Source organism: Mesorhizobium sp. M0522 (assembly GCF_040321085.1).
GTDB lineage: Bacteria > Pseudomonadota > Alphaproteobacteria > Rhizobiales > Rhizobiaceae > Mesorhizobium.
On sequence record NZ_JAMYQW010000037.1, the window covers coordinates 1 to 57671 of the forward strand.

General features: G+C 58.6%; 39 protein-coding genes and 21 pseudogenes (1 of these 60 running past the window's edge). 7 read left to right on the forward strand and 53 right to left on the reverse strand.

Translation table 11 applies throughout. The features are described 5' to 3' along the window. Window positions 1-143: 143 nt before the first annotated feature. Window positions 144-622: pseudogene (locus tag NKI58_RS28700) on the reverse strand (hypothetical protein); the annotation flags it as partial. Window positions 623-1482: 860 nt separating this feature from the next. Next, window positions 1483-2590, reverse strand: a pseudogene (locus NKI58_RS28705) (IS110 family RNA-guided transposase). A gap of 105 nt (window positions 2591-2695) precedes the next feature. Here NKI58_RS28705 and NKI58_RS28710 point away from each other — a divergent pair. Next, a pseudogene (locus tag NKI58_RS28710) lies at window positions 2696-3768 on the forward strand (IS110 family RNA-guided transposase); the annotation flags it as partial. A 413-nt stretch (window positions 3769-4181) separates the two neighbouring features. Here NKI58_RS28710 and NKI58_RS28715 read toward each other — a convergent pair. The 9 genes and pseudogenes from NKI58_RS28715 to NKI58_RS28755 all read right to left on the reverse strand — a co-directional run. Continuing rightward, window positions 4182-4593, reverse strand: a pseudogene (locus tag NKI58_RS28715) (IS110 family transposase); the annotation flags it as partial. A 259-nt stretch (window positions 4594-4852) separates the two neighbouring features. Then, a complete protein-coding gene (locus NKI58_RS28720; protein ID WP_352854041.1) occupies window positions 4853-6229 on the reverse strand; it encodes a CapA family protein in 1377 nt (458 codons plus the stop codon). Window positions 6230-6252: 23 nt separating this feature from the next. Then, a pseudogene (locus NKI58_RS28725) lies at window positions 6253-7286 on the reverse strand (ABC transporter ATP-binding protein). Further along, window positions 7283-8289 (reverse strand): annotated as a pseudogene (locus NKI58_RS28730) (ABC transporter ATP-binding protein). The pseudogenes NKI58_RS28725 and NKI58_RS28730 overlap by 4 nt, the downstream one beginning before the upstream one ends. Window position 8290: 1 nt before the next feature. After that, a pseudogene (locus NKI58_RS28735) lies at window positions 8291-9079 on the reverse strand (ABC transporter permease). A gap of 18 nt (window positions 9080-9097) precedes the next feature. Further along, window positions 9098-9289 (reverse strand): annotated as a pseudogene (locus NKI58_RS28740) (ABC transporter permease subunit); the annotation flags it as partial. A 148-nt stretch (window positions 9290-9437) separates the two neighbouring features. After that, window positions 9438-9572 (reverse strand): hypothetical protein, encoded by a 135-nt coding sequence (locus tag NKI58_RS28745; RefSeq protein ID WP_352854100.1) that lies wholly within the window; start codon window positions 9570-9572, stop codon window positions 9438-9440. Further along, window positions 9547-9831, reverse strand: a pseudogene (locus NKI58_RS28750) (IS21 family transposase); the annotation flags it as partial. The gene NKI58_RS28745 and the pseudogene NKI58_RS28750, both read right to left, overlap by 26 nt. A 178-nt stretch (window positions 9832-10009) precedes the next feature. Continuing rightward, window positions 10010-10365 (reverse strand): annotated as a pseudogene (locus tag NKI58_RS28755) (transposase); the annotation flags it as partial. A gap of 562 nt (window positions 10366-10927) precedes the next feature. On the opposite strand from NKI58_RS28755, the gene NKI58_RS28760 reads away from it, so the two are divergent. Beyond that, window positions 10928-11689, forward strand: coding sequence for a class I SAM-dependent methyltransferase (locus NKI58_RS28760; protein ID WP_352854043.1), 762 nt, complete (start codon window positions 10928-10930; stop codon window positions 11687-11689). Between the two features lie 182 nt (window positions 11690-11871). Then, window positions 11872-12612 (forward strand): annotated as a pseudogene (locus NKI58_RS28765) (DDE-type integrase/transposase/recombinase); the annotation flags it as partial. A 108-nt stretch (window positions 12613-12720) separates the two neighbouring features. Here NKI58_RS28765 and NKI58_RS28770 read toward each other — a convergent pair. The 7 genes and pseudogenes from NKI58_RS28770 to istA form a co-directional block, all read right to left on the reverse strand. After that, window positions 12721-12852: pseudogene (locus NKI58_RS28770) on the reverse strand (ATP-binding protein); the annotation flags it as partial. A 4-nt stretch (window positions 12853-12856) separates the two neighbouring features. Continuing rightward, window positions 12857-13255: a hypothetical protein gene (locus NKI58_RS28775; protein WP_352854044.1), complete on the reverse strand. Its 399-nt coding sequence runs from the start codon at window positions 13253-13255 to the stop codon at window positions 12857-12859. Further along, window positions 13248-13541: a hypothetical protein gene (locus NKI58_RS28780; RefSeq protein ID WP_352854046.1), complete on the reverse strand. Its 294-nt coding sequence runs from the start codon at window positions 13539-13541 to the stop codon at window positions 13248-13250. Before NKI58_RS28780 ends, NKI58_RS28775 begins: the two co-directional genes overlap by 8 nt. Before the next feature lie 31 nt (window positions 13542-13572). Then, entirely contained in the window at window positions 13573-14016 is a 444-nt protein-coding gene (locus NKI58_RS28785; RefSeq protein ID WP_352854048.1) for a recombinase zinc ribbon domain-containing protein, read from the reverse strand. Between the two features lie 176 nt (window positions 14017-14192). Beyond that, a complete protein-coding gene (locus tag NKI58_RS28790; protein ID WP_352854091.1) occupies window positions 14193-14291 on the reverse strand; it encodes a hypothetical protein in 99 nt (32 codons plus the stop codon). Beyond that, window positions 14245-14942, reverse strand: a pseudogene (gene istB / locus NKI58_RS28795) (IS21-like element helper ATPase IstB). Before istB ends, NKI58_RS28790 begins: the two are co-directional and overlap by 47 nt. 12 nt (window positions 14943-14954) lie before the next feature. Then, window positions 14955-16396 (reverse strand): annotated as a pseudogene (istA, locus tag NKI58_RS28800) (IS21 family transposase). Here istA and NKI58_RS28805 point away from each other — a divergent pair. After that, window positions 16280-16567, forward strand: coding sequence for a hypothetical protein (locus NKI58_RS28805; RefSeq protein ID WP_352854101.1), 288 nt, complete (start codon window positions 16280-16282; stop codon window positions 16565-16567). The pseudogene istA and the gene NKI58_RS28805 overlap by 117 nt on opposite strands. Before the next feature lie 18 nt (window positions 16568-16585). Here NKI58_RS28805 and NKI58_RS28810 read toward each other — a convergent pair whose 3' ends face one another. From NKI58_RS28810 to NKI58_RS28830, 5 genes and pseudogenes are all read right to left on the reverse strand, one after another. Beyond that, on the reverse strand, window positions 16586-17161 hold the full coding sequence (locus tag NKI58_RS28810; protein WP_352854093.1) for a recombinase family protein: 576 nt from the start codon (window positions 17159-17161) through the stop codon (window positions 16586-16588). Beyond that, on the reverse strand, window positions 17085-17366 hold the full coding sequence (locus NKI58_RS28815) for a recombinase family protein (protein WP_352854103.1): 282 nt from the start codon (window positions 17364-17366) through the stop codon (window positions 17085-17087). Before NKI58_RS28815 ends, NKI58_RS28810 begins: the two co-directional genes overlap by 77 nt. Before the next feature lie 608 nt (window positions 17367-17974). After that, window positions 17975-18133 (reverse strand): annotated as a pseudogene (locus NKI58_RS28820) (ATP-binding protein); the annotation flags it as partial. A gap of 34 nt (window positions 18134-18167) precedes the next feature. Further along, a pseudogene (locus NKI58_RS28825) lies at window positions 18168-19358 on the reverse strand (integrase core domain-containing protein). Between the two features lie 64 nt (window positions 19359-19422). After that, window positions 19423-19581 (reverse strand): annotated as a pseudogene (locus NKI58_RS28830) (ATP-binding protein); the annotation flags it as partial. Window positions 19582-20056: 475 nt separating this feature from the next. Between NKI58_RS28830 and NKI58_RS28835 the strand changes: the two are divergent. After that, window positions 20057-22123, forward strand: coding sequence for a recombinase family protein (locus NKI58_RS28835; protein WP_352854051.1), 2067 nt, complete (start codon window positions 20057-20059; stop codon window positions 22121-22123). 31 nt (window positions 22124-22154) lie between these two features. On the opposite strand, the pseudogene NKI58_RS28840 reads toward NKI58_RS28835, so the two are convergent. The 16 genes and pseudogenes from NKI58_RS28840 to NKI58_RS28915 form a co-directional block, all read right to left on the reverse strand. Continuing rightward, window positions 22155-22487: pseudogene (locus NKI58_RS28840) on the reverse strand (ATP-binding protein); the annotation flags it as partial. Beyond that, window positions 22477-22632 (reverse strand): annotated as a pseudogene (locus NKI58_RS28845) (IS21 family transposase); the annotation flags it as partial. The pseudogenes NKI58_RS28845 and NKI58_RS28840, both read right to left, overlap by 11 nt. Then, the gene (locus tag NKI58_RS28850) at window positions 22608-22769 is read right to left on the reverse strand and encodes a TRAFAC clade GTPase domain-containing protein (protein WP_352854095.1); all 162 of its coding nucleotides are present in this window, start codon (window positions 22767-22769) and stop codon (window positions 22608-22610) included. The gene NKI58_RS28850 and the pseudogene NKI58_RS28845, both read right to left, overlap by 25 nt. 33 nt (window positions 22770-22802) lie before the next feature. Next, window positions 22803-23882 (reverse strand): GlxA family transcriptional regulator, encoded by a 1080-nt coding sequence (locus NKI58_RS28855; RefSeq protein WP_352854053.1) that lies wholly within the window; start codon window positions 23880-23882, stop codon window positions 22803-22805. 30 nt (window positions 23883-23912) lie between these two features. Beyond that, window positions 23913-26324, reverse strand: coding sequence for a GcvT family protein (locus NKI58_RS28860; RefSeq protein WP_352854054.1), 2412 nt, complete (start codon window positions 26322-26324; stop codon window positions 23913-23915). Window positions 26325-26580: 256 nt separating this feature from the next. Continuing rightward, window positions 26581-27535 (reverse strand): IS630 family transposase gene (locus tag NKI58_RS28865; RefSeq protein ID WP_352619121.1). Its coding sequence is split into 2 segments (ribosomal slippage): window positions 26581-27217 and window positions 27216-27535, totalling 957 coding nucleotides; the frame shifts between segments, so codons are not numbered across the junction. 312 nt (window positions 27536-27847) lie between these two features. Next, window positions 27848-28318, reverse strand: a complete 471-nt coding sequence (locus tag NKI58_RS28870) for an Lrp/AsnC family transcriptional regulator (protein WP_352854057.1) — start codon at window positions 28316-28318, stop codon at window positions 27848-27850. A 307-nt stretch (window positions 28319-28625) separates the two neighbouring features. Next, on the reverse strand, window positions 28626-28940 hold the full coding sequence (locus NKI58_RS28875) for a zinc-binding metallopeptidase family protein (protein ID WP_352854059.1): 315 nt from the start codon (window positions 28938-28940) through the stop codon (window positions 28626-28628). 8 nt (window positions 28941-28948) lie between these two features. Continuing rightward, entirely contained in the window at window positions 28949-29302 is a 354-nt protein-coding gene (locus NKI58_RS28880; RefSeq protein WP_352854061.1) for a M20/M25/M40 family metallo-hydrolase, read from the reverse strand. A 74-nt stretch (window positions 29303-29376) separates the two neighbouring features. Beyond that, a complete protein-coding gene (locus NKI58_RS28885; protein WP_352854105.1) occupies window positions 29377-29568 on the reverse strand; it encodes a hypothetical protein in 192 nt (63 codons plus the stop codon). 324 nt (window positions 29569-29892) lie between these two features. Beyond that, window positions 29893-30027 (reverse strand): annotated as a pseudogene (locus NKI58_RS28890) (Lrp/AsnC family transcriptional regulator); the annotation flags it as partial. A 204-nt stretch (window positions 30028-30231) separates the two neighbouring features. Then, on the reverse strand, window positions 30232-31776 hold the full coding sequence (locus NKI58_RS28895; protein WP_352854062.1) for a fumarate hydratase: 1545 nt from the start codon (window positions 31774-31776) through the stop codon (window positions 30232-30234). 4 nt (window positions 31777-31780) lie between these two features. Continuing rightward, entirely contained in the window at window positions 31781-33208 is a 1428-nt protein-coding gene (locus NKI58_RS28900; RefSeq protein ID WP_352854064.1) for an NAD-dependent succinate-semialdehyde dehydrogenase, read from the reverse strand. A 202-nt stretch (window positions 33209-33410) separates the two neighbouring features. Continuing rightward, window positions 33411-34337 (reverse strand): LysR family transcriptional regulator, encoded by a 927-nt coding sequence (locus NKI58_RS28905; RefSeq protein ID WP_352854096.1) that lies wholly within the window; start codon window positions 34335-34337, stop codon window positions 33411-33413. 523 nt (window positions 34338-34860) lie between these two features. Next, window positions 34861-36180 (reverse strand): NAD(P)/FAD-dependent oxidoreductase, encoded by a 1320-nt coding sequence (locus NKI58_RS28910; protein ID WP_352854066.1) that lies wholly within the window; start codon window positions 36178-36180, stop codon window positions 34861-34863. Between the two features lie 37 nt (window positions 36181-36217). Further along, window positions 36218-36571 carry a cupin domain-containing protein gene (locus NKI58_RS28915; protein ID WP_352854067.1) on the reverse strand — a complete coding sequence of 118 codons (354 nt, stop codon included), beginning with the start codon at window positions 36569-36571 and terminating at the stop codon, window positions 36218-36220. 460 nt (window positions 36572-37031) lie between these two features. On the opposite strand from NKI58_RS28915, the gene NKI58_RS28920 reads away from it, so the two are divergent. Next, on the forward strand, window positions 37032-38252 hold the full coding sequence (locus NKI58_RS28920; RefSeq protein ID WP_352854069.1) for a cupin domain-containing protein: 1221 nt from the start codon (window positions 37032-37034) through the stop codon (window positions 38250-38252). Between the two features lie 350 nt (window positions 38253-38602). Continuing rightward, window positions 38603-40582 (forward strand): oxidoreductase, encoded by a 1980-nt coding sequence (locus tag NKI58_RS28925; protein ID WP_352854070.1) that lies wholly within the window; start codon window positions 38603-38605, stop codon window positions 40580-40582. A 268-nt stretch (window positions 40583-40850) separates the two neighbouring features. Here NKI58_RS28925 and NKI58_RS28930 read toward each other — a convergent pair whose 3' ends face one another. From NKI58_RS28930 to NKI58_RS28995, 14 genes and pseudogenes are all read right to left on the reverse strand, one after another. Next, window positions 40851-41036, reverse strand: a complete 186-nt coding sequence (locus NKI58_RS28930) for a hypothetical protein (RefSeq protein WP_352854071.1) — start codon at window positions 41034-41036, stop codon at window positions 40851-40853. 190 nt (window positions 41037-41226) lie between these two features. Next, complete coding sequence (locus NKI58_RS28935) at window positions 41227-42015, reverse strand: HpcH/HpaI aldolase/citrate lyase family protein (protein ID WP_352854073.1); 789 nt, start codon at window positions 42013-42015, stop codon at window positions 41227-41229. Then, the gene (locus NKI58_RS28940) at window positions 42009-42332 is read right to left on the reverse strand and encodes an FAS1-like dehydratase domain-containing protein (protein WP_352854074.1); all 324 of its coding nucleotides are present in this window, start codon (window positions 42330-42332) and stop codon (window positions 42009-42011) included. The genes NKI58_RS28935 and NKI58_RS28940 overlap by 7 nt, the downstream gene beginning before the upstream one ends. 146 nt (window positions 42333-42478) lie before the next feature. Then, on the reverse strand, window positions 42479-43120 hold the full coding sequence (locus tag NKI58_RS28945; RefSeq protein WP_352854076.1) for a CoA transferase: 642 nt from the start codon (window positions 43118-43120) through the stop codon (window positions 42479-42481). A 13-nt stretch (window positions 43121-43133) separates the two neighbouring features. Then, complete coding sequence (locus NKI58_RS28950) at window positions 43134-44504, reverse strand: MmgE/PrpD family protein (protein ID WP_352854098.1); 1371 nt, start codon at window positions 44502-44504, stop codon at window positions 43134-43136. A gap of 303 nt (window positions 44505-44807) precedes the next feature. Next, complete coding sequence (locus tag NKI58_RS28955; RefSeq protein ID WP_352854078.1) at window positions 44808-46472, reverse strand: ABC transporter ATP-binding protein; 1665 nt, start codon at window positions 46470-46472, stop codon at window positions 44808-44810. Continuing rightward, a complete protein-coding gene (locus tag NKI58_RS28960; RefSeq protein ID WP_352854079.1) occupies window positions 46472-47296 on the reverse strand; it encodes an ABC transporter permease in 825 nt (274 codons plus the stop codon). The genes NKI58_RS28955 and NKI58_RS28960 overlap by 1 nt, the downstream gene beginning before the upstream one ends. Before the next feature lie 8 nt (window positions 47297-47304). After that, the gene (locus tag NKI58_RS28965) at window positions 47305-48261 is read right to left on the reverse strand and encodes an ABC transporter permease (RefSeq protein ID WP_352854080.1); all 957 of its coding nucleotides are present in this window, start codon (window positions 48259-48261) and stop codon (window positions 47305-47307) included. 14 nt (window positions 48262-48275) lie between these two features. Beyond that, window positions 48276-49859: an ABC transporter substrate-binding protein gene (locus NKI58_RS28970; RefSeq protein WP_352854082.1), complete on the reverse strand. Its 1584-nt coding sequence runs from the start codon at window positions 49857-49859 to the stop codon at window positions 48276-48278. A gap of 84 nt (window positions 49860-49943) precedes the next feature. Beyond that, a complete protein-coding gene (locus NKI58_RS28975; RefSeq protein ID WP_352854083.1) occupies window positions 49944-52004 on the reverse strand; it encodes a hydantoinase B/oxoprolinase family protein in 2061 nt (686 codons plus the stop codon). After that, a complete protein-coding gene (locus NKI58_RS28980) occupies window positions 52001-54049 on the reverse strand; it encodes a hydantoinase/oxoprolinase family protein (RefSeq protein ID WP_352854085.1) in 2049 nt (682 codons plus the stop codon). Before NKI58_RS28980 ends, NKI58_RS28975 begins: the two co-directional genes overlap by 4 nt. A gap of 631 nt (window positions 54050-54680) precedes the next feature. After that, a pseudogene (locus NKI58_RS28985) lies at window positions 54681-55087 on the reverse strand (aldolase/citrate lyase family protein); the annotation flags it as partial. A gap of 194 nt (window positions 55088-55281) precedes the next feature. Then, window positions 55282-56475 (reverse strand): CaiB/BaiF CoA transferase family protein, encoded by a 1194-nt coding sequence (locus NKI58_RS28990; protein WP_352854086.1) that lies wholly within the window; start codon window positions 56473-56475, stop codon window positions 55282-55284. Beyond that, window positions 56472-57671, reverse strand: the 3' portion of a protein-coding gene (locus NKI58_RS28995; RefSeq protein WP_352854088.1) for a methylaspartate ammonia-lyase. The gene runs 72 nt beyond the window's last position; only the last 1200 of its 1272 coding nucleotides appear in the window; its start codon lies beyond the right edge, outside the window; its stop codon occupies window positions 56472-56474. The genes NKI58_RS28990 and NKI58_RS28995 overlap by 4 nt, the downstream gene beginning before the upstream one ends.

Sequence of the window (57671 nt, forward strand, 5' to 3'; positions counted from 1 at the left end):
GCACCCGCCCAACCCGCGCCTTCAGCGCTGTGAGCTCCTGCTCCCAAGCCAACAACGACCCTGACCACGAAGCGACAGACATGGTACCCTCCATAACCTGCCGAAGTGAATCAGAAAATCAAATGATCCGCAACTGTAGTACTAGGCACTCCCCGATTGGCAAACCTCTTCGAGCGACCGAGCTCGATTGGATAGAGCCTCAATTCAGCAAGCGGGTTGTCTTCATATCGGCTGACCGTAACAACGCTCTCATAGTACATCTGGTCAGAGAGGGACATCCACAACCAGCGACATCGCGCGGGTCTGCTTCGAAGTGGTAACCTGCGCTGTCACCTTTTTTGAACGTTACGCCGCCAATTACAACCCGGTTTGGATCCTGTCCGGCGGGATTGTAGTTTGGCAACGCTGCGCGGATCTGCATTAGGCTTTCGAGCATTTCCGGCGGGACAACGATGCTTTTGTCCAAACGAAGAGCATTGAGTCCTGGTCTGCCTGGCGCTTCGCCAGCCGGATCGCACGCACGGGACATCGGCGTGAAGGATGCAGCAAATGATACGAGCGCCACCCGACCGCGAGCGGTTTCCAAGAAGCGAGGGGCGCCGGCCTTGCCCGGTCCTGCGCCCGGCGCGTGCTTTGCTGGTCCGCATTCCCCTTGGTTCCCGCCCTTCGCTCCTCCTGCTCCGCAGCCCGCAGGCCGGCCTTGTTCGCAGGGTTCCTCGCTACTATGGCGGAATCAGACCCCTCGTGATCGTTCATCACCGGCTACGGCTCCTCGCCTTCCCGATGCGGACCAGCCATGGCACGCCACGCTGGCCAATCACGAGGTCTCCCGGTTCCCGCGCAAGGAGCGTCCATGCATGCCAGGGTCAACGACCACGCCGGGTCGGGCAGGCACTTGCGATATCGCACCCTTCCGTATTGCCTTCCGCTGGATAGATGGCGTCGGCACCCGGGATAAGATCTGTTTCGCGGCTCCATGGCTGGCCTGCATGCTCCCCTGTTAACGCTTCGCGCACCGCCTCATGGCTGCCCGCGCATGACTCTGGGCCAATGTGGATCGCTACTCCTTCATCATGATGGACTTTCACCATCTACTCCTTGCCGGTTTGTACCGGCGCTCCTATCCGTACCGATCTTGGCGCAATCTTCGTCTCGTTGGAACTCTTATGTTCATTTGCAAGCGGCGTGGCCACGCCTGTTCGTCCCGCCAATAGTGGCTGGTCCTGCATGGTGTAGCTAATGCGCAATGTAGGAGAAGGGTCTCAAGACGACGGTTTGCAAACTCTTATACGCGGGTTGGATACCGCATTTCCGTGTGTACGCCTGGGGCTGCTTCTATCTTAGCACGGGCATCGACGTCGTCGGCCACTCAGTTCCATCGAAGATTCCCCGACCGGGACCCTGCCTCCAACATTGAGCATCAGCAGATGATCGATCTTGTTTCCTCTTTCTAATTGGTCGCCAAATGCGAGCGGCGCTAAGTTAAGCTTGATGAGCTGGTTGCACTTCCTGGCCAATAGCCCACAGGAAGGCCCCCATTTCTCTAGCGATCGCGGTGATCGCGATGGCCTTGTGCTTCCCCGCGAGGATCATTTTTCGGTAGCGAGAGCAGAGGCGGAGCTGACCTTTCCACGCTATTTCGCGAACGGTTCTCGGTAGGCCTTCCAACTGCGCTTGCTTGGTTCGACTTACCCGCGCCGGGAAGCGGTAAGCCCATGCGCCTTCGACCAGCATGGGACGGGCCCGACAGTTCCCGGCCTTAGTGATCCCGCCGCGTTTGACATGTTCACCTGTCGAGCTCTCTGACGGAACGAGGCCAAGAAAGGCCATCAGCTGGCGGGGGTTTTCAAAGCGGCGGATGTCGCCAATTTCGGCAACAAAGACGACGGCGGCAATCAACGATACGCCTCGCAACGCCTGATAGGCTTCGCCATCGTCCAGGATTTGACAGTCTCCGAGATCAGATCGGTCAGACGCTTTAAGCGCACCTCGGCATCCTCGACGCCTGGCAGTATTCCTTGAGCACGATGAAGTGCGCCGGATGCTCGAACTTCAGAGTCGATATCCACCGCATATGCGCCAGCGACCAGGATGAGCGGCCCGAATAGATGCGGCCATGTCGAAGGAGGAACGACTGAAGCTGCTGACGCGCCCGCTTTTGAGCCTCCTGTGCTGCTTCACGGGCCCGCACGAGATCGCGCATAGCCTCATGCCCGCGGTCCGGCACCCAAACCGCCGTCAGCTCACCCGCACGATGTAACCGTGCCAAGCTGACCGCATCGCGCCGGTTGGTCTTCACTCGATCTCCGGGACGCTTGGGAATTAGTGCCGGTGCCACCACCACACAATCATGGCCCATCTCGGTGAGCTGACGGTAGAGTTCGTAACCTGTAGGCCCTGCCTCGTAACAGAAGTGGAGCTTTGTTCCTCGCTTGGCCAGCTTTTGCACGATGGGTGACACCGAGGCCGGATCTGACGGTATATCCCCGAAAAATCTTACCTCACCACCCCGCTCGCCATCCGCGACGGCTAAAGAAATCTTCAGTTTCGAGACGTCCAGACCGACGAAAAGCCTGTTATGCTGATCCATGGTTCACCCTCGCTAAGCTTGGGGCTCGGCTTCGGCCACTCCGAAGCAACCCCCGATCTCAGCTTATCGCGGGGGTGAGCCACCTTCACCCCGAGAACATACGGTCTCAGTCGCTCGAAATGGCTGATCACCTCGCTGTCGCCCGGTGGTGGGAATCTGTCGAAGCATTCGGCAACGGCCGGCGACATCGCCAGCATGCTGGCTCGATTTGCCGAGTTCACCCGAAAGGCACAAGCGCGGACCGGGAAATGCTTTCCAATCATCGTGATCCGGGAGGCCGGGCTTGACGGCTTCTGGATCCATCGCGTGCTGCAGGCCGAGGGGATCGAAAGCCATGTCGTCGATCCGGCATCGATTGCCACATCGCGCCGCCGGCGGCGGGCAAAATCCGACAAGATAAGGGCGAGGCGCTGGTTCGGGCTTTGCTGGCCCACAAGCGGGGCGAGCCAGGGGTTTGTGCGATGGTCCGGGCGCCGACACCGGAAGAAGAGGACCGGCGCCGTCTCTCGCGGGAGCGCAAGGCATTGACGAACGAGCGGATCGGTCACGTCAATCGCGTCAAGGGCCTACTGTTCAGCCAAGGCGTGTCCGGCTACGAGCCGCTGCGCCGCGACCGGCGTAAGCAACTGGAGGAACTTAAGACCGGCGACGGGCGACCATTGCCCGCCCATTTGAAGGCGCAGGTCGGCCGCGAACTCGATCGGCTGGAACTTGTGCTGGAACAGATCAAGACGGTCGAAGCCGCGCGCGATGCCATGCTTGCCGCCGCTGAGGCTGTGTCGCCAGCGCCGGCGATGCTGCTCAGCCTGAAAGGCATCGGGCCGGAGTTTGCTGCCTCGAAAGGGCTTTCCCGCCATTTTAACAACCGACGACAGCTGGCCGCCTATGCGGGCCTGGCACCGACACCCTGGCAGAGCGGGTCAATCGATCACGACCAGGGGGTCTCGAAATCCGGCAATCCAAGGCTACGAGCGACGCTGATTCAGCTCGCCTGGCTATGGTTGCGCCATCAATCGCACTCGGCGCTCACCTTGTGGTTCCAAGATCGGGTCAAGCGCAATGGCGGGCGGCTCAAGAAAACGACGAATGTTGCGCTTGCCCGTAAGCTGCTCGTCGCATTGTGGAAATATGTCAATGCGGGTGTCGTCATCGAGGGGGTAAGGATGAAAGCCGCCTGACTATGGCTGCTGAATGTTAAACCTATTCCCATCCTCAGGGCTTGACCAGTCCTGACGATCCAGGTGGACGAACCGTGGTGTGGCTTGGCTTGAAATGCCGCTTCGCGACAATGGTCCCGTCCTTCTGAGCCTTGTCCGCCGCAAGCGGGATGTTGGTGCAGATGGCTCCGAACAGCGACCGTATATGTTGGATCTGGCTCGGCAACGGGCCGCGTCATGCATTGGGCTCAAACCCTGGGACGTCGTCGGCCGCTTGCGTCAAATTCAGCTTGCATATGGTCGTCATCTAAGAGTGAGATGGCCGCCAAGCTACAATCCCGAACTTTTTTTGGCGGCCGCGTTACGATTAGATCGCCAATTGCTGCCCGTCGTGAAGCCGCCCGCAACGTTGTTTCACTCGAACCGGCCCTACCCTGCGGCCAGCGCAGATAGCGCATCGTCCGACCCTTCTTGGGCGGGTAGACCCGACCGTGCTTGTGCATTAACGCGCTTACATGCTGCCGGTGGGCACGAAGCGTCTCGATCGCAGCGGCCCGGGCGCGGACGAGATCCGAATGGCTTCGTGACCTTCATCGGGAACACACACCGCCGTCAGTTCACAAGCGCGCGGCAAATCGAGCCAACGCAAGAGCATCCCTTGAGATTAGTGACGGCGCCACCACGATGCATTCATGGCCGAGCGAATTGATCGGCCGATAAGACCATGGCCGATCAGGCCAGAACTTGGCGGCGCCGCTGTATAACGCGGCTCATGCTCGTATCCGATGTTTCGACCTCGCCAAAGAAGCGAACCTCTCTCTCCCGGCCGGCGTCCACAATCGCCATGGCGTTCCTCAGCTTCGCGACTTCCCTGTATTCTGACACGGTTCGTCCTCCTGTGATAAGGATCGACTCGGCCGACCGAAGCAACCCTCGAACGCGCAGTGTAGGTCCAGCCACTTCACGACCTAGGCGGACATTTGTTCAGCCTCCATTGGTATAGAATTTACGATTCGGCAGGAGGTTGGAACTTGCTGCAGGTTTTAGGCAACCAGCGACAAGTATCTCTCCGGATAAGGCTTCTGACTAGCGCCCCCGAGTAACATCATAGTGACGAGCCGGCCTTCAGCCTTATGACTCCAGTATGGTTTTCGATGGCAATTTCGGTCCCGAACGGCTCGGAGAGCTTCTGAAGGCGCTCAAGAATGGCTTTCGCCTGTGGCCCTGTTGCCAGCTGCGGGACGCCCCGATTGGCAAACCTCTTGGAGTAGCCAAGCTCAATCGGATAAAGCCGCAAATCAGCAAGCTGGTTCTGCTCAAATCGGCTTACGGTGATGATGCTCTCATAGAAGACCGTGTCTGTAAATCCACTTGCCATCTCAGCGACGGTCACCTCGGCATCGGTGTCGACCCGTGGGTCCTTGCCATATTCGGCAAACATGTCAGCGCCTACGGGGGACCGAAGCTCGTCCATCATGAAATTCCCAATGCTATAAAAGATGGGTCGGCCCTTATAGATCTCTATGCCTCGCAACTGGTGCGGTCCATGTACGACGTATGCATCGGCCCCGGCATCAATAAGTCCACGCGCAAAGGATTGTTCGTAGTCAGGCGGCTGCTGGCTCCAGTTCCCGGGCTCGTGACCGTGGTTCGTGACGATGCAGAAGTCGGCGAACTGCTTGCCCCGGCGAACGTTGCGTAGGATGTCGGCGACATCGCCCGGGTTGGGTTCGTAGCTGTATCCGGGCTTGTCGCCCGCCTTGAACGTCGCTCCGGCGACCACCACTCGGGCTAAGTCACCAGCATGGCCGGACTCGTAACCAGGCAGCGCATCGCGCACTTGCCTTAAGTTTTTGAGCATCTCTGGCGGGACCACGATGCTTTCCGCCAACCGAAGGGGGTTGAGCCCGGGTCTGCCGGGCGCCTCGCCGGCGGGACCGCACGCACGAGACATCGGCGTGAACGTTGAGGTAAACGACAACAGTGCCACGCGACCACGCGTAGTCTCCAAGAAGCGAGCGGCGCCGGCTTGCGCAAGATTTTCCCCGACACCTGCGTGGACGATCCCGCTCTCATCCAATATGCGGCTCGTCTCGCGCATGCCTTCGAGACCCCAATCAAGCGTATGGTTATTTGCGCGGCTCATTAGATTGAACCCCATCGCCTTTAAATCAGGTCCCAGCTCCGGTATGCTGACGTGATATGCACCACCGTACTCAGCCTCCGGACTTCCCTTGAACGATCGAATATCGAAGATCAGGGTTTCCATATTGCCGAACGTGGCATCGGCATCGCGCAAGATCCTGACGATCTCGTCAAAGCCGGAATGGTTCCCTTTGGTAAGCGGTCGCGATACGATGAGGTCGCCGACTGCGACCATGGTGAAGCCGTCTGCAACGTTGGTTTCGATCGAGCCGACCATATCGTAGCCATCAGCCCGCCGGGCTGGATGAGAACCGATATCGTGTGAATTTTCTTCCATTGCTTCCTCTGTAGGTTGACTTCTTACAAAACCGCTGAGACTGTCGTGGTCGAGGCATTCGCTACAGCCGGTGGGGCCGGGATGCCGGTGGCCGGAGCGCGCGCATGACAGGCCACGGCGCTCCCGTCTGCCATCGGCACCAATGGCGGCACGTCGACGCGGCAGCGCTCGACCGCGAGCGGGCAGCGCGGATGGAACGCGCATCCACTCGGCGGATTGACAGGCCTTGGCACCTCGCCCTCGATGGGCGCCTCCGAACGCGCGTCGGATCCGGTACCGGAGCCGCCGCAATCAGCGCCTCGGTGCAGAGATGGACCGGTTTCGCGAACAGCGCCTCGCACGGCGCAAGCTCCACGATCAGTCCCAGGTACATGACGGCTACGCGATGCGCGATATGCTCCACGACGCCGAGGTCATGCGAGATGAAGACGAAGGCGATGCCCATCTGCTGCTGGAGATCCAGAAGCAGATTTAAGATCTGCGCCTGCACAGAGACGTCGAGGGCTGACACCGCTTCGTCGGCGATGATGAGCGAGGGGTAGAGCGACAGGGCGCGTGCAATGCCGAGCCGCTGACGCTGACCGCCCGACAATTCGGAGGGGAGCCGGTGCATCATTTCGGGCGACATTCCGACTTTTCGGAGAAGGTCCGCGGCGAGTGCCTGGCGCTGCTTCCGGCTGAGGCGTTCAAAATTCTCGACCGGTTCGGTGATAATTTGCCCGGCCGTGAGACGCGGGTTCAGCGACGAGTAAGGATCCTGAAAGATCATCTGCATCCGACGGCGCCACGCGTGAAGCGCGTCCTTCTTGAGGCCTGCAATATCGGTCCCATCGATCAGCACACGCCCGCCTGTCGGCTCCACGAGCCGCATGAGGAGCCGTGCCACGGTGGACTTGCCGCAGCCGGATTCACCGACGATGCAAAGCGTCTCACCCGCCTCGACGGAAAAGGATACATCCTGCACCGCCCGGATCACCGGAACGCTTTTGTTGAAGATTCTCGAGCCAAGCGGATAGTGCTTGGTCAGATTCTCGACTTTCAGCAGAGGACCGTTCATGCGCCCATCACCTCTTCGGCGCGCCAGCAAGCCGCGGCGTGTCCCGGCCAGGCATCACGCAGGATGGGTATCTTCTCGCGGCAAATATCGATCGCGAACGGGCAGCGAGGCGCAAAGCTGCAGCCGACAATGGGCTCGCGCAGACTTGGCACGATGCCGGGGATTCCGGAAGGCGGCGCTGTCGGCCGTGCCGCCGGTCAGGCACCGATCGCATGAGGCCCTGGGTGTAGGGATGCGCGGGGCGCGCGAATAGATCTATCACGTCCGCTTGTTCTACGATCCGACCAGCATACATCACGATCACGCGTTGGCATGTCTCGGCCACGACGCCCAGATCATGCGTGATGAACATGACGGCCGTTCCCGTGCGCTCTTTCAGATCGACGATCAGCCGCAGGATCTGCACCTGGATGGTGATGTCGAGGGCTGTCGTCGGCTCATCGGCGATCAATAGTTCCGGTGAGCAGGCGAGAGCCATAGCGATCATTGCGCGCTGGCGCATACCGCCTGACATTTCATGAGGATAGTTGTTGACCCGACGCTCGGCATCCGCAATGCGAACCAGACGCAACATCTCCTCTGCTTTCTTCATGGCAGCGGAGCGGGACGCTTTCGTGTGAATCTGCACCGCCTCTGCGATCTGGTGGCCGACCGTATAGACCGGGTTCAGGCTCGTCATCGGCTCCTGGAAGATCATGGCGATCCGATCCCCGCGGATCTTTCGCATCTCCCGATCCGACAGCTCAAGAAGGTCGTGTCCCTGGAAGCGAACCTCGCCGCCGACAGTCCTGGCGGTCAGCTTGGGCAGCAGGCGAAGGATCGAGAGGGCAGTGACGCTCTTCCCGCATCCCGATTCACCGACGACACCGAGCGTTTCGCCTTTCTTGACCTGAAAGCTGATGCCGCCTACGGCGGGGGTCACGCTTTCTTCGCCATAAAAGTGTGTCTCAAGATCTCGAACGTCGAGCAGCACGTCGTTTCCTGCGGTTTGATGCATCTGCATGTCAGCGCCTCCGCTTGGCGCGGGGATCGAACAGGTCGCATACGCCACCGCCAAGTAGGTTGACGGCAAGGACCGTGACGGCAAGGCAGATACCGGGGGCGAAGATCGTCAATGGGGCGATGGCGAGATACAGCCGCGAACTGGCGATCATGTTGCCCCAGCTTGGAATCTCGGGCGGCACGCCCACGCCTAGGAAGCTGAGCCCGCCTCCGTCAGGATCGCGCTGGCGCAGACGGTAGCGCCCTGGACCATGAGCGCCGGAACGGTGCTCGGCAGGATATGTCGCCACAGCACCTTGGGCAGGCGCGCCCCGCCGCAGAGCGCGGCCTCCACATAGGGACGCTCGCGAACCCCCAGAACCACCGATCGAACCAGCCGCACGACGGCTGGCGTCTCCGGGATCGCGATGGCGACGATGAGAATGCCGATGCCGGGGCCCGTCAGAGAAATAAGGGCAATCGCCAGCAGAATCGTCGGTATCGACATCAGGCCGTCCATGACGCGCATGACGACATTGTGGAAGCTGCGGCTGTAGCCGGCTACAACACCGATCAGAGCCCCGGCAAGTGCCGCGCATGCCACCGACAGCAATCCGACCATGAGGGAGATCCGCGCGCCGAAGATCGTTCGCGCAAACACGTTGCGGCCCCGATTGTCGCTCCATGTTCACCGGATCGCCGGCGTAGAGCGGGGCGGCGAGCGCCAGAATGCTCAGGAGCGCCAAAAGGCCGCCGTCGACCAGGACCAGAGGGTGCCGTCTTGCCAGGCGGGGAAGGTCAGATATTCGCATCAGGATGAGCACACTCTAAATGATGGGATAGTCGCGGTTGTTGATTGCATCCACGACTAGACGACCGATGCCGGGTATGTTGAACACCGTTTCTGTGAGGACAACCCCCCAGATCAGATAGGCGAAACTTATGCCGATGACGGTCAGGATGGGGACGCCAGCATTCTTCAAGGCATGGTGGAAAAGCATGGCATAGGACGAAGCGCCCTTGCGGGGGCTTCTCACAGCATGTCCGCCGAGGCCCCGATCAGCACGTTTTTCCCGACCGAATGGAGAATCTTCCAAACGGGGTTCTCAATTCGGCCGGCCTTCCCGAGGGGTCCGGGATTCCCGGATCGTGGCGCCGCTCAACGATGCGTCATCCGCGTGACAAATCCTCCCCGAGCACGGCGACGACATTGCCGCCATAATCGCCGCTACAGCGCTTGGTCGAGACCGCTGTCGAGGATGACGGCACCGAGCCGTAGGCGCACGGCCGTGTAGCCGCCGCCATAGCCGAGGGTCCTTCAGTTCGCGGAAAAGCCGGCTGCCGGTGAGTCCGGGATATCGCGTGACGCGTTCGCGAAGATAGGCCGTGAAGGGATCGATCACCGCCTGACGCGGCTTGCGCGGTCCGTAGGCCGGAGCCTCGAGCCCGCGCGCAATGTATTTGCGCACCGTCTTGCGGTCGATCCCGCTCTCCCTGGCGATCGCCGACACAGGCCCTGCCGATGCAAATCCAGTATCATCATCATCTCCCCGATCTTGATCACCGAAATCCCTCTCCCGACCATCAGGAGAAGCATCAACGATCACGCGCCGCCGGTCTCCCGGAGCGCGCTCCGGAAGACCGGCGACAGCGCTAAACTGGGGAAGATTCAAACGGCACTTCTGGGGAGTATTGAGCCGGCATCGACACAGGTCTCGGGCCGGATAGCCGGCATCGACACAGGTCTCGGGCCGGATCGCGCTGATCGTCTTTTGCAGCACCGACTTCCGCGGGCTCCAGGACCACGGCAGGCGGGCAAAGGCCCGGAATGATGCCGAGTCCTCCAGATGAAATGCCAGCTCCTGATAGGTGAACTGCCGGTATTGCTTGAGAAGCGGGCAACGCAAGACCGCTTCAGCAGGTAGGCCTTGCCGTCCGATGGCCCTGACGCCGTGCCGACCCAAATCTCGCGCGCCACCAAGCCAAGCAGATCGCGGCGCTCGTCCAGCCACTGCGACATCGCCTTCAGTTCGTGGCCGATCTCGTGCGCGGCGAAAAGATCGAATATGCTGGCTTGGACGGTGCGTTCTTGTCGCATTGTCGGCTCCGCGGTTGCAGATTGTGCTTTGGAACCAGTGGCATGAAACCAAAGTGTACCTGAAACCGCCGGGCCTTGCCTTCACAAAATCACGATTTAAGCAATAAGATCAATGGTTCGGCGTTTATGGACGGAAACTAGCTAGGTCATTCCTTCGTCCTTGGACAATCTGGCAGAGAGGGTTTCGCCCTGATTGGCAGCGCCGCAAACGCGTTTCTCTCGATGATCCGGGTGGTCACGCCACCTTCTCCTCCATCTGCTTCGCCGCCGTTTCCAGCGCTGCCAGAGCGATTCGGCAGGCGCGGCGGTGAACGATGAAACAACTCATATGCTCAAGGTCGATATACGTCCCCCGGTACGGACCTTGGCGAGCTTCGAGACCGGTGCCTTCAGAGAGACACTATACCGGCCCGAGTTACAATCTCGAATGTGACAAGATCAATAATATGTTGCAGAAATATTTAACAACGATATTGAAATTTTCACAAATGATTTCTTTGAATATTATTCACCATATGTAACACTTGGCCTGCAACGTCAGCAAGTCATCAGGACAAAAACAATGAATGATGAGATTGGTAACAAAATTTCCCTGTCAGATTTTGAACCATACTTCAGAGAAGATTACCTTCATTTTGGCGATGTGGTCAATCCGCCTGAGACGAGTGATCGACAAGCAGGAGTAATTTGGGAGATTCTTTCTCTTGGACAAGGCAGCTCAGTTCTTGAACTTGGATGCGGCTATGGGCGGATTGCCAACCGTTTGGCGAAAAAAGGAGCGCACGTAACCGGGCTTGATCTCTCGCCGATCTTGCTAAAAGAAGCTGAAGCGGATGCGGCTGAACGCGGAGTAAATGTTGAGTATTTCCTGGGCGACATGCGCTCACTTCCCTGGCGTGATCAATTCGACGCGGCTTTTCTGTGGTACACGACGTTTGGATATTTCGATGACGCGGACAATGAGAGAGTTCTTCGTGAAGCCGCTTCTTCACTTAGAAAGGGCGGGCGGCTGCTAATCGATCACCACAATCGCGTCCTTGCGCTCCGCCACAAATTGCCTATCTGTTACGTTGCGCAGCGTAACGACGATGTAAAAATCGATATAGTAAGCAATGATGTGCTAAGTGATCGCTCGCACATCGAAAGGATTATAGTCCGCGACGGATGCGTTAGACGAACGCATCTTTCTTTCAGACAGTATGGGTTTTCTGAATTTGTTCGCATGTTGCGAAGCGCGGGGTTCGAGACTGTTGAGGCTTATGGGGAGGAAGGTGGAGCGTTTACATCTGATAGCTCGCGCCTCATGGTTGTAGCACACAAATAATACCAACGCCCTAGGCTCATGTCCCGTAGCGTGGTGTCGCTCCGACGAAGCCGCTCGCGAGCACGCCCTCCATAGACCCGATGATGGTCACTTGCCCCTCGCAGGGGGGCTAGATGTTTGATCCCGGGCTTTGATGGGTCATCCTTATCTCCCGAATCAAAAGATGCGGTATGCGCTAGGTTCTGCATGGGAGCGCCACAACGACAGAGGCGGTCCGTCGAGCGATACAGCATAGTCACGAGAGCCTGAGGACGCTGGCCAAGCGCTACGGGATCAACCAGAAGACGGTCGCGAAGTGGAAGAGGCGCGCTTCGGTCGCCGATCTGCCGACTTGGTCCGAAGGAACCGAGATCGACGGTGCTCTCGATTGAGGAGGACGCTTTCCGCCGCTATACGCTGCTGCCGCTCGACGACTGCCTCTATGCGCTTCAGGCGACCATCCCACACCTGACGCGGTGTTCATTGCATCGCTGCCTGCAACGCCATGGCATCGGCCAGCTGCCGGATGTCGAGGGCGACAAACCGGCGAAGAGGGAATTCAAGAGCTACCCGATCGGCTACTTCCACATCGACATTGCCGAGGTCAGGACCGAGCAGGGCAAGCTGCACATGTTCGTCGCCATCGACCGCACCTCAAAGTTCGCGTTCGTCGAGTTGCACGAGAAGGCCACCACCGCCGTATCGGGAGACTTTTTACTGCGGCTGATCGCGGCCGTCCCCTACAAGATCCATACCGTGCCTACCGACAACGGCATCCAGTTCACCACCCCGGTGCCGGTGGCTCGGCGGTGCCGCTGATCAACGAGGCAATCGCCAATGGCGAGATCTCCCGTGCTCACGCCTTCGAATACGCCTGCGCCAGGAACGACATCGAGCACCGCACGACCAAGGCCAGACATCCGTGGACGACTGATGTGATCGACAACAGCCTTTTTGTTAATTTCAGCTGAGAGCTGACCCGCGATTTTCGCCGAGAAGTGACCCGCCTTTATGTATGGTTTGGGTCTCAGGTTTTGGTCAAGGGGGGCGGCTTTTTCCTTCTTGCTCGTTGCGGTTTGGGCGGAGCTGTTCTTGAAGCGGAAGCTATCGTTTCCAGTCTCCAGGATGTGGCAGTGATGGGTGAGCCGGTCGAGCAGCGCCGTGGTCATCTTGGCGTCCGCGAATGCTTCATGATGCACCTTTCCTTGATCGCCTGGTCCGTCGCAGTCGGCGTTGAAGTTGATCGATCTGGTCGCTGGAAAGGCTGATCTGCCAAGGCTGGCCTTTCGTGCTTTGCCGACCGTGGACAAGGCCTTGGGCGAGGTAGTTGAAGATGGTTTGAGCCGTCACGCCGATTGCGGCGGCTGCGCTCTGTACAGAGTAGGTTCCATCGGGCGAGCGCGGCGGATTGGCTGCGACGCCGTTGATCTTGGCTGTGGGGATTCCCCAACGGTGGCGTAAGAGCCAGATGTTCTCATAGCTGAACAGCTTGCCTCGCGCCGAGCGGACCCCCTCGTCATTCAATGTTTTGGCGATTTGCCTGTCCATCTCGCCCGCAGCATTGAGTTGCGTGATCCGCTCACGCACAAGCTCGATCTCGCCATAGTTCGAATCGTAAGATTGAACGCGACGTTGGATTTGATGTTCGCTGGTTGCGCCGTTTGCGGCCTTCTGGCTGGTTGGTTTCCGAGTGCCAGATGGCCGGCAAATTCTCGGCGAGTTCCTGAAGCGCGGCGTGATCCGCCGCCTGTAACACCAAGGGCTCTCGGTCTCTCCACCGACGATATTCCTGCTCGATCTCATCGACCACCCGCAGCTTGTCTTCCCAAGCCTTTTCCAGGGTTCTGGCGACGAGACGATTTTCCGGTTCCACGGTGTCGTATTGTCGTCGAGCCCGTTCGGCGTCATACCGCGCACGTTCCCGCCGTAGCCCATTGTTTCTCGAGGCTCCGCGTTTCCTCCGCAATCTCGTCGAGCGCAGCGATGGCGATGGCGATTTGGTCAGGTTCCAACGCCTTCAGGAGGGTTTGGGCGACCAACTCATCGACTGCGGGCGCCCGAACCTCCTGACAGAGAGAGCTGCCGGTCTGGTTGCGGTCCGCCAGGCAGCAGTAGACGGGGCGTGCACTGTCGGGGCCGCTGTAGCGCACGGTCATCCGCCGTCCGCACTGGCCGCAGACCGCCAAGCCCTGCAGCAAAGCAATGCCCTTGCGCGCCGCGCCCCGGTGGCCGGCCTCGTATCGATTGGTGTTGTCGGCGAGGCGTCGCTGATTGGCCATGAACTCCTCCCAGTTAATATAACCAGGGTGTGCGCCTTTGATGCAAATATCCCAGTCGTCAATGGCCACCTTCGAGGTTGCGCTGCGAACCCGGACTGCGTATTCCGATGAAGCCGGCCACCGATTCCGATTTGAAGCCGGCCAGTCATTCCGATTTCATTCCGGCCACCATTCTGATTTGAAGGCGGCCAGTTTTCGGTCTGATCCTGGGTCTCGTTGATGTTTGGGTTGGGTTTTGTTTCAGGTCAAGCTTCGGTGTTTTCGGGGACGATCGGCGGGCGCTGTTTTCGCATGCTTTCACCGGTGAGATCGATGCGATAGGCGTTGTGAACGAGGCGATCCAGGATGGCGTCGGCCAAAGTTGGGTTTGCAATAATTTCCCACCCATTGATCCACGGGCACCTGACTTGTGACGATGGTTGAGCGTCGTTCGTAGCGATCCTCAATGATCTCCAGGAGATCGCGGCGTTGGTCGTCATTGAGTTTTTCAGGTCCCCAGTCATCGAGGATCAGCAGGTCGGTCCTGGCAAGAGATTTGAGGATCCTGCCGTATCGCCCGTCGCCTCTTGCAAGCGCGAGAACAGCCGGGGAACCCGGTGGTAGGCGACTGAGAAGTCTTCGCGGCAGGCCTGGTGGCCAAGAGCGCAGGCAAGCCAGCTTTTGCCGACGCCGGCTGGCCCGGTGACAAGAAGACCGTGATGCTTTCTGATCCAGTCGCAGCCGGCAAGCGCCATGAACATATTGCGGTGGAGGCCGCGTGCGGCGCGGAAGTCGGCATTCTCGATCTGCGCGTCATGGCGAAGCTTGGCAGCCCTGGCGCGAGCCTCGAAACGCTTCTGGCGGCGCATGGTCGCCTCGCGTTCGAGCAGCATGGCAAGCCATTCGCCATGCTCGAGGCCGCGCACTTCGGACTGTGCGTCGAGTTCCTGGAAAGCGGTTGCCATGCCGTAAAGGCCGAGCTCTCGCAGCATGTCGATGGTGGGATTGATCAGCATGGGTGGATCTCCTCAATGAAAGTAATCAGGGCCACGCAGATTGGCGTGATCGACGATGGCGGTTGGTTCGGTGGAATGGCGTGCGGCTTTGTGGTTGGCGATGAGCGAAGCAATGCTCTTGCAGTTCAGGCCACCGATCTCGACAGCGCGGGCTGACACGGCTTCGGCCCGATTGCGATCGATGTCCCGAAACAGGCGTAGGATGCCCAGACATGTTCGAAAGCCCTGCTCGGGATGCGGACGGCTGGCGAGAATTGCGATGACCAGACCTTCGGTTTGCGGCCCGATCGACGTGGCCCAGCGGCGAAAGCGCTCCGGCGTCCATTCGGCATAGCGCCGGTGGGAACTGGGCATGTGATCCGGATCGGTTCCATGGCGAGGACCTCCATAGCGGCGCTGATGCACCGCGACGCGCTTGCCGCGGTGGAAGATCTCGATGGTGCGCGCCGTTGCTCTCAGATCGACCTGCTGACGAATGAGGCTGTGGGGCACGGAATAAAAGAAGGTCTTGAACTCGACATGATAATCCGTCGAGACGCGGGCCAAACGCCATTCGGCAAACTCGTAATCCTCCAGTGGAAGACTGGCCAAAGCCGGGCGCTCGACGGTCTCGAAGAGCTGCCGGCGACTGACGCCCAGCCGGCGCATGACGTGGTCGTTGATGCGATCGAGCGCCTGGGCAATGGCGGCATTGGCTTCAGCAAGCGAGAAGAAGGTCTGATTGCGCAGACGCCCCAAAATGCAGGACTGGGCGAAACGCACTCCATTCTCCACTTTCGATTTATCCCGGGGCTTTCTTGGCCACGCCGACGCCATAGTGGGAAGCCATCATGCCGTAGCTGCGGTTGATCTCGGGATCGTAGAAACTGGCTCGACTGACGCCAGACTTCAGATTGTCGGGAATGACGAGTCTGGGAAGCCATGAAAAAAACGAAACATCCGGACATGCGAGCCAATCCAGTCGGGGAGCGTTTGCGTCCAGGTGGCCTCGGCAAAGGTGTAGCTGGACGCACCCAGCACCGCCACGAAGATCTCCGCCTCGCGGATCTCACCGGTCTTGCGATCGACAATCGGAATCTTTTTGCCGGAATAATCCACGAAGACCTTGTCGCCGGCCGCATGCTCCTGGCGCATCGTCGGTGACAGTCGCTGCTTAAATCCCCTTAGAAGTTCACAAAAGCGACTATAGCCGTAACCGTCGGGATGCGACCCACGATACTCCTCCCACATATGAGCAAGGTGACGCCGGGCTTCTTGAGCTCGACCGCAAGATCGGGCCAGTTCGGTTCCGTGCGTCGTCGCGTGCCCTGTTTGACGCCGTTGCGACTGAAGAGCTTGTGCTCAAGCGCATCGTCGGTCAGCTCGCCCGGCAAGGGCCAGCTCAATCCAACCGCGGCTGCACGCTGCAAATTATCCTGCACCGTACTGCGCGCTATCCCCAATACGACCGCAATCTCGCGGGAGCTCGTCCCGCTTCCGGCAAGCCGCAGCATTTGTCTCAATTGTCTCATGGTCAGCCTTCTCTTTGCCGGCATCAAAATGTCCCCGTTCATGGCGAGGTGATTGATGCCAAAGTTGCTGACCCAGGAGGTAATCTTCAGTGCCGAAAACTGGCCGGCTTTTGATTGGAACGGTGGCCGGCTTCAAATCGGAATGGTGGCCGGTCTTTGATCGGAATGGCGGCCGGCTTCACGTCGGAATCGGCAAACCGGACCTTGGCGGACCGCATTTATTCGGCGCCGGCCGTAGACATATGCGCCGGCATAGGCCGGGTTGTGCAAAATATAATGGACGTGGGCGATGGTGGCGTCTCGCCACACCAGCTCATGGGGCGCCGGCCCGCGGAGCGGCCGCACCGGTACGCGTAGGTCGTGCGTGCGCAGGTAACGCATAACGCGTCGCGCGGTCTGAAGCTCTCTAAATTTGTCGAAGATCAGACGCAGCCGTGGGTTGAACACGATCTGGCCGGAGCGGTTGTAGGCCAAACCACCTGGCAGCGGTATGCGAAGCTCGCCCCGCGCCGCCTTCTGCCGCTCCCCTTGATGCAGGCGGATGCGGATCTGGTGCAACTCCGCTTCGCTCATGATCCCCGAGAGCCCTAACAGCAGCCGGTCGTGATAAGCGCAGGGGTCGTATAGACGTTCACCATCGGCGATGACAACGCCGAACAATGAGCACAACTCGAGGAGTTGATGCCAGTCCCGGTTGTTGCGCGCCAATCGAGATGAGGCTGACCACCAGACCCGCGTTGCCGAGCCCGATCTCGGCGATGAGCCGTTGGAAGCCGCCGCGCTCGACTTGGCCGGTTCCTGATTTTCCAAGATCCTCGTCGATGACGACGATACGATCCGGCGGCCAGCCCAATCTGACGGCGCGGTCCACCAAACTGTACTGAAGTTCGGTGCTTTCCTGGTGGTGGCGCACCTGGTTTATTGAGGATTGGCGCGAACATACACGTAAGCGAACTTTGAACGTCGGACGGCCGTGAGCCGCTCGTCAGGACTGCTCGGAATAGCCAACATCAAACCGCTCCCTCGCCGCTGGCGCGTTCGGCGGCATCCGGCGGATCAGAGTCGCGAGCATCTGCGCGACTTGGTGCTGAGATACCGGTGGGAGATTGTTCCAAAGGCTGGGCGTATCTGGCTTGATCCTGACCAGTGGAACACTGGTCTCCGGTAAAGACAACGCAATCCGATGCGCCACAGCATGAGCAACCATCGCAACTCGCCATTGAGTTACTAAAGGTGATTCGCGCATAATACACTAAAGGAAGCAAAGTCCGAACGGATATTAACTTTCTCGCCGCGCTACGATGTTCACTATCATCATCGCTAGCAGGCGACAAATCCGTCACTGACCGGCGGATATTGCGTGACCGTCCATCCGGAAGGCGGATGACAACAAAGGCAGGTCCGCGCCCTGACCGAAGTGATGCCACCTCAAAGCGCTGTCCACAGAGTGCGTGTCGACGGTCAACCACCGTGACATGAGACACCAACCGATCAACAAGACGGGTATCCTGCGCTGCTTGGGTCGCCGAAGACGGTTGCCCATTCGCTGAAGCTCAGATTGGTGGTGATGATGACGCAGGTGCGTTCGTAGAGCGTGCTCAGGAGATGGAACAGCAGCGCACCGCCTGAGGCACTGAACGGCAGGTATCCGAGTTCATCGAGGATGACGAGATCGGAATGTGTCCAACCCGGAGACATAGGTAACAAATTGTACTTAAGACATGGGTGACAACCTCGTGCCGAACGGGTTGTCGATGGTCTGCAAGGTCCTCTGTTCCAAGTCGATATAACCGAGATCGTAATGCATGAAGCTGACGAGCCAAATGCCGTCGTCGACCTCCTTGATTCCCAGCCTCTGACCGGCGAGCACGGTCGAGACGTTGATCTTCTTCCTGTGCATGCAGATGCGGCCGCAAGCGGTAACCAGGATGTCGCGGTCGTGGAAGGGGTATTCCAGTTCCGGCAGGCCCTCATAGGCTCTTGAGGACGGCGTGTAGAGCTCGGCCGGGGTGCGCATGGCGAGCGCCTCGTGTGGCCTTTCCTCGTTGAATTCGCTGATGAAAGCGTCGAACCTCGCCTGCTGCTGGAGGATATTCATGCCGGGCGGCCTGGTCGTCTCTTTCTTTAAGGTCAGATGCATGCGCTCGTGGCGGCCGTTCTGCTGCGGCCTGCCCGGCTGAATGCGCTCGATGACGATGCCGAGCCTGAGCCAGAACACCGACAGGCGCGAGAGATTGTAGAGGCCGTTAGGCGAACCGAAGGGGAGCCCGTTGTCGGAGCGGATGGCGGCGGGCAGGCCGCGCTCCCTGAACAGCCGCACGAAGGCCTCGATGACCGGCGTCTCCTTTGTCGATTCGAGCGCTTCGCAGGCGAGCACATAGCGCGAGGTCTGGTCGGTGACCGTCAGGGGCTAACAGTAGCTACCGTTGCCGAGCCTGAACTCCCCCTTGAAGTCGGTGCACCACAGATCGTTAGGGGCGGCGGCTTGCGACAGCGGCGTGCCCACGGCCTTGTTCGCCGGGTTCCTCTTGCGGGCCTGGCTCACAAGGCCGTGACGGTCGAGCACGGCATGCACGGTGCTTTTGGCCGGGATACGCACATCACCGGCGAGCTTCCTGACCAGCAACTCCCTGATCTTGCGAGCGCCCCAATGCGGCTTCTCGCGCTTGGTCTCGACGATCAGCCGCTCGATCTGCTCGGGCAACTGGTTGGCGTACCTCACCGGCCGCCGCGAGCGGTCGCAAAGCGCCTCTAGCCCTTCCTCCCTATAGCGGTTGAAGATCTTGTAGCCAGTCTTGCGCGAAATCCCGAAATCCCGGCACACATCGCTCATGCCTTCTCCCTCGAGAAGGCGGGCAACGAAACGTAGACGTTCCTCCATCACCGAACACTCTCTCCACGGCATCAACACCTCCGGCCAAAGCCCCATGTGTCCGGTACAAAACGTCACCCATGTCTCAGGCCGCGCAATGGGCGAGCCGGTTGGCGATCTGGCCGGCCGTTCCCTGGGCTTTCTCCTGCTCGAGCGCGTTGACGAGTTCGACGGTTGAGAAGAAGCGGATACGTTTGCGATGGTGCTCGATCGCCTGCACGCCGAGCGCGGTGGCGATGTGGGCGTTGCCTGTGCCGGTCGGACTGGGCTCATAATGCCCGTTATCAGGATGGCGAGGCAAAGAAGATTGTCCGTTACGCCTTTCATCCACGTTCGGGCGGGGAGATTTTCGTCACAGGCCGTCAGCGTTATTGCGGTGAGCCGGCCTATGTCGGGCGACAACCGGATGGCAGCCTGGCGCTGATTCCGATCTGGATGACGGAAGAGATCGCCCTGACGATGGCGGTTCGCGAGGCGCCCCGTTTTCCCCTTTCATGCCTGCGCGACCTGCGCCGCGAGGTCGATGCATGTCTACGTTTTCTGCAGAGCGACTCACGCCAGCCAGGAGACGACCATGCAGCGCAGGCAATGCCGAACCGACCAGCCAGACCTGTTTTCCAAGAAGGCTCCGCCATCGAGTCTTCCAGGCGAAGTCCGGGAACGCACCCTCCCGCTGATCGAGACCTTGCTGAGGGGAGCGGTGGTGAGCCAGACGGGACGGGAGGCAGATCATGAAGATCACCGCTGAACATCTCGCGCGCGGTGCCTATGTCTATGTCCGGCAGTCGACGGCCGATCAACTCGTCAACAATCCCGAGAGCCGGCGACGCCAATATGGCCTTGCCGAGCGAGCGCGGTCCCTTGGCTGGAAAGACGCCATCGTCATCGATGAAGATCTCGGTCGTTCAGGGTCTGGCATCAGCCGTCCGGGCTTTGAGAAGCTTCTGGCGGCGATCTGCGAAGGTCGGGTTGGTGCGGTCCTCGCCATTGAAGCCTCCCGGCTGGCCCGCAATGGCCGGGACTGGCATACGCTCATCGAGTTTTGCGGCCTTGTCGGAACGCTCATCATCGATGAGGACGGCATCTACGAACCGCGTCATCCCAACGACAGGCTGCTGCTCGGCATGAAGGGCACGAAGCGAACTGGAGCTTTCGATCCTGCGGGCCGCTCGATCGAAGCCCTGAAGCAGAAGGCACGACGGGGCGAACTTTTCCTGACGGTGGCCATCGGTTACGTCAAGTCGGGCCGGAACCGGGTCGAGAAAAACCCGGACCTGCGGATCCGCGAGGCGATCGATCTTGTATTCCGGCGTTTCGACGAACTGCAGAGCATCCGGCAGGTGCATCTGTGGTTGCGCCGCGAGGGCATTATGCTCCCTGCCGTAAATTACACGCGCGCGGCGGACAGGGCGATCGTCTGGAAGCTGCCCGTCTACAATACGGTGCACCACATTCTCACCAACCCGATCTACGCCGGCGCCTATGCGTTCGGGCGAACCTGCAGCAAAGTCACCATAGAGGCCGGACGCAAACGGATTTTGCGTGGGATCAGGCGCGATCGCGCCGACTGGGAGGTCTTGCTCATCGACCATCACGAAGGTTACCTGAGCTGGCACGATTTTGAGAGGAAACAGCGCCTGATCACGGACAATGCCACAAGCAAAGGCCTGGTGCCGCGCGGTGCTCTTCGCCGGGGCGAGTTGCTGCTCGGCGGTCTCTTGCGCTGCGGTCATTGCGGCCGCAAGCTGCATGTCTCCTATTCCGGCAGCAACGGCAATACGGGGCGCTATCATTGCCGCGGAGCGCAGGTCAACCACGGAACCGACCCGTGCATCGGCTTCGGATCGTTGCGGGTCGATCAGGCGGTCAGCGCGGAGGTTCTTCAACGCCTTCAACCGCTCGGCACGGAAGCGGCGATCAAGGCCATCGAGACCTCCACCGTGCAGGCTGGAGAGAAGCGGCGCCATGTGGAGCTCGCACTCGAACAGGCACGTTATGAAGCCGCCCATGCACGCCGCCAGTATGACGCCGTCGACCCGGACAACCGGCTTGTAGCAGGCGAACTGGAGCGACGCTGGAATGCCGCGCTCGTAGCCGTCCGCGAGCGTCAGGACGAGCTTGACGCGCTCGACCGCCACAAGCCTGAGGCTCTGGGAGAAGAGGAACGGCGGAGCCTGCTGCGCATGGGCGCCGATCTCGAACTGGCATGGCATCATGCCAACGCCACCGCCACCACGCGCAAGCGGATCATCCGTGCCGTGATCCGCGAGATTGTCGTCGCCATCGAAGACGACCACATCAAAATGCTGGTGCATTGGCAGGGCGGCGACCATACCGCGCTTTCGGTCAGGAAGAACAAGGCAGGCCATCACCGTTGGGGCGCCCCGCCGGACATCGAGGACCTGATCCGTGCCCTGGCACGCCAATTGCCGGATAGAGCGATCGCATCGCTTCTCAACCGGCTCGGCAAAACCACGGGTCGTCTGAACGGATGGACGCAGTCCCGTGTCTGCACTTTCCGCAACCAGCACGACATCGCCGTCTACAAAAAGGACGAACGGTCGGAGCGCGGCGAGTATACATTGCAGGAAACGGCTGCGAAGCTCGGCCTGCGGCCAATGACCGTGCTGCGCATGATCCGCGCCGGCGATCTGAAGGCCGAGCAGTATTGCAAGGGTACGCCCTGGATCATCCGTCATGAAGATATCGAGCAACTCGATATCCAGCACCATTCCGGCAGGAGCGGACACAGTCCATTATCACAATCACAGGATCAGCAGATCCAGCTTTTTCAATAACATAGCGAGGTGTGCATTATGTCGTGGGATCGGGGCCGCCGACGAGCACGACGTTGTTGGCGTGGTCCATGAACTCACAGCGATGGAGCTGCCGCACGAGGGCCTCGTTGACCTCGCTGCTGGCAAAGTCGAAGCCGGCCAGATCGCGATAGACGGGAAAGCGGGCAGCCTTGAGCTGATAGGCCACAGACCTGACCTCCCGCCTGGCCATCTCGGCCTTCAGCAGTTGCGACAGGATCGGAACGGCGGCCTCGAAAGCGGGAGATCCCTGTTCGGTGAGTTCGGCGACGGCCTGCGCCATGCCGTGCATCTTCAGGCTTCTGAGCATGATGACGACGGCGGCGCTTGCGGGGTCATGACGCATGGCGCACCTCCCTGGCCTGGCGCGGGGCGTCGTAGCGCTCGACATCGGCCTTCGGCTCCTTGGCCAGGCTCAACGCCTGCGGTGCATCCACGACTGAGGCCGAGAGCGACTTGCCGTCGATCAGCCTGTGCAGGATTGAGGATACTGGTCGAGCAGCGCCATGCGTTGCGACAGCCACGCGTCGGGCGTTATTCCCTCGGCGACGAGGTCCCAGGCCGACACCACGACAGCAACCCTCGTCGGCTTCAGATCGATCGGGTTCTCTGCGAAAGCGTCGAGAATATCGACGACCTGGACTTGGCGCGGACACTAAGACTAGGCGCTATGGGCGGGTTTCCTCAGGCGGCCGGCTGCATGGCCGCCTTGAGCAACATGCCGAACAGCTTGGACGACTGGCCCGCTCCGTCGGCGTTCTACGGCTTCCGAGCGAGCCTCACGTGGAGTCATTTCATAATTCTCGCGATATGCCTTTGAAAAATGCGAGGCCGAGACGAAACCACAGGCCATCGCGATTTCGACGATTGGCAGTTGCGAGTTCAAGATCAGCAAGTGCGCGCGCTCAAGTCTCATCTCAAGATAGTATCGCGCAGGCGAACATCCTACTTGTTTCGAAAAAATGCGCTCAACTTGGCGCCGAGACAAGCAGTTCGAGGCAGCCATGTCTTCGAGCGCTACTGGTTCGTCGAGATGCGTCTCCATCTGCTCAATGATCTTCAACAGGCCGTCATGGTGAATGGCCGCGCCTGCATGAAGAGGTAGTCTCTGACGATCTCCTGGTTGACGGACCCTCATAGCGGCGGCCTTCTCGCACACCCGGCTGGCAATAAGCGAATCATAATCTTCTATGACAAACTGCACGAACATGTCGAAAGCAGCATCTCCACCCGAGCAGGAGTACGTGTCTCCGTCGATCTCATAAGCAGCTTGAACCGCACCGACACTTGGAAATTGTTCGACGAATGAAGGGAACTGTTCCCAGTGCACTGCACATCGTCGTCCATCCGCCAGACCTGTCTGCGCGATGCTGAAGACCCCGCTCGCGATTCCAACCAGACGCAGTTTTCTAGCTCGGCACTCCCGCAACCAGCCATGCAGAGCCCGATTTACCGTAAGGGGGTGGCTACCCCCGCAAATTACAGCGACCGATGGGAACGAGCCCATTTTGCCAAGAAGGCCGCGTTCCTCCTTGAGCGACGTATCGACGGAGACCGTAAGTCCACAACTCGATCTCACATGGTGTCCGTCGTCAGATACAACTCGCCAAGTGTAAATCTCCGATTCAAGCACTTCGTTGGCAAGCCGTAAGGCCTCTATTGCAGAAGAAAAAGCCTGTAGGGAAAATCCCGGCCCTAGATAGAGACTGAACAGACGTTTTGCTGCCTTCATCTTAAGCATTTCTACGCCTCCCTGAGGGCCTGGAGCCCGTCAGACCTTGGTTCTGAGGCCCTTGGGATCGAAAAAAGCCTGGAGCGAGACGTCTGCATCATAAAGTTTGCCGGCAATTTCGATCTGCCAGCCTCCAGCGTCGATCCATTCCCGAGTGACGCCATCGGCGTTGTTAACGTAGCCGAGTCCTATCGAGGACCCCAAGGTAAAGCTGCGGACCCCGGAGGAAATGTAGCCGACAATGCCGCCATTGTAGCGGATGAGCTCCTCGCGAAAGAGCAGGGGCTTCGGATCCCGCAGCTTGAAAGACAAGAGCCGCTTGCGCGGTGTCCCTGCTGCCTTTTGGGCTTCGGTGGCATCCTTGCCTTGGAATCCACCGGCTTTTGACCAGTCGATCGTAAACCCGAGCCCGGCTTCGAGCAGGGTGTCTACCGGCGTTAGATCAAGCTCATATTCGCGATATGCGCGCTCGGAGCGGAGGTGCTCAAGCGCATGGTAGCCAGCGGCCCGTAAACCGTGCTCAGCTCCTGCGTCCCACAGGACATCAAAAACATGCTGGGCCATCTCCGTCGGAATATGGAGCTCCCAGCCCAGTTCTCCGACATAAGTCAGCCTGTTGGCGATAACTCTCGCATAACCGACATCAATTTCCTGGCTCGTAGCGAAGGGAAAGGCCTCGTTCGAGAGGTCTGTATCAGTGACTTTGGAGAGTATTTCGCGGGATTTTGGCCCTTGGAGCGAGAGCACCGCATAAGCCGAGGTGACGTCCGTGAGTGTCACGCTCCATTCGCTGGTCATATGCTTGCGGATCCAAGCTGTGTCGCGTGGATGGACGGTGGCTGATGAAATGACGAGGTATTCGGTGTCCGAAAGCCGGTTTACCGTGATGTCGGTTTCAATGCCCCCTTTTTCATTGAGCATGTGCGTGTAGACAAGCTTGCCAACTGGTACGTCGACATTGCCGGCACAAAGCCATTGGAGAAAGCGGCAGGCGTTGCGGCCTTGGACAAGATGCTTCCCGAAAGAGCTCTGGTCGAACAGCACCGCATCCGTGCGTGCGGCACGGCATTCTTCAGCGGTGTTGCTGAACCAGTTGGGCTCCTCATACGAATAAACATTGTCCGTGGACTGACCGTTCTCGGCAAACCACATGGGACGTTCCCATCCCATGCCCTCGCCGAAACTTGCCCCAAGCTTCGCCAAACGATCGTGGAGCGGGCTCTTGCGCACCCCACGTGAGGTTTCTCGCTGATGATTTGGCCAATGCATCTTATAGTGAAGACCGAGCACCTCGGCTGTGCGATCGTGCAGGTAGCGTTTATTGATCTGGAACGGATGGAACCTGGCCACATCGACGAAGCTGATGTCCATCTGCGGGGATTTGGCGACGATCCATTCGGCCAAGGCCCTCCCGGCTCCCGCTCCGAACTCGATACCTTCGGAATTGTAGCCGGCCGAAACGTAAAGGTTCTTCAGTCCCGGAACCTCGCCGATCATGAACAGCAGGTCTGGCGTAAAGCTCTCCGGTCCATTGAAGAACTTCGCAATTCCGGCATTGGCAAGCCCGGGAAGGATCTCGATTGCCTTTGTCATCGCCAACTCGAAATGATCCCAATCCTCCCAGAGTTCAATAAAGGCCGTCTCCTTCGGTAGGCGCTCCATCGCGACAGGCTTGCCCCAGGGTTCGAAGGCGCCGATCAGGAGCTTACCTGCATCTTCCTTCAGGTACACATGACCATCGGTATCGCGCAAGACGGGCAACGTCGGCCGAATGAAGTCCATTGGTTCCGTGACCACATAGAAATGCTCGGCTGCATAAAGCGGGACGCGCGCGCCTAGCCGGGCTGCTAAATCACGTGTCCAAAGCCCGCAGGCCAGGACCAAGGTTTCGGCCTCAATAACCCCATGGTCGGTCTGCAGCTGATAGACACCCTCCGACGTGCGCCATAGGTCATTCACCTCCTGGTTCTCGAAAATGCGAACCCCATTCTGCTTGGCTCCTGCAGCCAGCGCCATGCAAGTGTCGATCGGGTTGGTTTGCCCGTCTCGGGGGATAAACACTGCCCCCTTGATGATAGAATCGTCAATTGCAGGATAAAGGGCCTTCGCCTCAGCCGGGGAGATCATATGGGCTTCAAGACCAAAGCTTTTGGCAACCGACGCGTTGCGGGCGGTCTCGTAGAGACGATCCTTGGTCCGGGCGACGCCGAGCGTGCCGTTGCGCTTAAACCCTGTAGCCTGGCCTGTTTCGGCCTCAAGAGCGTCATAAAGCTCGGCATTATATTTGGCGATCTCGGTCAGCGAATGCGTGCCACGTGTCTGCATGATCAGGCCGGCTGCGTGCCAAGTGGTGCCTGAAGTCAGCGTATTCCGCTCCAAGATAGCGACATCTTTCTTGCCCAACTTCGCCAGATGATACGCGACACTCGCCCCGGCTATGCCGCCTCCCAAGATAACTATCTCATGGTGACGGGCTGCCGAAGCGCGGCGACGCAGAAATGGAAAATGTGTCATGGAACCCTATGGTTGAATGAGAGCGCCGCAACTCGCGCGGCTTCCGCATGTATCATGACGAAATTAGCCGACCAATACGCGGATATTCCGCGTTTTTCCCGCGGAGTTGAGGTTATGGCCGCGGCGAAAGGGCACCGTTTGCGGCTTGGCGACGATGCTCCTCTAAAACCGGCGGAGCCTAGAGCGGCGGACTTCATGTGAGTCCATACCCTGCGGCTGCGAAGTAATTTCTGCATTCTGTTGGAGAGAAGAGATTGCAGATATCGCCAATGGCCTGCCACAGGGCGTCGATGGTTCTGATGGCCTTTGCGCGCAGGTGCGCCTTGAGCTTGGCGAATGCCATTTCGATGGGATTGAGATCTGGGCTGTAGGGCGGCAGGAAGAGCAGCCATGCGCCTCTGGCCCGGATCGCTGCCTCGGCGGCCGGGCTCTTGTGGGCAGCGAGATTGTCGAGGATGACGACATCGCCCTTTGCCAGCGTCGGAGCGAGCTGCGTTTCGACATAGGTTTCGAAGATGCGCCGGTTCATCGGCGTGTCGATAACAAAAGGGGCCGTGAGCCCATGACAGCGCAACCCGGCGATGAAGGTCTGCGTCTTCCAATGCCCGAACGGTGCCTTTGAGCGCAGCCGTTGGCCCTTTAGGCAGCGGCCGCGCAGACGTGTCATCTTCGTAGTGGTTCCGGTTTCGTCGATGAACACCAGCCGATGTGGCTCAAGCCGCATCCGCGGCTGGCGCCTGGTCTGCCACTCCTGCCGCGCCTTGCTGACGTCGGGACGATCTTGCTCGCTGGCCAGCAGCGTTTTTTTTGAAGCGATAGCCATTCCTGATGAGCCAGCGCGAGATCGAGGCAGGAGCGACCTGGACGTCTGTAGCAGCGGCCAGTTCGGCGGCAAGCTCCGGCATGGTGATGTCATCCTTCTCGGCCACACGGCCAAGCAGGAACGCACGATGCGGGTCGAGCTTGGAATGGCGGCGGCCACCGCTGGCCTTGGGCGCCAGGCTCTCGGTCTTTCGATAGTTCCTCATCAGGATCACGACAAACGAAACCGACACCCCAAAATGTGCCGCCGCCGCACGCCGCGAGTGGCCAGCCTCGACAAACCGCACAACACGTTCACGCAAATCGAGCGAATAGGGCTTGGGCATGGCAAATCACCTCCTACAGGAAGTGAATCATGAACCACGCCTCACTGGAATCCCTCGCGATTCAAACTGAACGTCCGACGCTCTAGTGAAATACTTCCATCTATGCGCCGAGCGAGCCCCCCGTTTCTATAGAAAGCCTGATTGACGGTGTCCGCGTTGGACAGGTCGAGGTCGCCGATGCGGACAGATCGGGGGAGCTGCTGGTTCGTTCCGAGTACCGCTTCGATGGCGGCATTCGGCGTCGCAGACAAAAATCGTTTGCATCAGCCGCCTCGCTACTTTGTCGCGGCAGAAAAGCGTGCGCGGTTTCGGTCAGTCTGTAGGGATTACGCTTCCGCGTTTGTAAAGCTGCAGACAGACACTTGTGTTGATCCGTTTGATATTCGGGTTCATCTCAACCATCATTTGGGTGATGTGGTCGTACTCCTCGACATCTTTCGCTGTGATAACCACGGTCAGGTCGGATGCTCCTGTGGTGTAGAATGCCTGCTGCACATACGTCTCCCCAAGCAGCCATTTCTTAAGCTGGCCGAGCAAGTCCTTGCGTTCACGTTCAACCTCGATTGCAGCCAGGAACACTAGCGGTCGACCGACTTTCTTGCCGTCAACCACGGCGACCGTGGCGACGATAACCCCCAAGTCTTTCAAGCGCTTGATGCGGCGCTGAACTGCGGATGTTGACAGGTTTACCTCTTCGGCGATCATAGAGGCCGGAAGTTCGGCGTCCACCTGGATGATCTCGAGGATCTTTCTGTCGTGAGCGTCGATGTCTTCAGTACTCAAAAGATGCCTCCAACGGGGCGGAAAAGTGCTCGCCCCGACTTCTAACCGTTTGCGGGAACGTCTGCCAGCACATCCGGAACAAAGACGCACCACCGCATCTGTGGTCGGAGCCAGAAGATCGTCCGAAGCACCACAGGTCGGTGTACGAAATCCGCGACTCGCCTATTGATTAGCTCTCGCTTCGCCCGCGCGTCCGCGTCCGATCGTGCCTTCTACAGTCACCTCGGGACAAATGATGTTCGCCGCTTTACCGCCCATTATCTTGCCGATCGTGATAAACCCTCGCGTCCCGGGCTGGGAACTCGCGTCACACGACCGTCTGTACTTCACAGATAAACGCAGCGGCAATGGCGACGGCATGGACCCCTTGTGCGGCATGGCCCCGTACGTCATCTCGCTGATGACTGATTGAGAACTGGTCCGCTAACTTGCTCACTGCACCGGGCAGGGCGTTGAAGGCGCCGACCGGGAGGTTAGGGCTTTTATGGATCCCGAGGTCGAAACCACCGAGCAGGTTTTCGCTCATGACCGAGCGTCCCATGACCGGCTCCGCTTCCTCGGCGGGTTGGAAGAAGACTCTAACCCTGCCGGAAAAACGGTTCCGCTGGCGGTTCAAAGCCAATGCTGTTCCTAGCGTACCGAGGCGTGGATGTGATGTCCGCATGCGTGCATGACGCCTGGAACTTGTGAACGGAAAGGGACGTCGTCGCGCGTCTCCTGGATAGGCAAGGCGTCAATGTCGCCCCGAACGGCGATTGACCGGGCATTCCGTTCGCCTGGCCCAGGATATCCCGCGTAAAGGCCCGTATTGTGGAAAGGGACGGACCCGCTCAGGCCGTGGCGCTCAGACGCATCGCCTAGCGAAGTTCGATGATGGCGTCCCGCTCGGCACTGTCGAGCCCCGAGCCGAGACGTTCTGCTGTGAGTGAAGAAACCATGCAAATCTGATGGTTGTAAAGGTGGCGCATCGCGGTGACTACGCACGACGGTGCGGCCAGCGCCTTTAATGTCGGGAGTAAAGGCGATGTGGAACGTGAGCTAGGCTCAGGACTCATCAATCAGAGCCAGAAGATCACGGCAGCTGCGATGCAGATTGCCGAGAAGAACGTGTGGGCACATCGGTCGTAGCGCGTGGCGATCCGTCGCCAGTCCCTGGGTTTTGCGAGGAGGTTCGCAACCTTGTGCCTCTGGCGATAGAGGTCTTTGTCATAGGCGAAGGGCGTTCTGGGGCTCTGGATGACGGGATGCATGGCTTGATGCCTCGGGCTTCGAGTTCTTCCCGGAACCAGGCGCTGTTGTAGTCCCGATCGGCGATCAGGTGAGCGGCCGGTTGCAAACCATCGAGCACGAGACGGGGCGCCCTTGTGGTCGGCCTTCCGACAGGAGCAGGATGATCGGCCGTCCGTCACCGTCCCAGACGGTGTGAAGCTTCGAGTTCGGCCCGCCCTTGGTTCGCCCGATACGGCGGGGAACATCCCCTTGTTAAGCCGGCTCGCCGCGGTGCGGTGGGCTTTCAGATGGGTGGCGTCGAGGGTCGGACTGAGCCGCGCGTAATAGCCTTCAATGACGCGTGCTACTTCGAGGTTGCGGAGCCGCTCCGAGCAGGCCGACGCCGACAGATGAACGCGTTTCGCAAGCTCGCTTTTCGATATCCGACCGTCCGCTTGAAGCTCCGAGAGAATTCGGAGGTCCCAGGCGTCCAAGCGCACAGTGTTCAGTTTCTACTTCAATGCCCTGCCCAGGCGGCTGATGGTGGCTTAGACTCTATGCTGCCCTCGGCTGTGACAATTGCAGTGTTGTTCGCGCGCATTGGCTGATTCCGCAGCTTGCCTAAATGAGACTCTAAGCTTCCCGTTCGCCTTTCGGTGTTTATGGCTTGGTAGCCGGCCAAGGCGAATGGACTGACCGCAGACTCAAACGCCGATGCTGCGTGCGATGCTGTCGGCCACCATGCGCTTTCGCCACTCGAGAGGCCCGGAATTGTGAATAGAGTTTCCCTTAACGTCGACGGCCATGATTACGGGCATGTCCTGCACATTGAATTCATAGATGGCTTCCATGCCCAGGTCTTCAAAGGCAACTAGCCTCGCCGCTTTAATCGATTTTGATATCAGGTAGGCAGCGCCACCCACTGCGACCAGATAGGGCGTCTTGTGTCTGGCAATCGATGCAATGGCCGCTGGCCCTCTCTCTGCCTTGCCGACCATCGCAAAAAGCCCGCTCTCCGCGAGCAATCTATCCGTAAAATCGTCCATGCGGCTTGAGGTTGTTGGGCCAGCCGGCCCCACGACCTCATCCCTTACTGCGCGGACAGGCCCGACATAATAGATCACGCGTTCCCGCAGATCGACCGGGAGCGGCTTACCGGCCTCGATCAGGTCGACCATTCGCTTATGGGCGGCGTCACGACCCGTCAGCATTTTTCCGGATAGCAGAAGAGTTTCCCCGCAGCGCCACGATGCTGTCTCTCTCCTCGTCAGCACATCCAAGTTGACCCGGCGCACGCCGGTTGTTTGCAAGTCCTCGGGACCGATCTGGGGCCACTGGGAAAGGTCGGGCGGTTGGAGTTGCGCTGGTCCTTTACCGTCCAATGTGAACGTCAGGTGGCGGTTGGCGGCGCATTGCGGGATGAGCGCCACGGGCTTGGACGCTGCATGGGTCGGATAGGTTGCAACCTTGACATCAACGACAGTTGTCAGGCCTCCGAGGCCTTGGGCTCCGATCCCGAGTGCGTTAATGCGTTCATAAAGCTCGATGCGGAGCGCCTCCTCTGCGTTTGATGGCCCCTTGGCGATGAGATCCGTCATGTCGATAGGCTCGTTCATGGCCTCCTTGGCGAGCAGCATCGCCTTTTCGGCGCTACCACCGATGCCCACCGAGATTAGGCCGGGCGGGCACCATCCGCTGCCAAGGGTCGAAACGGTGTCGACCACCCAGTCGGCAACGGACGCGCTGGGGTTAAGGGTAGTGAAACGGGCCTTGTTTTCCGACCCGCCGCCTTTTGCGGCGATGGTGATCTCAATCTGGTTGCCTTGCACGAGGTCGACGTGGACGACTGCCGGCGTGTTGTCGCCGGTGTTAAATCGTCGGCCAAGCGGATCCGAGACGATCGATGGTCGAAGTGGATTGTCAGGGTCGAGATATGCCCGACGGACGCCTTCATTCACGAGGTCTGCGAAACTGGCCGCAGACTTGATCCGAATGCCCATCCCGACCTTGGCGAAAACCACCACGAGACCAGTGTCCTGGCAGATCGGCCGACGCCCAAATGCGGCCATGCGAGAATTCAGCAGTATCTGCCCTATGGCGTTCTTTGCCGACGGGCTCTGTTCGCGCGCGTATGCCTGCGTGAGGTATTGGATATAGTCTGCAGGATGGTAATACGAGATGTACTGAAGCGCATCGGCGACGCTCGTCGCGATGTCTTCACCGGCAATGGTGCGTGTCCTTTTGTTCACCAGCTTACCCGAATGACCCGAGGCCGTTGACCAGTTTCAAGCTTTGGAAGCTCCGCAAGCCCTGCTCGCCACCTTCATAGCCATAGCCGCTCTGCTTGACGCCTCCGTACGGCGCATCCGCGGACACCCCTTTCAGGTAATTTACACTGACGGCGCCAGCCGAAACTCCGCCGATCAGCGCTCGCTTCGCATCAGTGGCGCCGGTGAAGAAGTAGGCGGCCAAGCCATATTCGGTGGCATTGGCTTCCTCGATAGCCTCCTCGATCGTGTCGAAAGGCGCCACGGTCAGGATCGGCCCGAACGGCTCGTCATGAAGCACTTTCGCATCCTTTGGCACCCCTGTCAGGATGGTCGGCGGCCAGTAAAACCCCGGCCGGTCGAGGCGGGTGCCGCCGGTTTCGACGCGGGCGCCACGATCGACCGCGTCCTTTACCAGATGCTGCATGACCTCTATTCGCCGCGCGTTTGCCATCGGTCCCATCTCCGTCTTAGGGTCGTCGGGCGGGCCGATCTTGATTTTACGCGCAGCGTCGGTCATCCGGGATAGAAACTCCTCATAGAGTGGCCGCGCGACCAGGATTCTGCTGGGCGCATTGCAGCTCTGGCCTGCGCACTCGAACTTGTATTCCGAAATTGCCGGAACAGCCGTTGCAAGATCCGCATCCTCGCATACAACGACCGGGGAGTGCCCACCGAGTTCAAGGACACACCGCTGCAAGTTGTTCGCGGAGAGCTTGGCCAGGTGTTTTCCAACAGCGGTGGAGCCCGTAAAGGTCAAGACTTTGACAATTGGCGAGCCGAGCAGATGTTCAGAAATCTGCGCCGGTACGCCGAAGACAAGATTGACCACGCCGTCCGGGATACCCGCTTGGCGCAGGGCTTCGACAATGTGGATGGCCGCACTCGGTGTCTCTTCAGCCCCTTTGAGGATCACAGGACAGCCTGCCGCCAATGCGGGGGCAAGCTTGCGGGCGATAATCACTGCGGGATAGTTCCAGGGCGTGAAGGCAGCGACGACGCCGAGCGGCTCGGGGACGATCATTCGATTCGGGCCATGTGGAATTGGGGCCGACAATTCAACGGCGTTTGTGCCGTACCATTGCAGCGTTTCGACGGCGCGCGCGTACTCGCCTGTTGCTTCGGCAATCGTCTTGCCCTGTTCTCGCGACAAGTCCTTGGCCGCGTCTCCCACCATGGTTGCCAGGATCCTGGCGGCCGCAACAAGGATTTCGCCGCGATCCTTCGGCGGTCGCGAGGACCAGGCTCGGCGGCTTGCCTCTGCACTGGCAAGGGCCTCGTCCAGATCAGAAGCCGACGCCGCGGCCACCGAGCCAAATACCGTCTCTGTCGCCGGGTTAGTCACCGTCAGGGTTCCACTACCGCCTCGCCAACTGCCGTTGATGAAAAGCTCATAGGTCGTGGCATTGGACATCGCATGCTCCGCTGTAGTGAACTTCTAAGGTACGAGAACGGCCGTTATCCGAACCCTGCCTCCCTCCCCGCGATTTCATCGCGATAGTCGCATGCGGTCAAATATCGAATGTCGCCCAAAACCATCTCGAATCCAGATTGATACCGCTCAGGCAGCGGCGAAGAGCGATAGCACTGGAGGAACTTTTTGGTTTGGGATGTGTCTAAACCCGGTTCGGGACCGTGGCTGCCCAGTGCTTGCCCTCGATCAAAGTCTTTACAACCTTGGGGATTAGCTTGCGGACCGCCGATACGGCTGGAGAGCGCTCATCCTTCGGGTTGACGGAGAGGACAACGGAACGGGTAATCACCGGATCGATGACCTTGACTGTCCGAACCAGACCTTGAGACGCCTCTTTCTGAATGGCCGATGGTGTAAGGATAGAATACGCCTTTCCCTCCATGACCATATTGATGATCGTAGAAAGGGAGTCGACCTCGAATCTTACGTCCAAAACACAACCGTTTTGGGCAACGACATCAGCCACCGACCGCCTGACATTGTTGTTGCGCATGGGAACCGCCAGCGGAAATGCGTGCAGGTCGGCCAGCGGTATCGTATCCTCGAAAGGCGGTTGGCCCGGCGGCACCACCAGGCAAAACTCTTCGCGGGCCAGCACCGTCATTGCCCCCACGCTCTCGGCAGTCCGGTACAGGACGGCCAGATTGAAACGGCCAGCAGCCATCCACTCTTCCAGCGGTCCCGTCATGCCCTCGATCATCTTGAGCGAGATCCTCGGCAGCTCGCTTCTTACCGAATCAAGCAGGGGACCGCTAAGGACGCGAGCGGCTCCGGACGGAATCCCAAGGGTCACCTCTCCGGAAGGAGAAGTCACCGTGTTGGTCAGTTCCGCCTCGGTGAGCTGAATTTCCTTTAAAATGTTGCGCGCGCGCTCAAGCAACTTATCTCCGGACGCCGTGACGCTGACGCCGGTTCTATCGCGAACCAGCAGCTGGGTGCCGAAACCTTCCTCTAGTTGACGCACATGCAGGCTTAGAGCGCTTTGAGCCACGTTGAGGGTCGCAGCTGCCTTCGTGAAACTGCCGGCTTCAACGACGCCGACAAAGTATCTTAACTGCCTGATGTCCACGATGAACAAATCCAACCGGGGCGTGATCCCCGTACTTTTATACCTATCTCGAAACGAGATGGCGGGCAAGCCACGAAATGGTCGCGCCGATCCAAAACAGTCTGTCCGGCCACTCATTAAGGACTCAGCTATTTGCTGGCGAGAGCCAGTAACTCGTAGGCGCCGAACCACTGGCGGATCAATCATACCATTCAATGAGAATGCAGACAGACCACGCGGGGCGGCATCCTCATGCGCTGCGACAACACGATGGGCCCAATCTAGTTCCACTGCGCTTGGCGAGAAAGCCTCATTGAATATAGCCACCTGTGTTCGGATGGATCGCCAAAGCTCCGGCAAAGCCAAGCCGTCGCGCATGGGGCTGTTTCGTCGTCAAGGTCCGCGAATGAACACCAATTAGCCCCATTGACTGGATAAACCCTCTTGCTTGCATCAGAAAACTGGTCAACGGGCTTGCTGCTTTTGGAGCGGTTAATTGCTAAACAGCAACGCTTCGCAGACGTTGCGTCGCAACCCGCAGAGCTTACTTGTCCGCGCGACGCTTCAGTATCTTCCTGTCGTGCCGCGCATATAGCGAGTAGACGATCGGGATGAACCAAGGGCGTCCCCAGTATAGCGGGACCGCCTTCGGTGCATGGTCGAAATCGAACGCGCTACGCACCTGTTCGTCATGCCCAAGCACCTTCATGGCCGCCTTCTTGCCAAGCCAGCGCGCCCAGACGATGCCGGATCCGCAATACCCCGTCGCGTATATGACGTTATCGCGGGAAAAAATGCGCGGGATCATGTCGCGATGCATGGCGACATACCCGTACCAGCTGTGCGTTATGCCGATGTTGGCCAGTTCAGGGAACACCCTGGCAAGTTCCGTCCTCAGATGCACGGTCGGCACCAGCGGATCGCCTTCCGTGGTTCCATCCCGTCCGCCGAACAGGATGCGCGATCCGTCTGGCGTGGGACGGTAGTAGTAACTTAGCTTGCGCGTGTCGTCGTACATCATACGTTTGGGCATGAGTCGATCCATGACTTCCTTCGGCAGCGGCTCGGTGGCGATGATGCGGCTGCGGACCGGAACCAGCCGGCGTCTAAGCCAAGGGTCGAAGCCATCGGTGTAGCCGTCGGTACAAACGATGAGCTTCTTCGCCTGTATCTCGCCTTTCTGGGTGGACACGCGAATTCCCGCTGCGTCGTTGGCGAAGTTCAGGACAGCGGTGTTCTCATGCAGGACGGCACCGCTTGAAGCCGCGATGCGGAGCATACCCGCCAACAGCTTCGCGGGCTGGAGCCCGTGGATGTCCATGCGGACCATGCCACCCCTGTAGAGATCGGTGCCGATATATTCACAGACGTCCGAACGCGCGACCCAATAGGTCTCGATGCCCAGCGTCTCACGGAGAAAATCGGCATGGCGGCGGAGGCCTTCATTTTCTTCGGCGCTCATCGCGCCTTCGAAAGCTCCCGTGCGCGTACCGTCGCAGTCAACATTCTCCGCTTCGATAAAGCGCCAGAGATCCTGTCGAGCCGCGTGGCCCTCGGCGAGAATGCCGTTCGCCCTGTCGATGCCGAAGCGCTTGATAAGTTCGTTGCGTCCCGGTCTGATGCTGCCGCTCGCCATGCCGCCATTGCGGCTCGAAGCGGCACGCCCGATCATCTGCCGGTCGAACAGCTGGACGTGCTTGCCGGCGCGCGCCAACTCGAAAGCCGCGGAAAGGCCGGTATAGCCTCCGCCGACGATCGCGACGTCGCAGATCTTTTCCAGCGGCCGCTGCGACAGCTGAGGAAAATCGCAATCGTCCCACCAGTAGGGAGTCGACTTGATAGTTGTCGGAAGTGACCGTTTCATGGAGGAAATCCGTTCAGGGTGGCGCGTGCCTGCCGCATCAGTCGCGGCAGACCCAGAGCTTGCGCGTGGTCTCGATCACCGTCCACACGCCGGTGAAGCCTGGATGCATGACGAAGGCATCGCCAGCCACGATCCGACGCGGCTCCTTGCCGTCTTCGATCAGTTCCGACACGCCCGAAAGGATGTAGCAGAACTCGAATGTCTTGCCCTTTATAGAGCGATAGGCGCCGGGCGTTACCTCCCACATGCCGGAGCGGATCACGCCGTCGGTAGTCTGCGCGATATCCCAGGTCAGGAAACGCGGATCGCCCTCGATGAGCCTGTCCGGCGCCGGCTTGCCTTCGCGGGGCTTGGGTAAATTGTTCTCGTCGAAGAAGGTCAGGTTGGACATGGTCTTTCCCTTCAGGGCTTGGCTCGAAGCTGAGGATCGAAGATGTGTTTTCGCAGATCGCTGCCATCAGCCCGTCAGTAATGATTGCGAGCCTGCCGGCGAGCCTAAGCTTTCGACGGGGCCTAAAAGGCCGCAGACAGCACCGCCCGCCAAGGCCCGTATTCAAAGTAACGCGCGCGATAATCGCCAAGCAGCAGGAAGCCGTGTTGCTTGCCTTCCCTTTCAAAGTTAACGGTGGGCGGTACAGGTGAACTTCCTGTCATGTTAAGAACTCAGGCCTGCTCAGAATGACGAAAATAGGAATGTTGGAGCTAGGATTCTGTCCGTCTGACAGGTAGGAGGTTACGATAAATATGTATTGTATCTTGCAGGCCTGTCAAGGGGATTTTGCGTGAACTCATCCAAGACCAAGCCGCTTCATCGTAGACGGACTCAAGCAGAGCGCACCGAGGAAACGCGCATGCGATTGCTGAAGGCGACGATCGCCAGCGTCAGCGAGGGCGGATTTAGCAGTGTGACCTTCACTGAGATCACCAGGCGCGCCGGTGTCTCGATCGGCGCCGCGCAACATCATTTTCAGTCCAAGGCGGACCTGATACTGGCGACCGTGGGATACGTTTTTACGGAAATGGACCTCTTCGTTTCGGAGATGAGCCCGACAAGCGGCTCCGTCGACGAACGATTGGACAAGATAATCTCGGTCTACTGGAGCTGGTTTAGCTCGCCGGAATATCTGGCCGCCTGGGAACTCGTCCTGGGTGCGCGCCGCGACGCCAAGCTGTTTCGCGAACTCAGCGAGCGCGTGGTGGTCGCTGCGGTGGAGCCGGTCAACGATCTGTGGAGAGCTGCGTTTTCAGATGTTGAAATGGGCGACGGTGAGCTGCATCAAATGGTTCAGTTCACGTTCGCGCTGATGCGGGGCTTGGTGCTGAGCGATGTGATCAAGGTGAACAGCGCTCAGGACAAATACAAGATTCTCGAGCTTCTGCGCTCGATGCTGCGCTCTGTTATGGAGAAGAGGGAATTTACCACACGATATAGATTGGCCATGCAACATGGAGAGGCCTCTGAAGCGATGTCAGAAGACCCGGAGGATCTCAATTTCAAGCGAAATCAAAAGCCTGACACATTCCTCGGTCGCCGAATGAAGGAAATAAGAAAGGCGCGTGCGAAATCGTTGAAACAGGTATCTGAAGCGTCGGGGCTGTCTGTTAGCCACCTCAGTCAGTCAGAACGAGGTGTGACAACACCCTCGATCGGCGCGCTTCATCGAATTGCTGGGGCACTGGGGGCGCGGGTAAGCTGGTTCTTTTCCGGCAAGGCGGATTCTCAGCACCATCCGGATGAAGATGGCTTCGTCGTTCGAAAAAAGGACAGGTGGGAAATCAAATTCAATGATGAGATGCGCGACGAAGTACTGAGCCCAAATCTCGGTCGCCAAATCCAGATGTCGCTGAGCAGGATTGAGCCGGGTGGTTACAGCGGCGAGGCCTATAGCCATGAAGGCGAAAAATGCGGTCTCATCCTCACTGGAAAATTCGAACTATGGGTAGGTGAGCGTCACTTCCGCCTTGAGGAGGGCGATAGCTTCGCTTTCGAAAGTCGTGAACCACATCGATACGGGAACCCGGGGGATATCGAGACCACTATTGTTTGGACGATCACTCCACCCCGGATCTAGTCACGGTAAACGATTGCGTCGCTCTTCCCCGTCGCCTTCTTTCCGCAAGACTGAATGAATTCAGGCCGTTAATTTTGTGACAGATCGGGGTTTGAAACCTGTTTCAGCGGCTCTCATCCGATCCGGCGTCGCTCCTTGAGGGAGGGATGGCCATTCTCGCGACCATCAGGTGACGATGCAAAGACGAGCCTGCGAAAAATATCTCCCGACACATTTCTCTGTGAGTGTAATTTTTCATTGAAAATATAAAAAGATGAATTTATTGATGCTCACTTGCGGGAGGATGATTAGGCATCAACTCCTGCGGCCGCCCAGTAACCTTCGACTGGTGGATATTCGTGGGAGGAACGATGAGCACCGCGAGCTTGAAGCACCTTTTTAGCCCGATCAAAATTAGCAAGCTGGAAATCAAAAACCGCATAGCCTCCACTGGCCACGACACCTACATGGCCGACAAGGATGGGTTGGTTGGTGACCAGCTGATTGCATATCATACAGCCCGTGCACAGGGGGGGGTAGGCTTGATTATCATGCAGGTCGTTGGTGTACACGAGACCGCGAGATATAAAGACAAGGCGCTCATGGCCACTGACGACAGCTGTATCGAGGGTCTGTCGAAGCTCGCGGAAGCCGTCCACGCGCATGGAACAAAGCTCTTCGTGCAATTGTTCCATCCGGGCCGTGAGGTCACGGATTGGATCAACGGGGTAAAACGCCCGGCCTTCGCTCCTTCGCTCTCCGCCCAGGAACGCTATCACTTCATCGCGCGGCCCCTGAAGTGCAGGGAAATAACAGAGATCGTGCAGGGTTATGCGGATGCCGCCGATCGGATGAAGCGCGCTAATATTGATGGCGTCGAAATCGTCGCGAGCCACGGGTATTTGCCCGCTCAGTTCTTGAGTGAAGCCATCAATCACAGGACGGACGAATATGGTGGCTCCTTTGAAAACCGGGTGCGCTTTCTGAGGGAGGTCACCGACGCGGTTCGGTCTCGTGTGGGCGCCGATTACGTCGTGGGTCTCCGCTTCTCGGGTAACGAAGAAAATCCTGAAGGCATTGTTGAGGACTTAGCGATCAAAGCAATCAGCGCCGTTGAGAAATCCATCGATTACGTGAGCGTGGTCAACGGCTCGAGCTCCACGTTGGGTGCCGCCATCCATATCGTGCCACCGATGTTCTACAAAAGCGGCTATGTCGCGCCGTTCTCGCAGCGTCTGAAACAGGCCGTCTCGATTCCCATATTACTCACCGGGCGCATCAACCAGCCACAGGATGCCGACCTCCTTATCGCTAACGGACAGGCGGATCTGTGCGGGATGACGCGCGCCTTGATCTGTGATCCTCGCATGCCCGCAAAGGCGAAGGCGAACGACTTCGATGACATCCGTGCCTGCATAGGATGCAATCAAGCCTGTATCGGCCATGTGCATCTCGGACTTTCCATCTCCTGTATCCAGCGTCCCGAAACGGGCAGGGAACGCAAATTCGGCCTGGTCACACCGGCCGCCAAGTCCAAGAAGGTCATGGTAGTCGGTGGCGGTCCCGGCGGGATGAAAGCCGCCGCCACGGCCGCCCTGCGAGGCCACCATGTCACCCTCTACGAGGCCACGAGCAGGCTCGGAGGGCAAGCCCAGCTCGCTCAACTGCTGCCAGGCAGAGCGGAGTTTGGCGGCATCATCACCAATCTCACGAGAGAACTGGAACTCGCCAAGGTTCAGGTCGTCAAGAATACTCAGGTCGATGAGGCCTTAATAGAGCGCGAACAACCCGGCGCGATCATATTCGCTACCGGAAGCAAACCGCGCTGGCCATCCTCGTTCATGTACGAGCCCGACCCCGACCCGCAGTCCACGCAAGCTGTGCAGGCGGTCGATGTTCTTCGCCAGGGCGTATCCTGTGGTGCATCCGTGCTGATCGCGGATTGGAATTGCGATTGGATTGGGCTGGGCTTGGCCGAGCACCTTGCCAAGCAGGGAAGTCGCGTACGCCTCGCCGTCAACGGCATGATCGCGGGCGAAACGATCCAGTCCTATACCCGTGATGCGATGATCACGCGCGTGCTGCAGCTCGGCGTGGAAATCATCCCCTATGCACGCCTTTTTGGCACTGAGGGCAACACGGTCTATCTGCAGCATATCGTGAGCGGTGACCCGATGCTCATCGAGGGCATCGATACCTTGGTCCTGTCGCAAGGCGGCGAGCCAAATGACGAACTGGCCGACAAATTCGAGGGAAGTGACAGAGAATTCTATATGATCGGCGACTGTCAGATGGCTCGGACATGCGAAGAAGCAGTGTACGAGGGTATGGAAGTGGGATGGAAACTATAGTCCATCCCCGGTTCTGCCGGGTCCGGACTCCATCGGCGGACGGTCTCTCGAGAGACGTTGTTTCCTTTTCCGATCGGCCGAGCGGATGATCTTCTCGAGCACGATCACGTCGGCTTAGTCCATACATTGAACGGGGATGCTTCAGACGTCTGATTGGCGATGAATGCGGTGCGCCGCCACCAGAGCCGGACTGATTTGTATCGTCCCATTCTATCGTCATATGTGTCTGCACGACGATTGTGGCGACCTTGCCGTCGCCTCTTGAAACTTAAAACCGTTGTTTGCCATATTGAGACGGTCTAGCGCCGGTGCATGCGAATGCGTTGGCCGTAAGCGATATTGCCCACGCGATCTTGCGAAGAAAGTTTGTCTTGCTGTCGAGAGTAACCATGGAACCGGTCAGCGGCAGATTATAGATCGCGCCCGTCGCACGCAGCGCGTAGGCAAAGGCCATGAGAGCGCCGCCATACAACATGCCATTCTATCGGCGTGAAGAGGCTGCACCCCATTTTGTCGTCGACACGATCATGGGAAATGTGTGTGAGTTCGATGCCGAGCGCCGAGCGCATTGGGAGATCTGCCAAAGTCTCGGCACTACGGGCCGCGAGTTGTCGTCGTCGATCATTTCCAGCCGCCGACCGGTCTCATAGCGCCAGCGCGAGGATCGCGCGTGCCCGTATGCGTACTGGTTCGTCCACCATGTTGCCATCGACCGAGATGGCGCCATCGCCCGAGGCAAGAACGCGCCGTGCCCAGTCTTTCTCACGTTTGGACGGGGCAAACCCGCTCCGAACGGCAGCCACTTGTTTCGGATGAATGCAGAGCTTGCCAGTCATGCCGATCGAACGCGCATGCAACGCGTCGTCTCGACTCACCGCCAGGTCATCGAGCTGAACCGTGACACCATCGATCGGGCCCGAAATGCCCGCCAATCGCGACGCAAGCACGAGTTCCAGACGGATGGGCAGCAGAACGTCGCGCAGATGTTCGCAGCCAAGGTCAGCACAAAAATCAATCGACCCGAAAGCGAGGCGCACAACGCCGCTCGCCGCCGCGATGGATCGCGCGTTGGCAAATCCGCGGGCGGATTCGATCAGTGGGATGATCGGCGCTCCTACCTTGCTCGACACGCTTTCGATCACGTCCGGCAGATCCGCGTTCGGAAGTATGACCGCCGCAATCGGAAGCTTTGAAACAGTTGCCACGTCGTCATCGTGCCAGGAGGTGCTATGCGCATTAATACGCACAAGCACGGGCAACTGGGTGAAATCAGTCCTCAGTGCGCCTCGGGCAGCGGCCTTGTTGGCCGCAGCAACCGCGTCCTCTAGGTCTAGGATTACGGAGTCCGCGCCCGACGCGGCCGCCTTCTCAAATCGTTCGGGGCGATCCGCCGGTACGAACAGCGGCAACCGCAACAAGGAAATGTCTACCATTTTGCGCGCGCCTCCATGGCCACCATGACATGGCGGTCATCTACATCAAACTGGTGATGCACCGTCACGAAACACAGCGTTCCGGTCCGCCCTTCCTTAACCACGTCAGTGATCTCGGAGCGCCGTCTGACCTTGCCGCCGATCCGGAAATCATCGCGAAACACGAACTCCCCGCCCGCCCACATTCGACGGCCAGTGGCACCGGAGGGCAGGACGCCGCGAGCCGGATGGCCGTTAGGGCCGAGCATCGACGTCGGCACTGTGGGCAAACCGAGGCAGAGATGGAACAGCTGAGGGCGGTTGCCGCTTCGTCGCAATCGCCATCCCGATCGAGCGTCGCGTTGAACCGTTCCGCTAAAGACCGGGTAGTGTAGTCGGTTTTGCACTCATCGCGACCAATGCATTTATGAAGCTGATCGACGTCAAGTTCCATTACTTGCCCCGCAATGGCGGCACCGCGCGATTAATTTATGAAGATCGGCGCCGGCGCCGGAGAGCTGACGGGACCATTCGGTGTATCGACGGTGATGCGTCGGAGATGCGGGTGGTTCGAGAGGCCTTCGATGTCATTGACCGTCGCAAGGGCGACGGCGGCCTCAAGAATGGCATCCGTGGCTTCGGCCAGAGCACGACGAGCAAATCCAGCCGCGACTTCGGCATCCATCTGGGCACGGTTCGTCACACGGGCCACATTGGTCGCAAAGCGCGGGTCACTGGCCAGCTCGGGCTTACCCAGGAATGTATAGGCCAATTTCGCCGATTCGCGGTCGCTCTGGACCGAAATCAGCACCTGCTTGCCGTCATTGCACGTGAACACGCCGTATGGAGCGATGGAAGGAGGAGCAAGTCCAACGCGCGTCGGCGTCTTGCCGCCTTCGTGGTTCAGGAGCGGAACCGTCAGCCAGTCCGCCATCACGTCGAACACCGAAATGGTGATCACGCCGCCCTTGCCGGTTTTTCCCCGCTGTATCAGGGCTTCCAGATTTGCGGCATATGTCGTGTCACCCGTGGCGATATTGGCCATAGAAATGCCGACACGCGCGGGGCTTTCCGGCCCGCCCGTGATCGAGCACATTCCGGAATCTGCCTGGATTAGCAGGTCCAAAGTACGCCCCAGGTCAGTTTGGCACAGTCAGATCGACGATCTCCCGTGCGCTGTGTTTTTCGATGTCCAAAACAGCTTCTAGGAGCCGCTGCGTCTTTGCAGCACCTAGTACAGGTTCGGCAAGTCGCTCAAACTTTTCCGTAATCCGTTCAGGCGTCATGTCGATTACCGGATCTTCAAGCGCGCGAACAAAACGTCTCCCCGACTTATCCGTCACTGTCACCCGGACAGGAATAGCCTCACGAGCGTGGTATGGGATGTCCAGTACAGGATCGTGCACCAGGCTTATTTTCCCCGCAAATGCAGCGATGTCCCCTGCGCCGAGATCACTTGTTGAAAGCCCATTTGCGGGCGACCGTCCAAGATATTCCAGTGCAGCGAGATAGCGAGCATTGAATTGCGCGCTTATAATGTTGTCGGGCAGGCCCATATTCAAGGTAACGGCAAGATCGACAAATGCGGCGATCTCGAGCCGCTCTACCTCTTCGAGCGGCACCTCTTGGCGCAGGTCAGCAATGCAATCCAGCATTGTGTGCGTCCACTGGCAGCAGGAATATGGCTTATACTCGATTTCGCGCGAAAGCCATTTCGTACCCAACTCCTCTCGTGCAAGTTCACAATCATAGCGATCCGAGCCGGACATAATCCAGAACCCGGTCTCACCATCGAAAATTTCAGCAGGCCCCCGCAATCCGCTCTCCGCGAGCATTGCAGAAAGCACACCGACTTCCGCCGAAATGCCATAGCCATTCTTCAACCACGAAAAGGGCAACTCGACCAACTTGCGAATGTTTGGAACGGGAGCCTGACTGCCAGCGAGACCAAACGCATTGACGATCTGGCCCGCATCGAGCCGCATCAGGGCGGCGGCGCTTGCAACCGCGCCGAAGACCTGCCAGGTTGAATATCCCGTGACATGTTTCTTCCGTTGTGCTGTCGCATCAATTGCCTGTCCCACACGCAATGAAACTTCGTACCCTTTCGTGATTGCGTGGAGCAACTCGTGGCCCTGACAATCGCGGGCGTGCGCCACGAGAAGTGCCGGCGCCACAATCGTGGCACCGGGATGGCAGGGCGCTTTACCTCGGTAACAATCGTCGAAATCCAAAGCGTTGGCAGCTTGCCCCGCAATATATGTTGCATCCAGCAACCCACAGGAAAGCCGCCGTCCAGGCAGAGGGATAGGGCCTGCTTGACCGGAATGTTTCAAGCGGCCGGTAAGGACGACTTCGGTCAATTGGGTGTTCATCCCCGCGATCACGCAACCTAAACCGTCGAGAATGGCTAGCTTTATTTTCTCACTCACATCGCTGGGTATACTATTTGTCAGGTCCTCAGTAACCCATTTCGCAAAGAGTCCAGATGTCGACAAAAGCACCTCCATTAGAGACAGATGACAATTCCGCAACCAGCCAAGCAGATCACGCAATCTTCAAACAACGTTATTCTGACTTACACAGACTCATAACATACCAAATCTGATATACAATCCATTTCAAGATGTTATAAGGTCATGGTGTCGTTCGTGCCGCCACGGGAGAGTTCGCGTAGATTCAAACAGATGATTCTATGCGGGTACCCGATGAAGCGAGATTAGCTATGATCAATCGAGTGTTAGGTCAGCCGAAAAAGGGGAATTTATTCTTATGAGATCGAATTCGCATGTTTGTTCTGCTCCTAAAGGTCACTACTCTGCACTCGCCATCTTTCGCCCGGCAATCGCCTTCTCCAACCACCCAAGCTCCATCTCCGGCACCGATGATAGCAACAGGTCCGTGTAGTCATCGAAGGGCGGCGTCAGCACCTTGCTCTTCACACCATAACGCTTTAACTCGCCGCGATGCATCACCGCAATTGAATCCGCGATCGACTTCACCGTCGCCAGATCATGGGTGATGAACAGATAGGCCACCTGCTCGATCTGCTGGAGATTGAGCAGCAGCTTCAGGATGCCATTGGCCACCAGCGGGTCGAGCGCCGAGGTTATCTCGTCGCAGATGATCAGCTTGGGCTTGGCAGCTAGCGCGCGTGCGATGCAGACCCTCTGCTTTTGGCCGCCCGAAAGCTCAGCCGGATACCGGTCGATAAAGCCCTTCCCCATCTCGATCTCGTCGAGCAGTTGGGCGACCCGGACGTCGCGCTCTTTTCCTCGCATGCCAAAATAGAATTCGAGCGGTCGGCCAATGATGGTGCCGACCGTCTGGCGCGGATTCATCGCCACATCTGCCATCTGATAGATCATCTGCAATTCGCGAAGATCATCCTTGGATCGGGTGGCGAGCCTGGGTGCCAACGTGCGGCCGGCGAAGTTGATGCTCCCTGCGATCGGCGGCAGCAACCCCGTGATGACGCGGGCCAGGGTGGATTTTCCGGAGCCCGACTCGCCGACCACCGCGAGCGTCTGGCCCGGATGGACGTCAACCGAGACGTCCTGCAAAACCTTCACGGCACCGCCACCATAAGTGGCTGTGACGTTCCTCACCGACAACACAGGCTTCGCCGTCGGTTGCTTCTCATCATGCTCGATCGAACGCACCGACACCAGCGCCTTAGTGTAGTCCGTTCGCGGCGCCTCGATGATCTGCCGCGTTTCGCCGTGCTCCACCATCTTACCGTCCCGCAACACGATAATCTCGTCGGAGACTTGGGCAACGACGGCAAGGTCGTGCGTAATGTAGAGCGCCGCCACATGCGTGTCGCGGATGGCGTCCTTGATCGCCGACAGCACGTCGATCTGCGTCGTTACGTCGAGCGCCGTCGTCGGCTCGTCGAAGACGATCAGGTCCGGCTCGGAACATAGCGCCATCGCCGTCATCACGCGCTGCAGTTGGCCGCCAGAAACTTGATGTGGATAGCGGGAGCCGATGTTTTGTGGGTCGGGCAAGCCTAGTTTCTTGAACAAGGCTATGGCGCGCTTTTCTGCCTCCGCCTTGGGGCCCAGGCCGTGCAGTAGCGCTGCCTCAATGACCTGGTCCATCAGCCGATGCGCGGGGTTGAAAGCGGCAGCAGCCGACTGCGCGACATAGCAGACCTCCCTGCCGCGCACCCTGCGCAAAGCCTGGACGCCGCCCTTCAGGATGTCGCGACCGTTGAGCAGGACCTCGCCGCCGGTGATGCGGACACCACCACGACCATAGCCCAAGGAGGAAAGACCGATTGTCGACTTTCCGGCGCCGGATTCGCCGATCAATCCCAGCACCTTGCCGCGCTGCAGCGCCAACGACACGCCATCCACGATAGTGACGTCGTGCGGCTTTTCGTCCGGTGAATAGACCGTCGCCTCGACTTTGAGGTTGCGGATTTCGAGCAGGAGGTCGCTTGTTGGCCGGTGTTTCGCCTGTACCCTACCCATTAGTCGCGCCCACCCTTGAGGCTGGTGGTCCGGGTAAGCACCCAGTCGGCGATGAGGTTGACCGAGATCGCCAGTGTCGCGATCGCAGCGGCCGGGATAAGTGCGGCAGGAATGCCGAAAACAATGCCGTCCTTGTTCTCCATCACCATGCCACCCCAATCAACATCCGGCGGTTGCACGCCGAGCCCGAGGTATGAGAGCGCCGACAGGAACAGCACCGAAAAGATGAAGCGCAGGCCCAGTTCCGCCACCAGGGGTGACACTGCGTTGGGCAGGATTTCGTGGCAGATGATCCAGCCGAGACCCTCGCCTCGCAACTTGGCCGCTTCGACGAAGTCCATCGCGTTGATGTCCGCAGCCACCGCGCGTGAGAGCCGGTAAACGCGTGTCGAACTGAGTACCCCCATCACGAGAATGAGCGTCACATCGTTCGCAGGCAGCACTGCCAGAATGACGAGGCCGAATATCAACGTCGGTATCGCCATCAAGAGATCGACCATGCGCGACATCAACATGTCGACCACACCGCCGACGACGGCCGCCGCAAAGCCAAGGATGGCGCCGAGCGAGAAGGACAAAGCGGTAGCCATGCCAGCAATAAAGATCGTGATGCGCGCCCCATAGATCATCCTCGAGAGCAAGTCTCGCCCTAGATTGTCAGTCCCAAGCCAGTGCGCCGATGTCATCGGCGCCCATACGTCGCCCACGATCTCGCGATTGCCATGCGGAGCAATCCAGGGCGCGAAAAGCGCGCAGATGGCTAACAGCCCGGTCAGGATGAAGCCGATCCATGCACCAGGGGGGATGCGTTTAACGTCCAACATCTTCTTTCCTACTTCGAATACCGCAGGCGCGGGTTGGCAAGGATGGCGGAGACGTCCGCAACAATGTTGAGCCCGATGTATACGGAAGCAAAGATGAGACCGACCGCTTGGACCACCGGCACGTCGCGTTTTACGACGTGGTCGACCAGATATTGCCCCATGCCAGGATAGACGAAGATCACTTCGATCACGACGACGCCGACCACCAGGTAGGCCATGTTGAGCACCACGACGTTGATGATGGGCGCGATGGCGTTTGGGAAAGCGTGCTTACGGATGATATTGAAGGCGGAAAGCCCCTTGAGTTCGGCCGTCTCGACGTAGGCCGACTGCATCACGTTCAGGATCGCGGCACGTGTCATGCGCATCATGTGCGCTAGGACACCAAGCACTAGAGCGGTTGCCGGCAGCACGATCGCGTGCAGCTTCTCCAGAAAGGGCATCCCTTCATAGACGGTCGAGATCGAGGGGAACCACTGCAGCTTAACGGCAAAGACTAAGATAAGAAGATAGCCGATGAAGAACTCAGGTAGCGACATGGCGGCCAGCGCAAAGGCTGAGATCGCCCTGTCGATCATCCTGTTGTGGTAGAGCACGCCAAGCAACCCGAGGATGATGGCGAGTGGAACTGACGCGGCCGCCGCCCACAAGGCGAGGAACAGCGTGTTCCAAAGCCGCGGCATCAGCGTCACTGTGATCTCTTGTCGCGTGGTGAGCGCAGTACCGAGGTCACCGGTCAAAACCCCGCCCAACCAATGGACATAGCGCACGATGGCGGGATCGTTAAGGCCGAGCTCCTGGCGCAGATTGGCTAGCGCCTGAGGCGTGGCCGACTGTCCGAGGATTGACTGGGCGACGTCGCCTGGAAGAATCTGGGTGCCCGCGAAAATCAGCACGGAGACGGCGAAGAGAAGGAGAATGCCCAGCGCAATGCGCTGGGCGATCAATGTTAGTACAAGGCTCACCGGTTAAAACCCCATCACCCCTTGAGCCAGCACTTACAAAGCGAGTAGCCGTCCATAAGCTCAAAGTTCACGCCCGGGCTATAGCCGCCGACTTTGTCAGTGATTGCATCGATGTACTGGGTGAACATCGGAATGATGTAGCCACTCTGATCGCGCGATATCAATGCCATCTGATGATAGAGGTTCTTGCGTTTGTCCTGGTCAAGTTCGCCACGCGCCTCATCAATAAGCTTGTCGAACTTCTTATTGAAGAAGTGCGTCTCGTTCCAATTGGCGCTCGACTCGTAGAAGGTCGAATACATCTGGTCCTGAGTTGGGCGGCCGCTCCAATAGGAGGCGTAGAAAGGCTGCTTCAGCCAGACCTCCGACCAGTAGCCGTCTTCCGGCTCGCGCTTGATGTCCAGCTTAATACCGGCCTTGGCCGCGCTCTGTTGATAAAGCTGCGCGGCGTCGACAGCGCCGGGAAACGCACCAGTTGCCGTGCGGAGCAGTACGGTGCCGTCATGCCCAGACTTCTTGTAGTGGAACTTGGCCTCGTCCGGATCGTATTTGCGCTGCTCGATCTCAGTGAATAACGGATAGGCCGCGTTTATTGAAGAGTCGTTGCCGATTGTGCCGTAACCGCGCTGAATCTTGCCCAGCATCTCCTCGCGATCAATCGCGAGTTTGAGCGCCATGCGTAGGTCGTAATTGTCAAACGGCGCGGTGTCGCACTGCATGATATACCCAACGTGGCCCGGACCAGACGTGGGCTTGATTTCCAGGCCCGGCACGCGCTTCAACATGTCAACGATTTTCGGATCCACTCGGTTGATCACGTGGACCTGGCCAGACTGCAGGGCAGAGGTCCTAGCAGTCGGATCGTTGATGACGATAATCTCGACCTGGTCGGCAAAGCCCATTTTGTCAGGCTGCCAGTAGTTTTGAAAGCGCTCGCCGACGTAACGCGTGCCCGGCTGGTTGACGGCGACCTTGTATGGACCTGCGCTGATGCCGGCCATTGGATCGTCCTTGCCTCCGTTCGGCTGGATGACCAGATGATTGTCAGCCATTAAGTAAGGCAGATCGGCGTTTGGTACCTTCAGCGTGATGACCACATCACGGCCTTGTGCCTTGAGGGACTCGATGCCTTGCAAGAAGCCGGATGCGCCGGACTTCGATTTTTTGTCCGAGTGGCGCTCTAGCGTGGCAACTACGTCCTCAGCGGTCACCGTCTTGCCGTTGTGGAACTCGACTCCGTCGCGGATCTTGAACGTCCAGACCTTGGCGTCGGTGGACGAACCGAATTCTTCCGCAATGCGGTGCTCGAGGCCCCCAGCTTTAAGCGCTACCAGGGTTTCACCCCAACATCTGGAGAAGTTGAAAGGCACTTGGTCGGCGATGGCCGCTGGGTCGAGACTGTCGGTCGATTGTCCGCCCATGAGGCCAGCTTTGAGGATGCCGCCGCGCACCGGTTCCTGAGCCAACGCGACGCTGCTGAGAAAGGAATTCGCGAATGAGGCTGTTGCCCCCAGGGCAGCCGCTCGCCCGAGAAAGTCACGCCGGCTCATTTTACCAAGCGACACTTGATGAATGAAATGATCTAGTTCCTTTGACATCTGTTTCCCCTTTGTTGTGATAGTGCTGAACGATAGTTACGGCGGCATCTGTACGGAGCGTCTCGATTGTGCGTTAGCCAGTCGCTACCCAAAAGAAGATACGGGATCCCTCGACTCATCAACCGGAGTAGACTTACCTAAGTCGGAGAGGTGCTCGCCGCCCCCATGAAACCTCGGCAAATCCGTGAACTCCTCGCACAAAGCATGGTATGCTGTCGTCACGTTCTCTGCGCCTCCGTCGTCTAGAGCCAATTTCTCTCCTATCGCTCCGAAAATCCGGTGCTTGACAAAGAACCGCCAAGTAACGGGAACTGTCTCGAGGATCGACGTCAGCATAGCGTAACGTTGCGGTGTCCAAATCCTTTCGAATTCAATTCGATACCGGTTGTGTCCAAAGAAGGTACGCATCGGGTCAGCTTTTCTCGTGGCGCGTAAATCAGCAGTAGACCTCAAATCGAGACGTCCATCACTGCTAATCTCAACAGCATAGTCATGCCGAGCACGTTCCCTGGAAACCATCCCGCGCTTGTAGTCTGTCAAAACAGTTTCCGCCGGGCGCTCCAAGGGATCGCCGTAACCGCCTCCTCCCGGGCCGCGGATAAGGATGGTGTCACCAGGATCGCAGGTGACAACATCAGCATTGCCAAGGTCCACTGCATCCAATTGACCGGGGTTCTTTGTGAAGGTGGATGTTCCGCCGGCGTGGCCGCCTGCGACACCCCACGGGGCGAAACGAGACCGATCCCGGTTGCGGGCAGTTACGATGGACTCAGGAGCAAAAATCTTGAATTCCATTTCCATTGCCAAGCCGCCCCGCCATCGGCCCGCACCTCCAGAATCAGGGACAAGGCCGTAACGCGCGATCGCGATCGGCACCTCGGCCTCGTTGATTTCTACCGGCGTGTTTTTGCAGAAGCCGCCATTAGCGCCGCTGCCTTCGGCCCCGTCGGCCCTCCAGTCTCCACCAGCGCCTCCCGATATTGGGCCGAGCGACGCCATCACGGTACGACCGTTACGGTCCGCTGTTTTGACATTCATGATGCTTTCGCTTCCTGGGCAAGCTGGCATTCGCTCAGGACACACGATGCAGAATGCACCAAATGTGGTGATCTGCAGCAGCATGGATGTCAAACTGCGCATTCCAACTGCGCTAGGCTCGATTGCATTCACAATTGAACCCGGAGGCAATATGGCTTTCGCAGGCCGCACGACCCCATAATTTAGCATGATGTTCGGGTCGAGGCAGTAGAGGGCGTAGACGAGACCAACCATCACCAGCGAATGCCGCTCGTTTCCGCCGGTTGGCATGTTGAGGGAGGAAGTAAGTTGCGGATCGCTGCCGGTGAAGTCGAGAGTTATGGTGTCGCCATGAATGCGCAGCATCAGTGCCATTCGCACTGGATATCCACCGGCTTGATCTTCGTCCGCATAATCAGAGAAGAAATAATCACCATCTGGCAGACTAGCGATGACTGCGCGGGCCTGTTTTTCCGCATAGTCGAGAAGCTGACCTAGCCCGCTGCGAAAATCATCTTTGCCAAACCGTCGAATGATCTCGTGAACTTTCCGTTCGCCCACGTTAACGGCCGCGATTTGCGCGTTGAGATCACCCCAGTTCTGCTCAGGATTGCGTACGTTTCGGGAGATGATCGCTTTCAGATTCTCATCGATCCTCCCATCACGAACAATGCGAATCGGCGGGATGCGTAGCCCTTCCTGATGAATTTCGGTTAGCGAGCGGGAAAGCGAGGCTGGGACAGCCCCCCCGACATCCGTATTGTGGATATGGTTCGCCACAAAGCACATCAACTCGTCTTCGTAGAAGACTGGCTTCCACATGTGTGTGTCTGGTGTGTGCGTAGAGACGAAGCCGGTGTAGGGGTCGCTGACGACAAATATGTCACCTTCCTTGCAGTCAAATTTACCAATGACACCGCTGTAATCAAGGCCAGTGAACCACGTCGCGCCAAAGGTCTTGGGCGATGCGACGGTAAGGCCGGCCGGCGTTAGAATTTGGCAGGAAAAGTCCTCGGTCTCCTTGACAAAGGTTGAGTGAGCAGTCCGCATCAGCGTCCAGCCCATGCTCTCCGCCGCAGCGGCGCAATAGTTTGCGAGGACCGTCAGGTTGACGTTGTCAATACTCACTGGCCGACCTCCGGCGTTATCCGGAGATTGCTCAGAGCATCTACCCTTACTGCAAAACCGAATGGGACGATTGTTGTTGTATCATCCTGGGTAACAATTCCAGGACCGCTAAAATGCTTGCCTGGCGTCAGTATTCGGCGTGGGTAAACGCCGACACGCGCGCGCCGGCCATCGATTCGGACATCGACCGTGCGTTCAGGTACTGCTAGCTGCACGAGTTCCTCGCCACGCGGCAAAACTGGCTTGTCGACCTTCCCCGTGATAACCAAACGCAGGCTTACCACCTGAATGAGTGCACCGTCGTCCGAATGCCCGTATAGGCGGCTATGCTCGGCGTGGAATGCAGAGGCCATACCGGCTACATCTGCGTTCTCGACGATGCTTCGCTCGAGTGGAGTGTCGATCTCAAAAGACTGTCCAGCGTATCGCATCTCCGCTGACAGTTCAATTTCGTAAGGACCGGAGTATTTCTGCTCGTCTATAAGCCAAGAGGCAGACCGTTGGTGCAATCGCTCGAACTCTTCCTTGATCCTAGTTGCCGATTGTTGAGACAAGTCCAGATATACGGTGCTGAGGAAGTCAGTCTTGAGATCAGCAAGTAGACCACCCAGGGCACTCAGCACACCCGGGGTCGGCGGAACAACAACTTCAGGAACCGACAGTTCGCGAGCAAGAAAGCAAGCCATCATGGGCCCAGCACCGCCGAAGGCCAACATGGCGAACTCACGCGGATCTATTCCAAAGCGGGACACGAGCGCCGAAATGTCTGCATACATTCCCGAGACAGCAATCTCGATGATGGACTCGGCGACTTCTTCCGGGGATCGCTCGAGAGCGTCGGCGAGCGGCTGTGTAGCGCCGATCGCCTTCGCGCGATCCACCTTAACCGCATTGTATCCAAGATCGGAATGGCCGATCAGACCGAGTACGGCGAACGCATCGGTGATCGTCGGTCTCGTTCCCCCGCGACCGTAGCACACCGGACCCGGATTCGACCCCGCGCTTTCGGGACCGACGCGCAGGACATTTTGCGAGTCGATCCATGCGATCGAACCGCCTCCTTCGCCGATCGAGGTGACGGAGACCGAGGGAATGAAAATCTGGAACTCGCCGATCCGCTCGCCCACGCCATGTTGCGGCTGACCATCAATGATAACGGCTACGTCGGCGCTCGTTCCACCTATGTCAAGGCTCATACATCGACTGATGTTGGAGATTTTGGCGATGTGGCTTGCGCCGATGACGCCGGAAGCAGTGCCGGACAGGATCATCTGCACGCATTCGCTCTTACCCTGCTCAGCAGTCATAATGCCACCATTGGACTTTGCGATCATTAATTCCGCTGGCACACCTGTTCTGCGTAAAGCCGCTTGCAGCGAATCAAGGTAATGAGCAACGCGCGGCTGTACATATCCGCCGATGACGGCCGTGATCGTGCGCTCGTACTCACGAATAATAGGCCATGTTGCGCTTGACAGGAACACGGGCAGATCCGGTGCCAGACGGGCGATTACTGCCCGCGCCTGCTCTTCGTGTGCCCAATTTCGGTAGGAGTGAAGGAAGGCAATGACGATCCCTTCCGCCCCCGCCGCAAGAGCCACCTCGGTAGCTTCTGCGACGGCCTCCTCGTCCAGACGATGGCGCACGCTACCGTTAGCCTCTAGTCGTCCGGGTATTCCATAGACGCGATCGCGGGTGATGAGAGGCTCCGGCCTCTTAGACAAGAGATTGTACATGTCGGGAATTTTTAAACGACCGAGTTCCAAGACATCCTTGAAATTTTCAGTCGTGAATAGGGCAAGCTTCAGACCCTTACGCTGAATGACAGTGTTAATGCCAACAGTTGTGCCATGCGTGAAGTAGGATATCAGCAAGGGGTCGATGCCATAGCGTTCGCGAAGCAGACGCAACCCTTCGATCACCTCAGCACCCGGCTCGTCGGGACGCGAGAAAACTTTCAGGGTCGAGAGTTCACTGGTCTTCTCATTGAATACTGCGAAGTCAGCGAAGGAACCTCCTATGTCGACACCGACGCGATACGTCATTTCAGTCACATCCTAGTTGAAGAGGGATTCGGCGTTTCCATTTGTTGCTCTTACGCCTCGATGGAAGTCGCATGTTAGGAGATAAAAACCTCGGGCAAGGGCCCTTTTTTTTCTGTGTGTGGCAGGGCGATCTGTTTCCGATGGGGCTGTGTCGAACCTGCCCAATGTCTAGGCGCTGTCCAATACCGAGTTGAAGGCGCTAACAGTGCGCTGAAGAGGCTTCGAGAGCCATAGAAGAGGTCCGCGTGCCGCCTTGTACCGCCGGTATGCTGAAACTATGAGTTGGATAGGCGCAGAACCCGTGTTGCTTGCTTTCCGTTTCGAAACTCACGGTCGTCGTCACAGGTGAAAGTCCCTTCATGCCGCCACTCCGAGCGGTTTAAGATGAATCACCAGACTCCGACCGTCTCCCCGCATCCCCTTTGAAGCGCCAACGTTATTACGCTGGCGGGAGAGTTATTACGCTGGCGGGAGACGCGTTTGAGATTGGTTGGCGTGTCCGTCGTCCGTTGAAATGAAGATCGATCGCGAGGCGCTCCAAGTCAAATGCCGTGTTTATATAGACGCCATCTGGGTTCGAGATGAAGTTGTAAGGCCGAGCACGATCGTAGATGCGCCGCTCGGGCGTAGGTTAAGGCCGCAAAAATGGTCGCTTGATGCCCTTCGTCAAAATCGGAACCGCCCCCACAGCTGCGCTAAAATCCTCCGGACCAAGCGCCATAGCAGTCATCCTCGGGTGTGCGCCAGCGATCTGGGGTAGTCGCAACAGAGCCGCCGGCGTCTCGATCTGCGCAAGAGTTTGATCGCGCCGAACACGAGTCCTCTTTCGCGCTCGAGTTCCTCGATTGCCCCAGCGACTTCCACTATCCAGTCGGCAGAATCTACCTTGGGAAGCACCAGCCCATGCACCCCTGCTATGACTGATACCTCCAAGTCTGCGGCCAAACTTCGCAAACCCCGGTTGACGCGAACCAAAACGGACGCGCCGCGGCCGCCAACCTGCACCACGGACGCGGAGAGTTGCCGCCGAGCTTCGGATTTTCGGTCTGGGGGGCCGCATCCTTAAGGTCCAAAATGATTCCGTCCGCTCCGCGTTCGTTCGCCTTGTCGATGAAATCGATCAACATGGGTAGGAACAAAAAGTAAGGACTTCCAACGAGGAACGGGATGCCCTTGGTGCAGACCGGGATCTGGCATTTGATGCATGGAGCAGCCTTGCTGTGGGAAGCATCTCAAGGTAAAATGCCGGAGGATTCCAATCCGCTATGCGCGAGGCCCCCGCTTGCAGCGTGCTTGCGCGCACCTGGAGCAAATTCCTCTCGGATCGCCGCAGTGTGGGCGCCCAGCCTAGGGACTTGTCGTAAGGACGCCGGCTCCGAGTTGACGATTGCGGCGGGGGCGATCAAATTTATGTCCCCTCCAGGTGTGTTGACGGTAACCCTGCGCACATGAGGATGCTGTGAAACGTCCATCATTTCGTTCAACCGACCATAGGCGAGGCCTGCTGCCTCAAGCTCTTGCATCGCCTTGTCGCTGGACAAATCCGAGAAGCGGCTCTTGATGATTTCGTCGAGGGGAGGCCGGTTGCCCAGTCGCTCCATGTTGTCAGCAAAACCCGGCGCGCGCACGAGCTCCGGCTGCTTAAGAAATTTGGTGCAGAAGTTCACCCATTCTCGGTCATTCTGGACCGAGAAGATAACATCCTTGCCGTCGGAACAGCGGTATGCACCGTAGGGTGCAAGCGACGGATGGTTCACACCGGCGCGCACCGTTTGATAATCGCTGTAATCATATTGCAGCACGGGCACGTTCATCCAGTCGGCGATAGCATCGAACAGCGAGACTTGGACGCTGGCGCCCTCGCCAGTCCGTTCGCGGTGATAGAGCGCCTGGAGTATGGCTGCGTGGGCTGTCATGCCTGCAGAAATGTCGCAAACGGATACACCGACTCGAGCGGGTCCTTGCGCATTGCCGGTAATAGCGCATAATCCGGTTTCAGCTTGAACGATAAGATCGTAGGCCTTCAGGTGGGACAATACGCCCCCGTCACCGAATCCAGAGATGTCGCATGTGATCAGCCGAGGGAAGCGTCGGCGAAGCTCCCCCGATCCGAACCCGAGTTTACCGATGCTGCCTGGCTTGAGATTTTGGATAAAGACATCGGCGGAAGCGATGATGGAATCCAGAACAGCGCGATCGTCCTCCAGAGTGAGATCCAGACAAACAGACTCCTTGCCACGGTTAAGCCAGACAAAGTAAGCGCTCTGCCCCTTGACCAGCTTGTCATAGTTGCGAGCGAAGTCTCCTTCAGGTCTTTCGACCTTGATGACGCGCGCGCCAGCATCCGCGAGGCGCGACGAAGCGTATGGCGCAGCAACAGCCTGTTCGACCGCTACAACCGTGATGCCTTCCAGCATCTGCTTCATGCTGACACCACGCCCTGGACGTGCTGCCCGGGTTGAGCACGTCGTTTTTCTAGCAGGGCAAGCAGCCTGCTCTGCTCATTACCAACGATCGAGAGCCCCTCGTCCACGCCCATACCGGGTTTTGCCAGCATCATGTCGGCTTGTGTCGCGACTGCGATGTGGACCGATGTTCGCGCTGAAAGGTCGGTCTCAGCGCAGCTTCCGCCGACATAGGCGCCAACCTTGTTCTCCTTGCAAACGAGCACTGCCCGCGCGGTGTCCGCAATCGAGCCGACGTCAGGCATCTTGATCTGGACTAGGTGCGCTGCCTTTGCCTCAGCGAACAGACGTATGTCGTCGAGCGTGTTGCAGCGCTCGTCCACCACGATACGCGCATTGGAGCCTCGGTCGTCCAGAATCGACACCAGACTCGCATAGTTTTCCAATTGGGCCTGCGTCGAACCATAGTCGGCCGGGCATTCAATGTTCAGCCTGAAATCAGGAACTTTCTCTGCAAGCCTCGAAATGAAATCGGCGATCTCCTGGGGCGCCATACCAACAGCGAGGCCGATCCATCCGTATACGTCGAAGTGCAACACAGGCTGGTATCCCGGTTGGCCTATCTTGCGGATACGATCTGCGACCCACGTGACGAATTCGACGAATGTCCGACCTCCAGGTCCAAACTTGTCACGAGAATTGATCAGTCCATGGGGCAGCACATCCGCCCCCTTCAAGATCATTTTGTCCACATTGATCTCGCGAGAATCGCCACTTTGGCAGAAGATCGGCACTCTGCGATCTGGAACGGGCAGACCGAACTCTGAGCAAACAATCTCAGCCATTGAGCAGCGTCTAAGGTGCGCGGCGGCTCGGAGGAGCGCTTGGCTCACGCCATATTCGAGCGATAGTGGCAGCCTCTTCTGATCAGCATAGGAAAACACGCTTCCGCAGGCTTGCAGAAAGTGAGAGGCATCAACTTCCAGAAGCCTGGGAACCGCTATTCGGGCCGAGAGGTCAGATATCTCCGATATGTCGAACAACGGATCACGACCAGAGGCTCCGGAGTATTGGACGCTCATCATGTCGCCCCAGACCACTGTCTCATCCATGAGGACGAGGCCGATACTGAGGATGGCAGCCGGGACACGGATTGAATTGAAGCCTGGAGTGAGGGGCTTACCCGTATAGATGAAGCCATCTTGGACCGCCCCGGC

What these genes read in the sequence shown, in the direction of transcription:
- NKI58_RS28720 (WP_352854041.1), bottom strand. Translation starts at nt 6,229, where the DNA reads ATGGAAGAAAATTCACACGATATCGGTTCTCATCCAGCCCGGCGGGCT.
- NKI58_RS28745 (WP_352854100.1), bottom strand. Translation starts at nt 9,572, where the DNA reads ATGGCGGCGGCTACACGGCCGTGCGCCTACGGCTCGGTGCCGTCATCC.
- NKI58_RS28760 (WP_352854043.1), top strand. Translation starts at nt 10,928, where the DNA reads ATGAATGATGAGATTGGTAACAAAATTTCCCTGTCAGATTTTGAACCA.
- NKI58_RS28835 (WP_352854051.1), top strand. Translation starts at nt 20,057, where the DNA reads ATGAAGATCACCGCTGAACATCTCGCGCGCGGTGCCTATGTCTATGTC.
- NKI58_RS28855 (WP_352854053.1), bottom strand. Translation starts at nt 23,882, where the DNA reads ATGCTTAAGATGAAGGCAGCAAAACGTCTGTTCAGTCTCTATCTAGGG.
- NKI58_RS28885 (WP_352854105.1), bottom strand. Translation starts at nt 29,568, where the DNA reads ATGCATCCCGTCATCCAGAGCCCCAGAACGCCCTTCGCCTATGACAAA.
- NKI58_RS28900 (WP_352854064.1), bottom strand. Translation starts at nt 33,208, where the DNA reads ATGTCCAATGCCACGACCTATGAGCTTTTCATCAACGGCAGTTGGCGA.
- NKI58_RS28910 (WP_352854066.1), bottom strand. Translation starts at nt 36,180, where the DNA reads ATGAAACGGTCACTTCCGACAACTATCAAGTCGACTCCCTACTGGTGG.
- NKI58_RS28915 (WP_352854067.1), bottom strand. Translation starts at nt 36,571, where the DNA reads ATGTCCAACCTGACCTTCTTCGACGAGAACAATTTACCCAAGCCCCGC.
- NKI58_RS28920 (WP_352854069.1), top strand. Translation starts at nt 37,032, where the DNA reads ATGCGATTGCTGAAGGCGACGATCGCCAGCGTCAGCGAGGGCGGATTT.
- NKI58_RS28925 (WP_352854070.1), top strand. Translation starts at nt 38,603, where the DNA reads ATGAGCACCGCGAGCTTGAAGCACCTTTTTAGCCCGATCAAAATTAGC.
- NKI58_RS28930 (WP_352854071.1), bottom strand. Translation starts at nt 41,036, where the DNA reads ATGGCCTTTGCCTACGCGCTGCGTGCGACGGGCGCGATCTATAATCTG.
- NKI58_RS28935 (WP_352854073.1), bottom strand. Translation starts at nt 42,015, where the DNA reads ATGGTAGACATTTCCTTGTTGCGGTTGCCGCTGTTCGTACCGGCGGAT.
- NKI58_RS28950 (WP_352854098.1), bottom strand. Translation starts at nt 44,504, where the DNA reads ATGGAGGTGCTTTTGTCGACATCTGGACTCTTTGCGAAATGGGTTACT.
- NKI58_RS28955 (WP_352854078.1), bottom strand. Translation starts at nt 46,472, where the DNA reads ATGGGTAGGGTACAGGCGAAACACCGGCCAACAAGCGACCTCCTGCTC.
- NKI58_RS28960 (WP_352854079.1), bottom strand. Translation starts at nt 47,296, where the DNA reads ATGTTGGACGTTAAACGCATCCCCCCTGGTGCATGGATCGGCTTCATC.
- NKI58_RS28970 (WP_352854082.1), bottom strand. Translation starts at nt 49,859, where the DNA reads ATGTCAAAGGAACTAGATCATTTCATTCATCAAGTGTCGCTTGGTAAA.
- NKI58_RS28980 (WP_352854085.1), bottom strand. Translation starts at nt 54,049, where the DNA reads ATGACGTATCGCGTCGGTGTCGACATAGGAGGTTCCTTCGCTGACTTC.
- NKI58_RS28990 (WP_352854086.1), bottom strand. Translation starts at nt 56,475, where the DNA reads ATGAAGCAGATGCTGGAAGGCATCACGGTTGTAGCGGTCGAACAGGCT.